The 57,671-nt window shown below is 46.6% G+C and carries 51 protein-coding genes (1 of these 51 running past the window's edge); 30 read left to right on the top strand and 21 right to left on the bottom strand.

All coding sequences use genetic code 11. The features are described 5' to 3' along the window. The 4 genes from Q0R37_RS00930 to rpmH form a co-directional block, all read right to left on the bottom strand. Positions 1–480 carry the 5' end (the start) of a YidC/Oxa1 family membrane protein insertase gene (locus tag Q0R37_RS00930; RefSeq protein WP_294750144.1) on the bottom strand. Its footprint begins 666 nt before the window's first position, so the window shows 480 of its 1,146 coding nt (coding positions 1–480); it begins with the start codon at positions 478–480; its stop codon lies beyond the left edge, outside the window. A 12-nt stretch (positions 481–492) separates the two neighbouring features. Continuing rightward, positions 493–774: a membrane protein insertion efficiency factor YidD gene (gene yidD / locus Q0R37_RS00925; protein ID WP_294750142.1), complete on the bottom strand. Its 282-nt coding sequence runs from the start codon at positions 772–774 to the stop codon at positions 493–495. Beyond that, complete coding sequence (gene rnpA, locus Q0R37_RS00920) at positions 771–1,139, bottom strand: ribonuclease P protein component (protein WP_294750140.1); 369 nt, start codon at positions 1,137–1,139, stop codon at positions 771–773. The genes yidD and rnpA overlap by 4 nt, the downstream gene beginning before the upstream one ends. A gap of 66 nt (positions 1,140–1,205) precedes the next feature. Then, complete coding sequence (rpmH, locus tag Q0R37_RS00915; RefSeq protein ID WP_009986162.1) at positions 1,206–1,340, bottom strand: 50S ribosomal protein L34; 135 nt, start codon at positions 1,338–1,340, stop codon at positions 1,206–1,208. A 526-nt stretch (positions 1,341–1,866) separates the two neighbouring features. Here rpmH and dnaA point away from each other — a divergent pair. The 11 genes from dnaA to Q0R37_RS00860 all read left to right on the top strand — a co-directional run bounded on the left by dnaA (position 1,867) and on the right by Q0R37_RS00860 (position 13,030). Continuing rightward, positions 1,867–3,237, top strand: a complete 1,371-nt coding sequence (gene dnaA / locus Q0R37_RS00910) for a chromosomal replication initiator protein DnaA (RefSeq protein WP_294750138.1) — start codon at positions 1,867–1,869, stop codon at positions 3,235–3,237. Positions 3,238–3,700: 463 nt separating this feature from the next. Next, a complete protein-coding gene (gene dnaN / locus Q0R37_RS00905) occupies positions 3,701–4,804 on the top strand; it encodes a DNA polymerase III subunit beta (protein ID WP_294750136.1) in 1,104 nt (367 codons plus the stop codon). Between the two features lie 31 nt (positions 4,805–4,835). Continuing rightward, positions 4,836–5,045, top strand: a complete 210-nt coding sequence (locus Q0R37_RS00900; RefSeq protein WP_294750134.1) for an RNA-binding S4 domain-containing protein — start codon at positions 4,836–4,838, stop codon at positions 5,043–5,045. Beyond that, on the top strand, positions 5,042–5,770 hold the full coding sequence (gene recF, locus Q0R37_RS00895; protein WP_294750132.1) for a DNA replication and repair protein RecF: 729 nt from the start codon (positions 5,042–5,044) through the stop codon (positions 5,768–5,770). Before Q0R37_RS00900 ends, recF begins: the two co-directional genes overlap by 4 nt. Before the next feature lie 78 nt (positions 5,771–5,848). Continuing rightward, positions 5,849–6,190 (top strand): hypothetical protein, encoded by a 342-nt coding sequence (locus Q0R37_RS00890; RefSeq protein ID WP_294750131.1) that lies wholly within the window; start codon positions 5,849–5,851, stop codon positions 6,188–6,190. After that, positions 6,168–6,428 (top strand): extracellular matrix regulator RemB, encoded by a 261-nt coding sequence (remB, locus tag Q0R37_RS00885; RefSeq protein WP_294750129.1) that lies wholly within the window; start codon positions 6,168–6,170, stop codon positions 6,426–6,428. Before Q0R37_RS00890 ends, remB begins: the two co-directional genes overlap by 23 nt. A gap of 1 nt (position 6,429) precedes the next feature. Beyond that, positions 6,430–6,993, top strand: a complete 564-nt coding sequence (locus Q0R37_RS00880; RefSeq protein ID WP_294750127.1) for a transposase — start codon at positions 6,430–6,432, stop codon at positions 6,991–6,993. A gap of 3 nt (positions 6,994–6,996) precedes the next feature. Then, positions 6,997–8,967, top strand: a complete 1,971-nt coding sequence (gene gyrB, locus Q0R37_RS00875; RefSeq protein WP_294750126.1) for a DNA topoisomerase (ATP-hydrolyzing) subunit B — start codon at positions 6,997–6,999, stop codon at positions 8,965–8,967. Between the two features lie 14 nt (positions 8,968–8,981). Next, the gene (locus Q0R37_RS00870; RefSeq protein WP_294750124.1) at positions 8,982–9,554 is read left to right on the top strand and encodes a YcxB family protein; all 573 of its coding nucleotides are present in this window, start codon (positions 8,982–8,984) and stop codon (positions 9,552–9,554) included. A gap of 38 nt (positions 9,555–9,592) precedes the next feature. Next, a complete protein-coding gene (gyrA, locus tag Q0R37_RS00865; RefSeq protein ID WP_294750122.1) occupies positions 9,593–12,223 on the top strand; it encodes a DNA gyrase subunit A in 2,631 nt (876 codons plus the stop codon). 72 nt (positions 12,224–12,295) lie between these two features. Beyond that, a complete protein-coding gene (locus Q0R37_RS00860) occupies positions 12,296–13,030 on the top strand; it encodes a metallophosphoesterase (protein ID WP_294750121.1) in 735 nt (244 codons plus the stop codon). A gap of 2 nt (positions 13,031–13,032) precedes the next feature. Here the strand turns inward: Q0R37_RS00860 and Q0R37_RS00855 are convergent, their stop codons facing one another. Then, positions 13,033–13,647, bottom strand: a complete 615-nt coding sequence (locus Q0R37_RS00855; RefSeq protein WP_294750120.1) for a manganese efflux pump — start codon at positions 13,645–13,647, stop codon at positions 13,033–13,035. Positions 13,648–13,980: 333 nt separating this feature from the next. On the opposite strand from Q0R37_RS00855, the gene Q0R37_RS00850 reads away from it, so the two are divergent. From Q0R37_RS00850 to Q0R37_RS00840, 3 genes are read left to right on the top strand one after another with little or no spacing between them, the layout of a single operon-like run. Next, the gene (locus Q0R37_RS00850) at positions 13,981–14,781 is read left to right on the top strand and encodes a sugar phosphate isomerase/epimerase (RefSeq protein ID WP_294750119.1); all 801 of its coding nucleotides are present in this window, start codon (positions 13,981–13,983) and stop codon (positions 14,779–14,781) included. After that, the gene (gene nrdR, locus Q0R37_RS00845) at positions 14,781–15,272 is read left to right on the top strand and encodes a transcriptional regulator NrdR (protein WP_294750118.1); all 492 of its coding nucleotides are present in this window, start codon (positions 14,781–14,783) and stop codon (positions 15,270–15,272) included. Before Q0R37_RS00850 ends, nrdR begins: the two co-directional genes overlap by 1 nt. A gap of 4 nt (positions 15,273–15,276) precedes the next feature. Continuing rightward, positions 15,277–15,648 carry a DUF4870 domain-containing protein gene (locus Q0R37_RS00840; protein WP_294750117.1) on the top strand — a complete coding sequence of 124 codons (372 nt, stop codon included), beginning with the start codon at positions 15,277–15,279 and terminating at the stop codon, positions 15,646–15,648. Position 15,649: 1 nt separating this feature from the next. On the opposite strand, the gene Q0R37_RS00835 is transcribed toward Q0R37_RS00840, so the two are convergent. Then, positions 15,650–16,054 (bottom strand): DUF4830 domain-containing protein, encoded by a 405-nt coding sequence (locus Q0R37_RS00835; RefSeq protein WP_294750116.1) that lies wholly within the window; start codon positions 16,052–16,054, stop codon positions 15,650–15,652. Positions 16,055–16,136: 82 nt separating this feature from the next. On the opposite strand from Q0R37_RS00835, the gene Q0R37_RS00830 reads away from it, so the two are divergent. From Q0R37_RS00830 to Q0R37_RS00820, 3 genes are all read left to right on the top strand, one after another. Then, positions 16,137–16,922 carry a pseudouridine synthase gene (locus Q0R37_RS00830; protein WP_294750115.1) on the top strand — a complete coding sequence of 262 codons (786 nt, stop codon included), beginning with the start codon at positions 16,137–16,139 and terminating at the stop codon, positions 16,920–16,922. A 115-nt stretch (positions 16,923–17,037) separates the two neighbouring features. After that, the gene (gene ugpC, locus Q0R37_RS00825) at positions 17,038–18,156 is read left to right on the top strand and encodes a sn-glycerol-3-phosphate ABC transporter ATP-binding protein UgpC (protein WP_294750114.1); all 1,119 of its coding nucleotides are present in this window, start codon (positions 17,038–17,040) and stop codon (positions 18,154–18,156) included. Positions 18,157–18,282: 126 nt separating this feature from the next. Beyond that, positions 18,283–19,581: a Sapep family Mn(2+)-dependent dipeptidase gene (locus Q0R37_RS00820; RefSeq protein WP_294750113.1), complete on the top strand. Its 1,299-nt coding sequence runs from the start codon at positions 18,283–18,285 to the stop codon at positions 19,579–19,581. A gap of 53 nt (positions 19,582–19,634) precedes the next feature. On the opposite strand, the gene Q0R37_RS00815 is transcribed toward Q0R37_RS00820, so the two are convergent. Next, entirely contained in the window at positions 19,635–20,000 is a 366-nt protein-coding gene (locus Q0R37_RS00815; RefSeq protein ID WP_294750111.1) for a hypothetical protein, read from the bottom strand. A gap of 621 nt (positions 20,001–20,621) precedes the next feature. Here Q0R37_RS00815 and Q0R37_RS00810 point away from each other — a divergent pair. Further along, entirely contained in the window at positions 20,622–21,374 is a 753-nt protein-coding gene (locus Q0R37_RS00810; protein ID WP_294750110.1) for a DUF2461 family protein, read from the top strand. Positions 21,375–21,468: 94 nt separating this feature from the next. Here the strand turns inward: Q0R37_RS00810 and gpr are convergent, their stop codons facing one another. Beyond that, on the bottom strand, positions 21,469–22,314 hold the full coding sequence (gpr, locus tag Q0R37_RS00805) for a GPR endopeptidase (RefSeq protein WP_294750108.1): 846 nt from the start codon (positions 22,312–22,314) through the stop codon (positions 21,469–21,471). A 227-nt stretch (positions 22,315–22,541) separates the two neighbouring features. On the opposite strand from gpr, the gene rpsT reads away from it, so the two are divergent. Then, the gene (rpsT, locus tag Q0R37_RS00800) at positions 22,542–22,802 is read left to right on the top strand and encodes a 30S ribosomal protein S20 (RefSeq protein WP_294750106.1); all 261 of its coding nucleotides are present in this window, start codon (positions 22,542–22,544) and stop codon (positions 22,800–22,802) included. An 86-nt stretch (positions 22,803–22,888) separates the two neighbouring features. Here the strand turns inward: rpsT and Q0R37_RS00795 are convergent, their stop codons facing one another. Beyond that, positions 22,889–23,254, bottom strand: coding sequence for a hypothetical protein (locus Q0R37_RS00795; RefSeq protein WP_294750105.1), 366 nt, complete (start codon positions 23,252–23,254; stop codon positions 22,889–22,891). A gap of 236 nt (positions 23,255–23,490) precedes the next feature. Here Q0R37_RS00795 and Q0R37_RS00790 point away from each other — a divergent pair, with 236 nt between their 5' ends. After that, a complete protein-coding gene (locus Q0R37_RS00790; protein ID WP_294750104.1) occupies positions 23,491–23,712 on the top strand; it encodes a helix-turn-helix transcriptional regulator in 222 nt (73 codons plus the stop codon). 31 nt (positions 23,713–23,743) lie between these two features. Here Q0R37_RS00790 and Q0R37_RS00785 read toward each other — a convergent pair whose 3' ends face one another. The 6 genes from Q0R37_RS00785 to Q0R37_RS00760 all read right to left on the bottom strand — a co-directional run bounded on the left by Q0R37_RS00785 (position 23,744) and on the right by Q0R37_RS00760 (position 30,898). Then, on the bottom strand, positions 23,744–23,947 hold the full coding sequence (locus Q0R37_RS00785; protein ID WP_294750102.1) for a hypothetical protein: 204 nt from the start codon (positions 23,945–23,947) through the stop codon (positions 23,744–23,746). Positions 23,948–24,052: 105 nt separating this feature from the next. After that, positions 24,053–24,562: a flavin reductase gene (locus tag Q0R37_RS00780; protein WP_294750100.1), complete on the bottom strand. Its 510-nt coding sequence runs from the start codon at positions 24,560–24,562 to the stop codon at positions 24,053–24,055. 98 nt (positions 24,563–24,660) lie between these two features. After that, the gene (gene spo0A / locus Q0R37_RS00775) at positions 24,661–25,416 is read right to left on the bottom strand and encodes a sporulation transcription factor Spo0A (protein WP_294750098.1); all 756 of its coding nucleotides are present in this window, start codon (positions 25,414–25,416) and stop codon (positions 24,661–24,663) included. Positions 25,417–25,605: 189 nt separating this feature from the next. Then, positions 25,606–26,913: a hypothetical protein gene (locus Q0R37_RS00770; RefSeq protein ID WP_294750096.1), complete on the bottom strand. Its 1,308-nt coding sequence runs from the start codon at positions 26,911–26,913 to the stop codon at positions 25,606–25,608. Then, positions 26,906–28,561 carry a glycosyl hydrolase gene (locus tag Q0R37_RS00765; RefSeq protein WP_294750094.1) on the bottom strand — a complete coding sequence of 552 codons (1,656 nt, stop codon included), beginning with the start codon at positions 28,559–28,561 and terminating at the stop codon, positions 26,906–26,908. Before Q0R37_RS00765 ends, Q0R37_RS00770 begins: the two co-directional genes overlap by 8 nt. 18 nt (positions 28,562–28,579) lie before the next feature. Further along, positions 28,580–30,898: a glycoside hydrolase family 95 protein gene (locus Q0R37_RS00760; protein ID WP_294750092.1), complete on the bottom strand. Its 2,319-nt coding sequence runs from the start codon at positions 30,896–30,898 to the stop codon at positions 28,580–28,582. A 330-nt stretch (positions 30,899–31,228) separates the two neighbouring features. On the opposite strand from Q0R37_RS00760, the gene Q0R37_RS00755 reads away from it, so the two are divergent. The 3 genes from Q0R37_RS00755 (at position 31,229) to Q0R37_RS00745 (ending at position 35,664) form a co-directional block, all read left to right on the top strand. Then, on the top strand, positions 31,229–32,506 hold the full coding sequence (locus Q0R37_RS00755; RefSeq protein ID WP_294750090.1) for a hypothetical protein: 1,278 nt from the start codon (positions 31,229–31,231) through the stop codon (positions 32,504–32,506). 164 nt (positions 32,507–32,670) lie between these two features. Further along, positions 32,671–34,335, top strand: coding sequence for a carbohydrate binding domain-containing protein (locus Q0R37_RS00750; RefSeq protein WP_294750088.1), 1,665 nt, complete (start codon positions 32,671–32,673; stop codon positions 34,333–34,335). A 144-nt stretch (positions 34,336–34,479) separates the two neighbouring features. Then, complete coding sequence (locus Q0R37_RS00745) at positions 34,480–35,664, top strand: MFS transporter (RefSeq protein ID WP_294750086.1); 1,185 nt, start codon at positions 34,480–34,482, stop codon at positions 35,662–35,664. A gap of 105 nt (positions 35,665–35,769) precedes the next feature. Here Q0R37_RS00745 and Q0R37_RS00740 read toward each other — a convergent pair whose 3' ends face one another. From Q0R37_RS00740 to Q0R37_RS00720, 5 genes are all read right to left on the bottom strand, one after another. Further along, positions 35,770–37,539 (bottom strand): SGNH/GDSL hydrolase family protein, encoded by a 1,770-nt coding sequence (locus tag Q0R37_RS00740; RefSeq protein WP_294750085.1) that lies wholly within the window; start codon positions 37,537–37,539, stop codon positions 35,770–35,772. Beyond that, entirely contained in the window at positions 37,539–39,443 is a 1,905-nt protein-coding gene (locus Q0R37_RS00735) for a class I adenylate-forming enzyme family protein (protein WP_294750083.1), read from the bottom strand. Before Q0R37_RS00735 ends, Q0R37_RS00740 begins: the two co-directional genes overlap by 1 nt. 665 nt (positions 39,444–40,108) lie before the next feature. Continuing rightward, positions 40,109–41,404: a sensor histidine kinase gene (locus Q0R37_RS00730; RefSeq protein WP_294750081.1), complete on the bottom strand. Its 1,296-nt coding sequence runs from the start codon at positions 41,402–41,404 to the stop codon at positions 40,109–40,111. Between the two features lie 3 nt (positions 41,405–41,407). Beyond that, the gene (locus Q0R37_RS00725) at positions 41,408–42,133 is read right to left on the bottom strand and encodes a LytTR family DNA-binding domain-containing protein (RefSeq protein ID WP_294750079.1); all 726 of its coding nucleotides are present in this window, start codon (positions 42,131–42,133) and stop codon (positions 41,408–41,410) included. Continuing rightward, on the bottom strand, positions 42,130–42,714 hold the full coding sequence (locus Q0R37_RS00720; protein ID WP_294750077.1) for an accessory gene regulator B family protein: 585 nt from the start codon (positions 42,712–42,714) through the stop codon (positions 42,130–42,132). The genes Q0R37_RS00725 and Q0R37_RS00720 overlap by 4 nt, the downstream gene beginning before the upstream one ends. A 180-nt stretch (positions 42,715–42,894) precedes the next feature. Between Q0R37_RS00720 and Q0R37_RS00715 the strand changes: the two genes are divergently transcribed. Then, complete coding sequence (locus Q0R37_RS00715) at positions 42,895–45,921, top strand: leucine-rich repeat protein (RefSeq protein ID WP_294750075.1); 3,027 nt, start codon at positions 42,895–42,897, stop codon at positions 45,919–45,921. Positions 45,922–45,982: 61 nt separating this feature from the next. Here the strand turns inward: Q0R37_RS00715 and Q0R37_RS00710 are convergent, their stop codons facing one another. After that, positions 45,983–47,776: an ABC-F family ATP-binding cassette domain-containing protein gene (locus Q0R37_RS00710; protein ID WP_294750073.1), complete on the bottom strand. Its 1,794-nt coding sequence runs from the start codon at positions 47,774–47,776 to the stop codon at positions 45,983–45,985. A 334-nt stretch (positions 47,777–48,110) separates the two neighbouring features. On the opposite strand from Q0R37_RS00710, the gene Q0R37_RS00705 reads away from it, so the two are divergent. The 6 genes from Q0R37_RS00705 to Q0R37_RS00680 all read left to right on the top strand — a co-directional run. Continuing rightward, a complete protein-coding gene (locus Q0R37_RS00705; protein ID WP_294750071.1) occupies positions 48,111–49,235 on the top strand; it encodes a sugar-binding protein in 1,125 nt (374 codons plus the stop codon). 333 nt (positions 49,236–49,568) lie between these two features. Continuing rightward, positions 49,569–50,654, top strand: a complete 1,086-nt coding sequence (locus Q0R37_RS00700; protein ID WP_294750070.1) for a glycosyltransferase — start codon at positions 49,569–49,571, stop codon at positions 50,652–50,654. Positions 50,655–50,672: 18 nt separating this feature from the next. Further along, positions 50,673–53,618 carry a YfhO family protein gene (locus Q0R37_RS00695; protein WP_294750068.1) on the top strand — a complete coding sequence of 982 codons (2,946 nt, stop codon included), beginning with the start codon at positions 50,673–50,675 and terminating at the stop codon, positions 53,616–53,618. Between the two features lie 16 nt (positions 53,619–53,634). After that, positions 53,635–54,051, top strand: coding sequence for an immunity 70 family protein (locus Q0R37_RS00690; RefSeq protein ID WP_294750066.1), 417 nt, complete (start codon positions 53,635–53,637; stop codon positions 54,049–54,051). Between the two features lie 245 nt (positions 54,052–54,296). Beyond that, complete coding sequence (locus Q0R37_RS00685; RefSeq protein ID WP_294750064.1) at positions 54,297–54,452, top strand: cyclic lactone autoinducer peptide; 156 nt, start codon at positions 54,297–54,299, stop codon at positions 54,450–54,452. A gap of 810 nt (positions 54,453–55,262) precedes the next feature. Continuing rightward, positions 55,263–57,671: cation-translocating P-type ATPase (locus tag Q0R37_RS00680; protein ID WP_294750062.1), on the top strand; the 2,409-nt coding region annotated here is incomplete at its 3' end.

Raw genomic sequence — 57,671 nt, 5'->3', positions numbered from 1 at the left:
GTTGCTGAGATTTTCCATAGTCATGAGCTCGCATCTTAGGTTGCTCATGTTAAGGTTTTTGTCCTCTGTGATACCTCTTGCGATATCAACAGCATTCTCGATAATATTCTTGGATATATTCAGGATATGGGTTATCGGTTTGTAGATAACGTCGATAACACCGAAAAGCAGGAACATCTGTATAAATGCGGGAAGACATGAGCCCATGGGGTTCACTCCCTCCTGCTGGTAAAGCTTCTGCTGTTCCTCCTGCAATCTCTGAGGATTGTTTGCGAAGCTTTTTCTTAACTTTTCAAGCTTTGGGTTTAAAAGCTGCATTCTTGCAGCGCTCTTCTGTGTCTTGTAATTGACGGGGAAGAGCAGTATTCTCGTAACTACCGTGAAAAGTATGATAGCCACGGCGTAGTTATTGCATAGCGAGTAAATAAGTCTCATCAGATAGCCGAAAGGCACACCGATAATGTCATAAAGTGCGTTCAATATTCATCCCTCTTAATTATTGATATCATCATCGCCGTAATCAGGATCGATGAAGTCGTACTTTTTCACCCTGAAAGTAAACTTTTCGGGAACGTAGTCTATGCCGCCCATTGACCATGGATTGCAGCGGAGGATCCTCCACACGGCAAGAGCCGAACCTCTTACAGCGCCGAAGCGCTCAACAGCTTTCAAAGCGTAGGTGCTGCAGGTGGGATAATATTTGCATTTAGGGGGAAAAAGCGGAGAAATGAATTTCCGGTATATTTTTATGATCCCCAGAACAATATATTTCATATACGTTTATTCTTGACATCAAAGCTTCTGAACATCCTGTTTATGTCATTTATGCCGTATTTTTCCATATAGCCGCAGTATTCGTCTGACTTTATGCTGCATATAGCAGCTCTTGCCACTATGACTATATCCATGCCAACAGGCATATTCACTTCCGAACTGCGGTAGGCGAGGCGGATAAGTCTTTTTGCTCTGTTGCGGCAGACGGCATTGCCCACCTTTTTGCCTGCGGTGATGCCGAGGCGGTTGAAGGGTCTGCCGTTTGGTCTGACATAGATGACCGAATATTTTGAGGCAGCATACTTACCCTTTTTGTACAGGGTAAGGAAGTCCTTATTATCGTTCAATATTTCCGTATAAAGCATATTTGCACCTGCATACAGTGTCCTAACAAAAAAGACCACAAAATTTATATTTTGTGGTCAGCCTCGTCAGTGAGTTAATCTTGCTCTGCCCTTAGATCTTCTACGAGCTAAAACCTTTCTGCCGTTCTTAGTAGCCATTCTCTTCATGAAGCCGTGCTCCTTCTTTCTGTGGAGCTTCTTAGGCTGATATGTTCTTTTCATATTCAGTGTCCTCCTCTCTTCAAATCATATACAAGAGCCGTCCTAATCAACAGCTCTGATCGTCTTTTTTTGCGTACAGAGACAGCTTGCCCTGCATTACACTAAATCATTATATATTAAAAAAGCCTTTGTGTCAAGCAATTCGGGAAATTTTTTTACCGCCGAAATCATTTTCAGTTTTTTTACCAATATATCTTGAATATTAAACCTTGAAATTTCAACACATTGTCTGATTTTTATTTTCGGTCCGAAAAATCATAAAAATTGTCAAAAAAAATTATTCACAACCGTCATTCAACAATTTCACAGGCGCAGGACAGAGATATCCGAAGCTTTTCTCTTATCATTCAACACAGTTTTCAACAATATGTCAATTTACGTGTTAAAAAACCATTCATTTTTTAAATACTTGACAGTGAAATTTGCTTGCATTTCAATGCCGTTTATGGTATAATTGTCTTATATATTAATATAGGAGAGTATCGAATTTTTCTCCATCAAAACTTACAATCATTCGGAGGTTTCTATGAATTCATTTGACGAGGTTTTTGAAACAGTAAAGGGCTACTGTCTCGAAAACGGAAAAATACCCGAAATAGGAATAAAAACATGGATTGATCCGCTCGTTCCCGTTAATTTCAACGGATCAGAAGCTATTTTCAGCGTACAGACAGACTTTCAGAAGAATATAGTAATGACTACATACAACGAGATCCTCAAGGATGCTTTCTTCAACGTCCTCGGACTTAATGTGAATATCGTCATAAATGTACAGTCCGACGAGCCCGAAAAGATAAAGGTACCCACGGACGCAGAGCTCGAGCAGAAGCACGCCGAGTTTGAACAGTCATATAAATTCGCAAATTACGATTATACCTTTGATACCTTCATCGAGGGCAGATCAAACGAGTTCGCCCTTGCCTGCAGCAAGTCAGTCGCAAAGAACTGCGGCTCAAAGGCAGTTCCCGATTATAATCCGCTGTTCATATACGGACCCTCGGGAATGGGAAAAACTCACCTTATCACGGCTATCGCCAATGAGGTAAGGAAAAATCATCCCGATTTCAATATCGTTTACGTTACCAGCGAGACCTTCGGAAGCGATCTGGTAAGCGCTCTCAACAAGAGCTCCATATCGGACTTCCACGACAAGTACAGAAATGCGGATATACTTCTCATAGACGATATCCAGTTCTTCTCGGGAAGAGAGCGTATGCAGGAGGAGTTCTTCCACACCTTCTACAAGCTCCATCAGGAGGGCAAGCAGATAGTTATCACCTCGGATAAGCCGCCAAAGGAGCTGCTCACCCTTGAAGAGCGTCTCCGCACACGTTTCGAGGGTGGTCTCATAGCTGATATATCAGCTCCGGATTACGAGACAAGACTTGCTATCATAAACAGAAAATCCGAGCTTCTTGAGCTTAAAATGCCAAGCGAGGTCGCTGAATTCATGGCTAACCGCCTGAAATCAAACATCAGACAGCTTGAAGGCGCAGTTGTACGCCTTAAGGCTCTCAACCACTTCGCAGGAAGCCCCATAACCATATCAATGGCTCAGAGCGTTATCCGCGACGTCCTCACAGACGAGCAGCCAATACCGATAACAGTTGAGAAGATCATCTCCGAGGTATCCACAGTGTACGGCGTATCTCCCGACGATCTCCGTTCGAGCAAGCGCTCCGCTCAGATATCCACAGCGCGTAAGGTAGCTATCTACGTTGTAAGAGAGATCACACAGATGCCTCTTGCTTCCATAGGAACCGAGTTCGGCGGCAGAGACCATTCAACCATCGTTTACTCCGTGACCAGCGTTACCGAGTCAATGGAAAAGGATAACAACCTCAAAAATCTCGTAAACGATATTATCAAGAACATCAAGGACAAGAGCAAGGTTTAAACTGTTTATAATGTTGAAAAGCTTATGTTTAAACACAGTTTTCAACACAATGTTAAAAACTGTTTTGGTATTACCAATCAGATTTTGACCGAAAACATTCCGACTTGATTATTACCCTACATAAAAAGTCAGGATTGATTTCAACATCTTTGATTTTCAACACTTAACACCATTGTGAAATAAAATATCAAAAAATATTACAAAATATCCCTTTCCACTTTTTTCTCAACTATTTTTCCATTTCAACTCAACATCAATAAACCTTTTAAACACAAAAACGGACAGGAATTTTCATTTTCCCCAATTTCAAAAATTTCACAACAGTGCGGTGTGGACGAGCTGTGCGGCTTATATCTTCAAAAAAGGCACGTTCCAACTTTTCCACCGACACAATAACAACAACAATATATTTATTCTTATCTTAGCTTATCTTTATAAGCTGAGTTCAAAGGAGTCATATACAATGAAATTCATTTGCGATAAAACAGAGATCAGTGAGGCAATAGGAAATGTCTCCAGAGCAGTATCACAGAAATCCACCATACCTGCCCTTGAAGGAATAAAGGTACGCATATCAGAGGGAAGTGTAGAGCTTACCGCTTATAACCTCGAAATGGGTATACGCACCTCTATCAATGCCGATACTGAGGGAGAGGGAGAATTCGTTGTAAGCACAAGACTTTTCAGCGAATTCACAAGAAAGATGTCGGGAGACCGCATAACCTTTGACATTGACGACAATCTTGTTATCAGCATCTCCTGCAGCGCTACGGAGTGCAGCTTCCCTGCAATGTCCGCAAGCGAATATCCCGAGCTCCCGAAGGTAGATTCCGCAAGGAGCTTCTCCGTAAAGCAGAGCACACTCAAATCCATGATAAATATGACAAGCTATGCTGCTTCCCTCAACGAGAGCAAGCCCGTACTCACAGGCGAGCTTTTCGACATAGAGGACGGCAGTTTCAATATGGTAGCCATAGACGGCTTCAGACTGGCGATCAGGAATGAAATGACAGACTGCACCGAGAAGTACCATTTCGTAGTACCGAAAAAGGCTCTTCTCGAGGTATCAACACTTATCAAGGACGATACCGACAAGCTCTGCACTGTCTGCACCAATGACCGCCACATTATTTTCGAGATAGGCAACGTTTTCGTGATATCAAGACTTCTCGAAGGCGTTTTCCATAACTATAAGCTAAGTATACCAAGCGGCTGCAAGACAGAGGTAATAATAAGCAAGAGAGATTTCTCCACCAGTCTTGAGCGCTGCTCGCTGCTTATCGATGACAAGAACAAGTCTCCCATACGCTGCGAGATCGGAAACGGCGTTATGAAGATAAGCTGCAAAACAGGAATAGGCAAGATAAATGACGCTATTTCTGCCGATATTTCGGGTGAAACTGTTACTATCGGCTTCAATAACAAGCTCATACTGGAAGCTCTCCGCGCGGCTGAGGGCGATAAGGTACGCATCCGCCTCAACGGAGCTATGAAGGTAATAGAGATACTTCCCCTTGAAGGAGAGAGTTTCATATTCCTCGTAATGCCCATACAGCTCAAAAACTGACGTAAAATAAGCTATTGAAAGGCTGGTCGTTATGGCTGAAAAGATAAAGATAACTACCGAGTTCATAAAGCTGGACGCTCTTCTGAAGTTCGCTTCGCTTGTTGGCTCGGGCGGAGAAGCAAAACAGCTCATACAGGACGGTGAAGTTCTTGTAAACGGCGAGGTTTGCACCATGAGGGGCAAAAAGATACGCCCCGGGGACAAGGTAAAGCTCGGCGGACAAGAGGTAATCGTAGAGTGATAATCACCTATGCGGACATAGACGGCTTCAGGAACCTGAACGGTATATCCTTTGCCCCCGATCCCAAGTACAATATTATTGTCGGACCAAACGCTCAGGGAAAAACCAATCTTCTTGAAGCGATGTGGATACTTTCGGGCTGCAAGAGCTTCCGCGGCTCAAAGGAAAAGGACTATATCCGCCTTGACGGTAACCGTATGGAGTCGAAGATAAAGCTCCTTGACAGCGTAAGGGAACAGAAGATATCCTTTGAAATGACGAAAAGCGCTTCAAATCCCAAAAGTATACACCTTAACGGCGTAAAGCAGAAGGGTACGAGAGCTTTATTCGATGTTTTTAAGTGTATCGCCTTTATTCCCGACGATGTTGAAATAATAAAGGGCTCTCCCGAAAAAAGGCGAAATTTCATAGATATGGCAGCTTCTCAGCTCAATCCTGTTTTCGTTATGCATCTGAACAAGAACAATGCCATAATGAATCAGAGAAATGCTCTTTTAAAGGGCATAATGCAGGGAAATACAGACAAAAGCATACTTGAGATATGGGACAGGCAGGCTTCAAAGGAAGGAGCCGTCATATCCTATATGAGGTATGAGTATATACAGAAGTTCAACGGGATATGCGGCAGGCTTTACCGCACTATTTCGGGCGGAACAGAGGAGCTCGAGCTTGAATACAGGTCAAATTTCTACAAAAATGAGGATTTTGAAATACCCTGTTACTAAAAGGCTTACGAGCAGTACTACAGAAAGCTTTCCGAGACCTCGGAATACGACATAAGAACGGGAAGCACCCATGCAGGTGTGAACCGCGACGAGATACTCATAAAGATCAACGGCGTCAGCGCCAAGGATTTCGGTTCTCAGGGACAGATAAAGAGTGCAGCGCTCGTTATGAAGCTTGCACAAGCTGAGATCTATATGCAGAAGTCGAAGGACGCTCCTGTTATATTCCTTGACGATGTTATGGGCGAGCTTGACGAAAACCGTCAGCGGTTCGTGTTTGATATCATCAGGGATATGCAGGTGTTCATAACAACTCCGAATGAAAATGCGCTTCTTCCCGAAATAAAGGGAAAGGTCCTGCATATCAGCAATGGGAGCGCTGTTGAGGTGGAAGAAGATGTATCTTCACATAGGGAATAATTACACGGTGGATATAAGAGATGTGGTGGGGATTTTCGACATCGAGAACACAACTGTTGAAAAGTGTACCAAGAAGCTGCTTGAAAGAGCGGAAAAGGATCATCACTGCATATATACCACCTATGAGATGCCGAAAAGCTTCATAATAACCATGAAGAACGGCAGAGAGAGAGTATATATATCACAGCTGTCGGCGGCAACGCTGAGGAAGCGTATCAAAGAGGGCGGCGGGTTCTGATATGGAAAATGCTGACCGCAAGCTGAACAGATTGGAAAATTACGATTATTCGTCGAATGGTCTGTATTTCATAACCATATGCACCAAAGACAGAGAAAAATATCTGTCGGACATTATCTCTGTAGGGAACGCCGCCCTCGGCGTTCCGCAAAATATAATGACGGGAAATGATATATTTGACGTTCCGATCGTAAAATTGACCGAATACGGAAAAATCGTAAATGAAAATATCAAAAAAATAAATGATATATACAGATATGTTTCTGTTACGAAATATGTGATAATGCCAGACCATATCCATATGATATTATTTGTTTCGGATTATGAGGATAAACCGTTGAAGAACGGAACGCCGAGGGCGGCGTTCCCTACAAAATCCGTTTCTCAGATCATTAATGGTTTGAAATCAATATCAACAAAACAAATAGGATTTTCATTATGGCAGAAATCATTCCACGACCACATAATCCGCAATGAAAAGGAATTCCTTGAAATTTGTGCCTACATAGACAATAATCCCATAAACTGGGTAAATGACATATACAACCAAAATCATTGGAGGTAAATCATGAGTCAGCAGAACAATAACTACGATGAAAACGACATACAAGTCCTTGAAGGACTGGAGGCAGTCCGCAAAAGACCGGGTATGTACATCGGTTCAACAGGACCGGGCGGACTTCACCACCTCGTTTACGAGATAGTTGACAACTCCATAGACGAAGCGCTTGCAGGCTTCTGTACCGAGATAACTGTTGAGATACTCGAGGGCGACGTTATCCGCGTATCCGACAACGGACGAGGAATCCCCGTAGGTATACACCCGAAAGAGGGAATATCGGCAGCAACAGTCGTATATACCATACTCCACGCAGGCGGTAAGTTCGGCGGCGGCGGATATAAGGTATCGGGCGGTCTCCACGGCGTCGGCGCATCTGTAGTAAACGCTCTGTCGGAATGGCTGGAGCTCACCGTAAAGGACGGCGAGCACGTTTACTTCCAGCGCTTTCAGCGCGGTCACTACGATGAGGAGATCAAGGTCATAGGCGATACCAAGGAAACAGGTACTACCGTTATGTTCAAGGCTGACGGCGAGATCTTCGAGAGTACAGTCTATGAGTACGAGGTGCTTCTGAAGCGTCTGCGCGAACAGGCTTTCCTTAATGCGGGAATAAAGATAATCTTCACAGACAAGCGAAATAAGACCGAAACTATCGGCGAAACTCTCCACTATGAGGGCGGTATCCGACAGTTTGTCGAGCATCTTAACGCAGTCCGCGGAAATGAAGCTATCAGCGGAGATGTTATATACGTTTCGGGAACTCAGGGCGACGCATTTGCGGAAATAGCCATGCAGTACAACGACAGCTACAATGACGTTGTATTCTCATTTGCTAACAATATTCACACAAAGGACGGCGGAACTCACGAGACAGGCTTCAAGAACGCGCTTCTTAAAGTAATCAACGAGTACGGAAAGAAATTCGGAAAGTTCAAGGAAAAGGACAGCAATAAGAAGGGCAAGGACGCTCCCAAAAAGGAAATAGAGAGCCTGAGAAAAGAGGACGTTTTAGAGGGACTTACCGCTATCGTGTCCGTAAAGCTCACAGAGTGCGAATTTGAAGGACAGACAAAGGGACGTCTCGGAAATCCTGAGGTTAAGCCCTTCGTCGAGAAGCTCGTCACCGAGAAACTCATGAACTTCCTTGAAGAAAATCCCGATACCGCAAATATCATATTTGAAAAATGCCTTTCCGCTTCAAGAGCAAGAGAAGCTGCAAAGCGAGCAAGAGAGGCAGAGCGTAAAAAGAACGCATTCGGAAATAATTCCATGCCCGAAAAGCTGGCTGACTGCTCCGAGCGCGATGCAAGATATACCGAAGTATACATCGTCGAGGGAGATTCTGCGGGAGGTTCCGCAAAGCAGGGACGCGACAGACGCTATCAGGCTATACTTCCTCTGTGGGGAAAAATGCTCAATGTTGAAAAGGCGCGTATAGACCGTATTTACGGCAATGACAAGCTGGAGCCCGTAGTCACTGCTCTCGGAACGGGTATCGGCGAGGACTTCGATATAGAGAAGCTCCGCTACGGAAAAGTCATCATCATGGCCGATGCCGATGTTGACGGTATGCACATCAGAACTCTTCTGCTCACATTCTTCTTCCGTTACATGAGACCTCTCATAACCAACGGAAACATATATATAGCTCAGCCGCCTCTTTTCAAGGTGGAGCGCAAGAAAAATGTACGCTACGCATTTTCCGATGAGGAGAAAGAAAAATTCATCGCTGAGCTCTCTGAGGACGGAAAGTATAATGACGTTGCTGTACAGCGTTACAAAGGTCTTGGTGAAATGGATCCCGAACAGCTCTGGGAGACCACTATGGACCCCGAGCACCGTACTATCGTAAGGATAGGAATGGAGGACGCTCTCAAGGCTGACGAGACATTCAGCATACTCATGGGCGACAAGGTAGAGCCAAGACGTCTTTTCATAGAGAAAAACGCTAAATTCGCACAGGATCTCGATATATAAAGGATTCGGAAAACATGGAAGAAAACTACAAGCTCGAAAAGGAATACAAGGTGCCTGCCGCTCTTTTCAGCGAGGCGTACCTTGCGTTCCAGAAAAAATACATTTATCCCAAAAGCTGTATCTATATGGCAATATTTGCTGCGATAGCGCTTGTAATGCTGATATTCGGGATATTATCCATGAATGATGCTTCGGATAAACAGAAATACCTGACATATCTTGCCATTCTCATGGCTTGTGCATTCGCTTTCCGCGAGTGGTACAATCCGAAAAAAAAGCGCCGCAGCCTTACCGAATCGGTAAAAGCTCTGGGCGAACCAGTATACAAAATAGGCATAGCCGATAATTACGTTGATATATCCACTGTTTCTGACGATTTGGAAGATCTTTCCGATGAGGAGAGCTCAGAGGCGGAGGAAGAAGACCCGCTTCCCGAAAAGACAAGGATAAATACGGACGAGAACTATCAGCTTCTTGAATATGACGGCTTTTTCCTGATATTGTCGGGAAAGGAAAAGATATATATACTTCCGAAGGAAGGATTTTCGGAAGAGGAGCTGAAAACGGTCAGAGACACTCAGAAATGAAAACTGCGAATTAAAATAAATTCTCTCAGGAGGAAAAAATGCTTTACACAGACAACTCAAAGGTAATAAATACCGAACTTGTCAATGAAATGGAAAATTCCATGCTGAATTATGCCATGTCGGTAATTGTTTCCAGAGCGCTTCCCGATGTAAGAGACGGTCTGAAGCCCGTACACAGAAGAATACTGTATACGCTCCATGAAAACGGACTTACTCCCGAGAAGCCTTACCGTAAATGCGCTGATACAGTAGGTGCTGTACTGGGACGTTATCATCCACACGGCGATACTTCGGTATATGACGCACTGGTAAGACTTGCACAGGATTTCTCTATGAGATATCCTCTTGTTGACGGTCACGGAAACTTCGGCTCAATCGACGGCGACGGCCCTGCTGCTTACCGTTATACCGAAGCAAAAATGGCAAAGCTCACCCTTGATATGCTCACGGATATCAACAAGGAGACAGTTGACTTCGTATCAAACTACGACGACCGTCTCAAAGAGCCTTCCGTACTTCCCTCACGTTTCCCGAACCTGCTCGTAAACGGTTCTGTGGGTATCGCAGTAGGTATGGCGACAAATATACCGCCCCATAACCTCGGTGAAGTCATAGACGCATTGCAGCTTCTTATAGACGACCCCGACTGCACTCTCGAACAGCTCATGGAGCACATACAGGGACCTGATTTCCCTACAGGCGGCATAATCATGGGCAGAGCGGGTATCCGCGCAGCCTATGCAACGGGCAAGGGCAAGATTACCCTTCGCAGCCGCACTCACTTCGAGGAGATAAAGGGCAGGAACTGCATTATCATCGACGAGATACCATATATGCTTCGCAAGGAGAGACTTCTCAAGAGCATAAACCAGCTTGCAAGAGACAAGCGCATAGAGGGACTTTACGACCTCCGCGACGAGTCCGACAAGGAAGGTATGAGAGTAGTTATCGAGCTGAAAAAGGATGCTGTTCCAAATATCGTCCTCAACAAGCTTTTTGCTCTTACACAGCTTCAGGACACAGTGGGCATCATCATGCTTGCTCTCGTAAACAACGAGCCGAAGATACTCACTCTCAAGCAGATGCTCCAGCACTACCTTGATTTCCAGGTAGACGTTATCCAGAGAAGGACACGCTTTGATCTCCGCAAGGCACTTGAAAGAGCACATATCTTACAGGGCTTCGTGCTTGCGGCAGATCATATCGACGAGGTAATAAACATAATCCGTTCCAGCTCTACGGTACAGGAAGCAAAGGAGCGCATGATAGAGCGCTTCAAGGACGTTGATATGTCAGCTCTTCTCGACCGCGCTCAGTACGACCTCACAGGACTCCACATCGAGGCTCAGACAGGTCTTTCACAGGAACAGGCTGAGGCTATCGTTCAGATGCGTCTCGGACAGCTGACAGGTCTTGAAAGACAGAAGATAACCGATGAGCTCTACGGACTTCTCACAAAGATATCCGACTATGAGGATATACTCGCGGACGTAAACAGAGTTTACGCTATAATACTCGAGGACCTCAACGCTATCCGCAAGAAGTTCAGCGACAAGCGCCGCACAGATATCGAAAATGTCAGCGGCGAGGTGGATATCGAGGACCTTATCCCTGAGGAGGACTGTGTTGTAACTCTCACAAACAACGGCTATATCAAGCGTATGCCGCTTACGGAGTACAAGACACAGCACCGCGGCGGACGCGGAATAACAGGCATGAAGCAGCGTGAAGAGGACTTCGTTGAGGAAATGTTCATCTGCGGCTCTCATGACAATATCCTGTTCATATCCAACAAGGGTATAATGTACAAGCTGAAATGCTATGAAGTCCCCGACGGCTCAAAGGCTTCGAGAGGCTTCAACCTCATAAATCTGCTGCCTCTTACCGAGAATGAGAAGATAGCGGCAATGATAAAGACCACCGATTTCGGCGATGACAAGTTCATCACCATGGTCACAAAGAACGGCAAGATAAAGAGGACAAATCTTTCTCTTTACAAGAACGTCCGCAAGAACGGTCTTATCGCTATAGGACTTGACGAGGGCGACGAGATAGAAGGAGTCCGCATGACTGACGGCAGCGCTCAGCTTTTTGTTGCCACAAGGAACGGTATGGCTATACGCCTTGAAGAAAGCAAGATAAGAGCCCTTTCACGTTCGGCTCACGGTGTAAGAGCTATAAAGCTCCGTGAGGGAGACTGTGTAGTAAGCATGGCAAGAGTCCGCGAGGGAGCTTCTCTACTGACTGTTACCGAAAACGGCTACGGCAAAAAGACAGACCTCGACAGCTATCGTATACAGAACCGCGGCGGCTACGGTCTCACAAACTACAAGGTGGACGATGTACGCGGACACGTATGCGGCATAAAGATAGTTGACGAGGAGGATGATATAATCCTCGTATCCAGTGACGGTATCATCATAAGGATACTTGCGAGCGATATCCGCATCATGGGACGTATTGCAAAGGGCGTCCGCGTCATGAGAGTTAACGAGGGCGCAAATGTAGTTGCATTCACCCGTGCGGAGCACGACGACAACGCCGAGACCGAAAAGGTGGAGCAGCTCACAGATGAGCAGATAAAGGCTGCGGAGGAAGAGGCTGCCCTTGAAGAGCAGAACGAGGTCGTTATCGAGGCTGAGCCCGACGAGGACGACGGCGAAGAATAATGCCCTATGATATATTTCGTAACAGCTGTTATTGTGATTTTTGCATTGTATGCAGTATATGAAAATGTATTTATGCTCACTGTAAGGCATGAAAAGCTTGGGGACGGCGTTAAGGTCGCCCATGTTTCCGACCTTCATCACAGAAGCTTCGGCAGGGACAATATCAGGCTCATAAATAAGATAAGAGCCGAAGCTCCCGACCTTATCATAGTAAGCGGAGATATAATAACCCGTTATGATACGGATTTTTCGGCAGCAGACTCTCTTCTGAAAGGGCTTCACGAGATAACTCCCGTGTATATGATATACGGCAATCATGAGCAGAGCATCTACAAAGAAAACAAGAGAGCGTTCAAAAAAATGCTTTCGAGAAATCAGCAGGTACTTCTGAAAAACGGCTGTGCCGAGCTTGATGTAAGGGGACGAGTGCTGAAAATATACGGACTCCTCGAAAATTACGGAGTATACAAGAAAAACGGCGGCTATCGTCATCTTGACGTTATAGAGGAAAAGGACCTCGAAAAGCTTCTCGGGAAATGTCCCGAGGGAGAGGTACTTCTCATAGCGCATAATCCCTTTTTCGGAGAAGAATATGCAAAATGGGGAGCAAAATACACCTTCAGCGGCCATATCCACGGCGGTTCAGTAAGATTATTCGGCAAAGCCCTGCTTTCTCCCGAGAGAAAATTCTTCCCGAAGTACGCAAAGGGCGTATATGACTTCGGCGGAAAAAAGCTGCTGGTATCGGCAGGTCTCGGAAAGCTGAGATTGTTCGATCCGCCTGAGGTAGTCATATACGAAATATGACCTTACGCCGTTATCACGGCATACAAAATAAGGAACGATCCTCCCGTCCATGAGAGATCATGGTTCAGGGAGGATATTTTTCTGCCTGTCAGCGAACCGAGCAGCAGCGCGGCAGCTCCGCAGACAAAGGCAGAAAGGGCAGCGTATACTGCGGAAATATCCGTCCCCCCGCAGCTCAGACCCGAAGCGGCTGCGTCAAGTGAGCCTGCAAGTGCAAGGAAAAAAGCCTCTCCTGCGGAAAGCACCTTTGAGCTGTCCATATCGGCAGCGGCATCGTCGAGACAGAGCCTTACAAACATGGAAAGCTCTCCCATTTTCAGTGAGATACCGCCGTTTTCGGAAATACGCCGCATGATATTGCGGAGTATGCTCTTTGTGATATTGAGTGAGCCTAAGGTTATAAGTACAACAGTGCCGATGATATGGCAGGTATGTGAAGATATGATACCTGAGATAAAGTCGGAAAGAGAGACTGAAAAAAACATTACGGCGGCAGAAAAGCTGTCGATAATGAAAGCCGACCTGACAGGTATCCTTATGCCGCTGTTGCAGCAGGAAGCCGATGCAAGATAAATGTCGATGCTCACGATGAAAGCGATAAAGAATTCCTTCAGCAAAATAACACCTCCGAGGTCATTATATTCATTGCCTCTTCGGGGTGACACAGATCAAAATTCAGCAAAGCTGAATTTTGATCTCAGTAGGGGAGCCCGCCCTCGGGCTCCCGCCGAAATAATTATATTCCCCCGCGGGAGGGCGAGGGCGCCCTCCCCTACACATGAGTTCATGTTATTTATTATGCAAGTCATATACGGGCGGATAATATCCGCCCCTACAGTTAAAGGCTGAAATCATAATTTTGCTCTGCAAAATTATGATTTTATTATTGACATTCGGGGAAAATATGTTTATAATAAAAATATATTGATCAAGCGCGAGGAGGGGTATTTTTGATAGCAGGTGTTTCTACAGCTTGCCTGTACCCTAAGCCGATAGAAGAATCCCTTTATGAACTTGCGCTCAACGGCGTTTCCTGCGTGGAGCTTTTTATCAATACTCACTCAGAGCTGAAAAAAAGCTTTGCCCACGGCATGGCAAATCTGCTGAAAAGATTTGAGGTCAGGTGTCCGTCGGTGCATCCTTTTACCTGCGAAATAGAGCCGCAGATGTTCTTTTCGGAGTATGAGCGCAGGATCAGCGATATGCTTGAATATTACAAGCTTTACTTTCGCTTCATGAATACTGTGGGAGCTGAGATATTCGTCTTTCACGGCGGCAAGCCCTCATCGACCTGTACTGCGGAGCTCTACTGCGAGCGCTATTCGCGGCTTTACAGGCTCGGCAGGGAGTTCGGCGTCACTGTGGCGATAGAGAATGTCTCCCGCTGCAGGAGCGGTTCTTCCGCTTTTATAAAGGAAATAAAAAATATGCTTGGCAATGAGTTTGCTTTCGTACTCGATACAAAGCAGGCACTGCGTTCAAATGAAAATCCCGTGAGCTTTCTCGATATCGTCGGGGATAAGATATCCCATGTGCATATCAGCGATTCGGGAGAAATGGGCGACTGTCTCCTTATCGGCAGGGGCAGGTTCAATTTCAAGCAGTTTTTTGAGAAGCTTGCAGGCTATAATCCCGATTGCAGCGTTATTCTCGAGCTTTACAGGAGCGGCTTCAAGGGTATAAGCGACCTTATTTCAAGCTATAATAAACTTACACGCATGACTGAGCCTTATGGCAGGGAGCTTAAATAATGAAATGTCCATACTGCGGATTTGAAGAACTTAAGGTAATAGATTCACGCCCTGTTGATGACAAGACAAAAAGACGGCGTGAATGTGTGAGATGCGGAGAAAGATTCACTACATACGAGGCTGTTGAAGTCCCGCTGCTCATGGTCGAAAAGAGGGACGGAAGCGTTCAGCTCTTCGACAAGGCAAAGCTCATAAACGGCATAGTTTCGGCTATAAAAAAGAGACCTGTCTCGGCTGAGAAGGTCACTGAGATCGCAAATTATGTCGAGAATTACTACGCAAACGCACTGAGGACCGTTGCAAGATCCACCGAGATAGGAGAGCTTGTGCTCGACAGACTGAGAAAGATCGACCCCATATCCTATATCAGGTTTGCATCGGTATATAAGGACTTTACAGATATCGACAGCTTTGTTGCCGCAATAAGTGAATTTGACAGAAAAGACTCAGAAACGGAAGATTTTTCCGTTATAAATAAATCGGAGGTATAAAACTATGATGGATTTCCTTGAAAACTTTAACGACCTGAGCACTGAGAAGACTTTTGTTTCCGAAGAGATCAAAAAGAACCAGCCTCTTGCAGTAATTGCATATCTTCTCCCTATTTTCTTCTTTCTTCCGACTCTCAGTGATAAGAACTCGACCTACTGCAAGTTCCATGCAAACCAGTCGCTGACATGGCTGATAGTATGTGTCGCTGTTTGTATAGTGATGAAGATACTTGGCTATATACCCGTTCTCGGAACTATTTGCAATCTGGTGCTTTCACTTGCTTTATTGGCTATTCTGATAGTATTTATAATCGGCGTTATCAAAGACAAGGCATACAGGATTCCATTTATCGGCAACCTTATAAACGTATTCTGATTCAGTTCACAGGCATTCTCAGGCTTACGCCGTCCTCGCTGTATATCATTGAGGCGGCTGCGGTATCGTCGCATACGATAAGCTCCGCAAGCATTTTCATGTTGTCGGGACTGTAGTTCTTTATCTCGTATACGAAAAGCTTTGCGGCTCTGCCCGCATATTTCCTCAGCGGAAGTCCCTGCTTATCCTGCATACGGACGTATTCCAAGTAGGTATCCGAGAATTCTGCGGGAACAGTTATGTCCCTTTCGGATATTTCTTCCGCTTCCCAGCCGTGAGAGGCGAAGTAGCTTATACGTTGAGTAACATCGCTGACAGCTGTAACAGGTGTCGGCGATTCTTTTATGCCGCAGGAGGTCAGTATAAGGGCGGCAGCGGCTATGACCGCAGATAAGAGTTTATTCATGCTTTATTGCTCCTTTTCGGTTTATTCGGGATCATTAGAGCTTATTCAGTACATGATATGAAATATACCGAAAGGAGAAGCAATGGCACAGATAAGGCTCGATAAATTCATATCAGAGCGGACGGAGTATACACGCAGTCAGATAAAGGAGCTTGCCGCAAAGGGCAGGATACTCGTGGACGGGACCGCGGTAAAGCGTTCGGATACAAAAATAGACAGCGGCGCTGCATCGGTAACGGTATGCGGTCAGGAGATAAGGCAGCAGCGCTTCAGCTATGTGCTGCTCAACAAGCCTCAGGGCTATGTATGCTCCACCGACGACAAGGACGGAGAAACAGTATTGAAGCTTATACCTCCCGAGCTGAGAAAAAAAGGTATGTTCCCCGCAGGAAGGCTCGACAAGGACAGCATGGGAGAATTGCTGCTTACAGACGACGGAGAGCTCGCTCACAGAATGCTTTCACCAAAGCATCACATTAGCAAGATTTATATTGTGCAACTTTTCAGGGAGTTTGAAAACAATTATATTAACAAATTCTCGGAGGGCATTACCTTGGCAGATGGTGAAACTTGTCTCCCCGCACGGGTCAGACAGTCTGAAATCAGCAATAAATTGGCATTTGTCGAACTTTATGAAGGAAAATATCATCAAGTTAAAAGAATGTTCGCAGCTGTAGGCAATCATGTGGAACTGCTGATGCGGGTTTCACTGGGAAATCTTGTTTTGCCCGAAAAACTGGCAATCGGAGAGAGTATGGAAATATTGCCAAACGATGTTGAAAACTTGTTCAAAGAACAGGATTTTGACCTTTTTTTTGCCAAATATTCGGCTTTTTATTCGGCAAATCTAATAAAGTATATCAGGTAAATTTGGCGGTTTAGCAACTTGCAAAAATGTAAATAATGTGTTATGATATTATCATAGCTGATAATGGAAAAAAATATATCGGCATTAAATTATTTACTGGAGGAATGGATTAAACATGGCAGGCTTAGTACTTAAGAACATCTATAAGAAATATCCCGGCGGAGTAGTAGCCGTTTCGGATGTTAATTTGGAAATAAGAGATAAGGAGTTCATCGTTCTCGTTGGACCTTCCGGCTGCGGTAAGTCAACAACTCTCCGTATGATCGCCGGACTCGAAGAGATCTCGGAAGGTGAGCTTTATATAGGCGATAAGCTCGTAAACGATATCGCTCCAAAGGACAGAGATATCGCAATGGTTTTCCAGAACTATGCTCTTTACCCTCACATGACAGTTTTTGATAACATGGCTTTCGGACTTAAGCTCCGTAAGGTACCAAAGGATGAAATAGAGAGAAAGGTAAACGAGGCTGCAAAGATCCTCGACCTTACACACCTTCTTGACAGAAAGCCTAAGGCAATGTCAGGCGGTCAGAGACAGAGAGTTGCCCTCGGCCGTGCTATCGTTCGTTCACCTAAGGTATTCCTTCTCGACGAGCCTCTCTCAAACCTCGATGCTAAGCTCCGTGCTCAGATGAGAACCGAGATCGCTAAGATCCACAAGAAGCTCGGTACAACATTTATCTACGTTACTCATGACCAGACAGAGGCTATGACAATGGGTGACAGAATCGTATGTATGAAGGACGGTTTCGTTCAGCAGATAGATACACCTCAGAACCTCTACGAGAACCCTGCAAACAAGTTCGTTGCAGGCTTCCTCGGCTCACCTCAGATGAACTTCATCGACGCTACTCTCAAGGAAGAGTATGGTCAGTTTATAGTTGAATTTGGTAAGAATACAAAATATCAGATCATCGTTCCCGAGTCAAAGGTAAATGAAGACCTCAGCTCATATGTAGGCAAGGAGATCACTCTCGGTGTTCGTCCCGAGTCTATCCACGATGAAGAAATGTACCTCTCAAATGCTTCTACAGGCGTTATCGACGCAAATGTAGAAATTACCGAAATGATGGGTGCTGAGACTTACCTCTACCTCCTCTGCGAGGGTATCCCGCTCACAGCAAGAGTTAGCCCGAGATCTACAGCTAAGTCAGGAGACGATATCAAGGTAGCTATCGATCCTAACAGAATCCACATCTTCGATAAGGAAACTGAGAAGACAATTGTCAACTGATTAATTCTTTTCATATTTATCCTTTCTTTCTTGGTACATGGCGCCGTGAGGCGCTGTGTACGCGCAAATTACCGCAGTAGCACTACTGCGGTTTTTTGTTTTGAATAATCAACACAGGAGAATGATATGTCAGAGATAAGAGATCATATTTACGCTCATAAGCAGGAAATGACAGACTTTCTCGCGGAGCTCGTGGCTGTACCAAGTGTGCAGGGCGATGCCGAGGAGGGAGCACCCTTCGGAAAGGAGCCTGCAAGAGCACTGGAAATAATGCTGAAAAAATGTGAGGAGTTCGGCTTCAGCGTTGAAAATATTGATAATTACGCAGGCTCGGCTGATATAAACGAACTTGCCCCCGAGCTTGCAGTGCTCACTCATCTGGACGTAGTTCCCGTGGGTGAGGGCTGGACTACAGACCCCTTTGTGCTTCGTTACGAGCCCGGGACAGACAAGCTCGTAGGCCGCGGCGCTATCGACGATAAAGGACCAGCTGTCGCTGCGCTTTTTGCTGCGAGAGCCGTAAAGGAGCTGGGTATTCCGCTGAAAAAGGGCATACGCCTTATATTCGGCACAAATGAGGAGAACGGCTCGGCAGACCTTGCGTACTACCGCAAAAAGCGTGAGCTCCCGCCTATGGTTTTCACTCCCGACGGCGAGTATCCCGTGATAAATGCGGAAAAGGGTATGCTGAGAGTTTATTTTTCCGCTCCCGTTCCCGAGGGAGTCAATATCGAAGCAGGTACGGTAATAAATGCTGTTCCGCAGGAGTGCAGGATATCATACCTTGAAGCTCGGAAAGACGGCCCGAAAATGAGCTTCGGCACGGTAAACGGCGTTTCCGCACACGCTTCAACTCCCGAAAAGGGCGAAAATGCCATAACGAAGTTCCTTGCATCGGGAGCTATCCCGTGCAGGCAAATAGACGAGCTGAGAAAGCTTTTTCCCCACGGAGAATTTAACGGCAGGAGCTGCGGACTTGGCTTCCGTGACGAGATATCGGGAGATATGACCTGCGTGCTGTCGCTCCTGAATACGGAAAACGGCAGGCTTCACGGCGGTATCGACATACGCTTTCCACTGGACCGCACTAAAGCGGAGATAAGCGATATCATCTGCGGAAGGCTTCGTGAAGCGGGCTTCGACATAGACTCCTGCGAGGGAGTTGAGCCTCACTGTACCGACGAAAACAGCGATTTCGTGCAGACGCTGCTGAAGGTCTATGAGAAGGTAACGGGCGAAAAAGGCCATTGTATAGCCATTGGGGGCGGTACATACGTACATGAGATAGAGGGCGGAGTTGCTTTCGGAGCGGAGTTCCCGAATGAGGACGGGCGAATGCACTGCCCCGACGAGTTCATTACTGCGGAAAATCTGCTGAAAAACGCGGAGATAATGGCAGAGGCAATGGCGGAGCTGTGCTCATAATTTCAACAATTCACACTTAAATGTTGAAAAGGCGGACTTATGTCCGCCTTTAGTTATCTGTCGTTTCTGTGAGTTGTGACAGCAGCTGTTTCCTTTTCGCCGTCCATGCCGTCGATAACGTCGTCAACAGCGTCCTTAGCTCCGTCTATGAGGTCCTTGCCCGCGTCACCGACTCCGCTGACAATATCCTTGCCTGCTTCGCCAACGCCATCGGCAGCGTCCTCAGCTCTGTCCTTGAATGAGCTGTCTTTCGTAGTAGTAACAGCAGTAGTGCTCTCGTGTTTTACAGTCGTGGTCGTATGGTCAATGACCGTGCCGTTTCCGTCGTCGGTATAATGACCGCTGTTGTTATCGCCGCAGCTCGTGAGAGCTGTACAGACTGTAAAAAATATGGAGCATATTGCTAATAGCTTTTTCATACAAATCATATCCTTTACAATGAATTGCTGTGGAGTGTCTTTCCACAACATATTTTTATTGTTTACTTATTTTCCCCGTTTATCCACAGGGTTTTCAACTTTTAAGTACTTCCAAAAAGTGTATTCTGCGTTGTTTTCCACATTTTCAACATAGTTATCAACAATCTAACATATGACTCCACAGCTGTTTCAACACAATGTTGAAAGTTATTTCACTGTCCTGTGAAATAAAATTAGGACTATATTGCTGTAAAAATACGGTAATATGATATTACTCCTTGAATAATTCCCGGAACTGTGATATAATAAATCATAATTTACGCATTGATTACGCCAACCCAAAAGGAAGGGATTCCAAAGGGTTCACAACCCTTTGGTCAGGTCAAGGGCTGACAGCCCTTGCGGGGCTCGGGGCAGCGCCCCGTATCCGACAGGCGCTCCGCAAGGGTGAATTCCGAAAACAATCCAGTGAATTGTTTTCGGAAGAGGGACGCCCTGCAAGTGAGGGCGTCCCTATAATGGGACGGCGAGACGCCGTCCCCTACAAAGCGCAAGTGTAATTTCGGGCGGATAATATCCTCCCCTACAAATATAAATTTTGGTTTATGGAAGGAGATATAAATGTTTGAAGGTTTTTCGCAGGAAGCGCTGGAGTTCCTGCTTGGTATAAGACATAACAACAATAAGGACTGGTTCGAGCCGCGGAAGGCGGTCTACACGGAGAAGATATACGAGCCCATGAAAGCTCTCGGTGAGGAGCTTTTCGAGCCGTTTTCCGACACCGACGGCATGATGTACAAGGTTGGCAGGATATACCGCGACGAGAATTTCGCTCCCTATCTGCACTACCGCGATACTATGTGGATATATGTCCGCTATGACGCATGGTACTGGAACAAGACTCCCACTCTGTATTTCGAGCTTTCTCCCGAGGGTGCGGAGTTCGGCTTCCGTATCTCAAAGCCCGAAGCCGCAGTCATGGAGCGCTTCCGCAGCGGACTTCTTGAGGACGCAGAGCCATTTGTCAACATGGTAGATGAACTTGTTGAAAAGTACGGACTGACCCTCGGCGGTGACGAGTACAAGCGTAAAAAGCCCTGTCACGTGCCTGAGCTGGAGCGCTTTTTCGTGAAAAAGGGTCTCAGCCTGTATACCAAGGTCAGTGACCCCGAGGAGCTTTTCAGCCGTAAAATAGCCGAGCATACCGCCGAGGTTTTCAAGGCATTGCAGCCTGTCAATGATTACTTCCACGAGATAGTCGAAGTCGAGGAGCTTGCCAAAGCTATACTCAAAGAGGAAAAGGAGCAGCAGCTTGCTCAGCCCGAGCCCGAGATAAAAATGGTAAAAGCTCCCGATGTCGAATTCATGTGGTAAGCGCGGAGCCCGCGCTGCCAGTCACAGGGACGTCGAGTACGCCGTCCCCTGCAAATAATTACATGAAGCCGACACAATAATTACGAATTACGCATTAAAACAGCCCTCTTACGTCCTCAAAGGTCAGAGTTGGCTGCAATGCGAGGTTTATGCCGAATGCAAGGAGCTGTGACGCTCTTTCGGTCAGACGGTCGATATCACGGGGCGTTACCATCATATTGGGCAGTTTCCTGTTTATTTTCCTGCCCGTAAGGCTTCTCACTATGGTATGCATATCCACGACTGTGGGAACTCCCACGGCTATTACTGGAATACCGAAAAGCTTTTCCGAAAGCTCTTTCCGCTGGTTTGAAACGCCGCTCCCGGGGGAGATACCCGTGTCGGTTATCTGTATTGTCGTACCGAGGCGGCTTATATCCGTGCAGGCGAGTGCGTCAATGGCTATTATTGCCGCAGGTCGGAGCTCTGCCGCTATGGCGCGGACTATTTCCGCAGTCTCGATACCCGTCTGTCCCATGACTCCCCCTGCAAAGGAGCTGACACGGCGCAGCGATGTGAAAAACTCCTCTCCGAAGTCGTCATCGCCGCTGAGATGCCGCGTAGCAAGTACCTTTGCGGCGGTCTGCGGCCCTATGGCGTCGGGGGTTATATCGTTGTTCCCGAGCCCCGCAACAAGTACATCTCCGTCGGGGAGAAGGGCGGAAAGCTCCTGTGAGAGCTCCTGTGCCATGAGCTGGTAATCGTCGGAAAATCGGCTCAGACTGCTGCCCTCAAGGGTGATGTACCGCCCCTTTCCCTTGCCTATGGACGCAAGGCAGCTGTCGTCGTCGATGATTATTTCTGTAATGCGGAAGGCTTTGCCGCGTATCTGTAAGTGAACGCTCTCGGGAAGCTCGTCCGCGGAGAGGCTTTCAAGTGCGAGATCTGTGCGAATATCCATGTTTTCCTCCATATTGTGCATTATGCTTTAATTGTGGAAAATATTTCTGAGGATTATTTCACTTTTTGCTATTGAAAATACTGTTGAAAAATGCTATAATTATATTTGTCTCAGTATGGCGGCTGTGCGTTGCAGCTGTCAGGGAGTGAACTAACCCGTGTTTGCTCCTATTATCTGTTAAATGCGGACGATTATACGGTTCGCATAATTCAAGGAGGTGTAACAAAATGCCAAACATTAAGTCTGCAAAGAAGAGAGTAAAGGTCAATGCAACAAAGGCTGCTGCCAACAAGGCAAGAAAGTCTAATCTCAAGACTATCCTCAAGAAGGCTGACACAGCTGTAGCAACAGGTGCTGCTGATAAGGCAGAGGCTATCAAGGTTGCTATCAAGAGAGTTGATCAGGCTTGCGCTAAGGGTCTTATGCACAAGAACAAGGCTGCAAGAAAGAAGTCACAGCTCGCTAAGAAGCTCAACTCTGCTGAATAAGGTCTTTTTTGATCATATAAGAATCAAATCCCCCTGCGGACAACTCACGGTCGGCAGGGGGCGTTTTTATTAAGTTGAGAGTGATGCTATCCTCTTTTATTCGGAAGCTTATCATTTATCTGTCCGAGGAGTATTATTATCTCGCCGAGACCGTATACCATAAGCCCCGAAATAAAAACTGTGAACAGGTAGCTGATCAGACTAAAAAATGACTCAATCCCTACAATAACAAAAATTAATACAGCTGCTATTGCTCCAAGTATCCATATCACTTTGGCAACTGTCTGTATCGTCGTACCTGTCTGATTTTTTTCATTTTCCAAATTAACGGCTGTATTATCAGGCTGTTTGTAATTTGCAGTGATCTGAGCGCATTTCGGACACAGAGCGCTGGTCTCGTTAAGCCATGTAGGAGGCTCGGTGAATTCCTTTGCACATAAAATACATTTCATAATTAAAGCTCCTTTGCTGAGATATAGGACAATATGTCCTTTAACTATTATACCCGATTTAAACACTTCTGTCAACACTTTCCACAGTATTTACATTAGATTTATGCAAATAACATATTTGTGAATTATACAAATAATAGATTAGGACTATTTGTCCTATAATATTTAGAGAATACCTCTCCTGTTTTATAATAAATATAGAAATTTGTAAAATTTACAAATACGGGAGGGAGAATATGTTCGTAAGGATAAGAAATCTGCGCGAGGACAGCGATAAAACACAGCGCGAGGTATCGGAATACCTTTTCTGCGATCAGTCGCTTTACTCAAAATATGAGCGCGGACTTCGTGAAGTGCCCGTAAGCATAATCATAAAGCTTGCAGAGCTTTACGGTACAAGTACGGATTATATTCTCGGTCTGACAGATAAAAAGGAAAAATACCCTAACAAAAAGTAAATCACCTGTCCGGTTAAGACAGGTGATTTTTTCAGTTCATATTCGCTTTGGCGATCTCTTTGAGAACGTGCTCAATAACTTCTTCGGGAGTCGGAGTTTTGCCTTTTCCGATCTTATTGATAGGAGCATTGGGATTCTTGCAGGCTTCCGCAATTGATTTTTCGATCTCGCTTCTTACCTCTTCTTCGGTCACACCGTTTTTGCGGGCAACTTCTTTGAATATGTCTTTTTTCATTAATATCCCTCCGATGAGTTAATAAATGGAATTTGCTCAGTGTTAACAAAAAATAAAATATACAGAGTTATTATTGCTTTTATATTTATTTATATTTCTGTAATATCATTCCTTGACGTATACTCCGACGATCTCGGATATATACGCTCTGTGATAAGGATCACTGCCGAAGAACTGTGCAGGGATACCGTCATCTGTAAGGAAACCGCTTTCCTGCATATCGTAGCTGTAAAGCTTGCGGCATACAAGTACGAGCTCAGCCTCTGCGAATGTCATGCAGCCGTCTATCTCAGCGGGAGTAAGTCCTGTCTCTTTTGCCTTGTCGCAGTCTCTGCCCGAATGTGAGCCGCAGAAGGAAAGAGCTTTTCTGTATTCCTCACCGAAAAAGCTTGCCGTATAGCATTCGTCTTTATCTATGAACCCGTAGGTATAGCGGTTAGGTCTGATGTAACAGGTCAGCACATTTTTGTTCCAAAGAACGCCGAGCTGTCCCCATGAGGCGGTCATGGTATTATATTTTGCCTTGTTTCCGCCTGTCAGGAGCATCCATTGTTTGCCTATCTTATCGAAGGGATTGAATGAAAGCTCACTGATATCAATTTTTCTGAAAGCCATGATGATTCTCCTTTTTTGTAATTTTACCTTCAGCGGGCGTTAAGTAAGACGCCGCGCTTTCGGCATATTATTCGGTATCATCACAGCTTGCGCGGATATCAGTGAGTTCTGAGAGCGCTCTTGTAGCGCAGTCGGAGCTTATCCGTGATAAGTGCGATAAATTCCGAATTTGTGGGTTTTCCCTTTCCCGTATCTACGGTGTAGCCGAAAAAGGAATTTAATGTGTCAACGTTGCCTCTGTCCCATGCTATCTCAATAGCGTGGCGTATGGCACGTTCAACGCGGGAAGAAGTGGTATCGTAGATATCCGCGACTGTCGGGTAGAGCAGCTTTGTCACACTGTCCAGCAGGGTCTTGTCCTCAATGGAATAGAGAATAGCTGTCCTGAGGTAGTGATAGCCCTTTATATGGGCGGGAACGCCCAGCTGATGTATCATGTCGGTAACAACTACCTCCATGTCGTCGCTGAGGCTGCTCACTCTGTCGCCGAGAGCCGAGTTTATGGCGCTGCAAAGGTCATCTGCGCTGCACGGACGGAGCAGGAATTTAGCAGCTCCGTTCTCTGTCACCTGACGCTCGATGAACTCGTTGTCATAAGAAGATGTTATGATGAATACAGGCGGTTTTATACCTGATTCCTTAACACTTTTCATAAGCGAGATAACATCGCCGTTCTGTGACGAGATATCGAGGACGGCTGCGTCGGGGGGATCTTTTTTTATGGATTCCAGTATAACGCCGCAGTCCTTGCGTCTTGTGTACGCATACATACCCTTTTCGCGCAGCTTATTAGCCACGCTTACGCCTGTCTCGGCAGAATCGTCGCCGATAAGTACTTTTACCTTGTTATTCATATTTTATACCTCCTTTTGTTCAGCGGTTTTCGACCGCTTAATAATGATATCACATCACAAAAGGAGCAGCAACGGGATTTTTTAGTATTTTACACGACTTTTTCGCAGGAAATGTATCAAAACAGACCCGTCATAAAAAGCCGTCGAAAGCAGCCGTCGCAAAAATATGAATATGTTTGAAAAAGGCTGTTATTTACGCTTTTTTCTTGTGAGAGCGCCCTCAGTCATCTCTCTGACCTTTGTTCCCTGCGGGAAAAGCTTGTCGGCGAGCTTCTGAAGCGCGTTCTTTTTGACTTTTTTTGTATGGACAGGGGCAAGCTTGGGCTCACTTTCAGCCCTGCCCCATTTTTTTCTGCTGCTATCGGAAAGAAACGGGTATATCCTGTTCCTGTCGCCGATATAGCTGTGTTTTTCGAGGAATTCCAGCGCCAGCTGACAGCCTTCGCCGCCGTATTTCCCGATAAAATCTCCGAAATGATGATACAGCATCTTCCCGAAATCGAGCTTGCCGTTCATTATATTCTTGTTTTTTTCCATAGCTCTTATGAGGTCTGCCTGCATTTCCGTCGGCTCGAAGCTTTCAATGAAGCTCAGCGGACCGAGTATGATAAAGCCCATCATGTATTCGTCGTCGCAGAAATCGGTTTTGGGTTTTTTGTTCTGCGGAGCGTCAAAGCCGTAGGCTGCATACAGTGCAAGGGAGCATCTCAGCGCCATGAACTGCTTTTCCTCTATGTCATAGAGGTGTTTTTCCTCGATATATCCGCGAAGCCTGCCCGATCTTACCATAAGGGGCAGTACGGGCTGGAGCATGAGGGCCTTCATGCCCTTTCGTATGGGAGCTTCCACATCGTTGGTGAGGTCGCCGCCTATATGAAGGATATTATCCGCGTTAAGCCCCGACTTCTTTATAACGGCGTCGAGGAAGCCTGTTTCCGCCGAATCGGGGATATTCTGCTCTGAGGGTATTATTACCGAGCTGTAATCTCCGTAGCCGCAGTCGCAGAGTATCTTTACCACAACGTCGCGGGGGTAGTAGGAATCTGATACTACTATCACCTTGTTATTGCAGCGCTTTGCCTCATCAAAGAGGAGCTTTCCCGTTTTTCGCGGAAAGGCGAAATGGTGTATCAGGTCGCACTCTCTCATTATGAGCTTTTCCCTGCAAGAGGGTGAGACTCCGCTTATCTTTACAAATATATCGTATATTTTTTCAAGAGTTACATTGCTCTTTAGGGCGTACTTTTTTTCCGCAGCCCTCTGCGCTTCCATACGGAGCTCGGTGAATGACTTGTTCCCCGTATTGTACATGGAGAAGTCGTCCTCCATGAAGAGGAATATGTCCTCTGGCTGAGAAAAGGGCATTAGCACAAGAGCGTCCCACATCTTGAAGCTTACGGCAGCGTGGTCGTTCCGCGCTGTTTCCTTCAGCATTTTTTCCGTGAGCTCTTTCTGCGTTTCGGAATCGGGTCTTAAGAGGACAAGGTCATCATTCATCTTTTTCCTCCTTTTTTTCTTCCGTTTCGGGCTCATCAAAGCCCCTGAGCTTTCTGTATTCGTCAAGAGTAAGGGCTCCGTCGGAGTTATATGCTCTTATGAGAGCGTCCTTTCCAGTAAATTCCTCGTTGTATTCGCCGTCCGCGGTCTGAACGTACTTGCCGTACCACACCCCGAAGAAGGACCATACAGCGTTGTCTCTGAAAGCGGCGTCCATATCGGGAACGCTTCCGCATTCGCTTATGGCAAGGATCTTGTCTGTGCCCACGAATTTCTGAACAGCTGCGAATTCCTCGTAATATCTGTGACCGTAGTCCTTTTCGCTGCTGAGGTAGAGGTCAACGGAGGCTATATCAAAAGTACGCCTGTCCACCATGGAGCTTTCGCTCTGACCGTTCCATACCCATATAAGGTTGTCCAGCTCAAAGTACTTGGTGAAGCGGTCATATATCAACTGCCACAGCCATTTGTAGGGCTTTTCGCCCTTTGCGCCCCACCAGAACCAGTTTCCGCAGCCTTCGGGGAGAGGTCTCCACAGCACGGGTACTCCGCGGTTTTTCAGTGAGGTGAGCTGTCCTGCCATATTGTCTATGTCAAGTATTATACCGTAACATTCCCTGGAAATATCTCCCTTGCTGTAAAGTTCGCGTATCTCCTCTTCCGTGAGCTCTGCAAGCTTCTGCGATGTGACGGCTTTGGAAATATCGAAATCGGTCTCCTCCGTGTGGATACTGCTCTTTGTGTCGGAGGGAGAGCTCCAGTACCAGCTAAGGCAGGAAATACCGCCGTTTAAGTACCATTCCGCCGCCGCGTCTATCTCTTTGAAGCTCTCGTCGAAGCTCTCATCGGGAACATCTGTGTTCGAGAAGCGTATAACAGGATATTTGCCTGTAGTGCGGTATATCAGGTCGAGCTCGGAGCTGCCGCCCCCTGAGGCGTACTGACCCGTTATCATGTGCTTTCCGTAGTTTTCGGAGAGGAAGCTCATGAGCTCCTTTGCGGACTCGCCCGCATTCTTGTTTACCAGCTCGCCCTTTGCGTCGTAGCTTATATCGCTGAGGGAGGTATTGTTCTCTATTTTCAGGTAATCAAGGCACATATCGCCGTTTTCGGGAGTAATTTCAAGCTTCTGCATACCCTTTGTGAGGAATACTCCGTAAAGGGTGATATAAGTGAATTTTCCGCTGTCGTTGGTCTTGAATACCGTGAGCTGCTGTCCGCCGAGAGTTATACGGCAGTCAACTGCCTTTTCCGAAGATATATTGAATGACAGGTCGTAGTGCTGATTTGTGGGAACATCTATATCGAAGGCAACAGAAGCCTTTCCCTCGCCGCCGAAGCCTGTTACATAGCCGTCTCCGCTGAATTCGGGAAGGTCGAAGGCAGCTCTTGCACCGCCCTTGAGCTCGCCGTTTTCTGCTTCGTAGAGATTTCCCGCAGTCTGTTTTTCTATCTCGGGATAGGTAACGGGGTAATCGGGGTATGTCTCCACGGGCAGCGTAGTAGCCGGCTCTGTGGTGGGGTCTGAAACCGACTCCACGATTATAGGCACGGAAGCTGTCATTTTATTCTTTTTGTCACAGGCTGTAAAAGCCGAAACAGCGGCTGCCGCAGCAGCTGCAAGAGCTATGGGTCTGCAAATGTTCATTTAGTCCTCCCAAGAGATCTATGCCTTGATGGTATACGTCCTGCCCTGCTGCGTCATGAATATGACAAGACCGTCCTCTGTGCGGAGGTCAACAGGCTCTCCGTCGCAGGAAACGCTTACGGCGCAGTTGGCGCGGAGACGCAGCTCTCCGCCGAGCTCAGAGCTTATCTCGGCGCGTGTGAGTTTATTGGCAGTCCAGTAGATATCGGCTGTAAAGCCGCCCTTTGCCCTGAGACCGCATACATGACCGTTGTTCCACTCGTCGGGGAGCGCAGGCAGGAGATTTATCTCTCCGCCGCAGCTCTGCATGAGAGCCTCCGCGGTAGCAGCAGTTCCGCCGAAGTTGGCTTCAAGCTGCAAAGCGGGTCTGGATTCGGTCATATTCGGATTTGTATAATGTGAAAGCAGGCACATGAGACTTTCGTATACCATTCTTCCGTCGAAAAGTCTCGCCCACATATTTGTCACCCATGCACTGCTGTAGCCCGTATGTCCGCCGCCGTGGATTATCCTGCGGACGAGGGTCGCTCTTGCGGCGTCTGCCAGCTTGGGGGTCCTGAGCGGTGATATGAGACCTGCGGGATAGAGTGCGAAAAGCTGAGAGAAACGGGTATGACCGATGTCGGTCTCGTTGTAATTCTCCGCCCATTCCATTATCTGTCCGTACTTGCCCACCTGCGGCTGAGGGAGCTTTTTGAGCATATCTTTCAGCTTTTCCGCAAAGGCGGCGTCCTTGCCGAGGATATGGGCTGCTTTTATTACGCAGCAGAAAAGCACGGTAAGTATCTGCGAGTCCATGGAAGGTCCCATGCAGATGCTTGCCTGAACGCCGTTCCCGTCAATGTAGGTATTCTCGGGAGATACGGAGGGTCCCGTCATAAGTCTGCCCTTGCTGTCCTCGGTGAGATACTCGGTGAAGAACTCGGCAGCTTCTTTCAGTATATGGTACTTGTCGGCAAGGAACTCCTTGTCGAGGGTATATTCATAATGCTCGAAAATATGGATAGCCAGCCATGCACCGCCCATAGGCCATATGCTTGAGGTGCTGCTCTCGCCCTGAGGAGCGGAATCTCCCCATATATCGGTATGGCTGTGGCATACAAAGCCCTTGTTTATGCCGTACATTTCCTTTGCCGTGACTCTGCCGTTACCGCATACGCGCTCCAGCAGGTCGAAAAGAGGGAGATGACATTCTGAGAGGTTGCAGTTCTCCGCAAGCCAGTAGCTCATCTCGGTATTGAGATTGAGGGCGTAGCGGCTGCCATTCGGGGGAGACATAAGGTCATTCCATATTCCCTGAAGATTGGCAGGCTGAGTGCCTGCGCGGCTTGAGGATATCAGGAGATATCTTCCGAAATTGAAGTAAAGCTCGATGAGCTTGTTGTCGTTTATAAGTCTGCGGCAGTCCGTATTGTCCAGCTCGTCGCCCTTTATACGGTCAATGCGCTCGGGAGTTGTAAGGAGAGTGAGATCCTCGCCGCTGTTGTCGTTGAGAGCGAGCTCAACGCGGTCGAAAAGCTCCTTGTAATCGTTGACATGGCGGTAGTAGAGCTCCTCAAAATCGCATTGCAGAGCCATTTCCGCGTCAACCTGTGCGGACTCCTCGTACATCTGACTGTAGAAGCTTGTGCGTACAGAGAGCACCAGCATTACCTCGTCCGCATTTTTAACGCATATCCTGCTGCCCACGGTCTTTATCTCGCCGTTTTTTGCGGAAGCTCCCAGACAGGCGGCAAAGAATATACCGTCACGGCTGCCCGTACCGCCGTTGAAGAGTATCATATTATGTGCACAGGGGCGGTTGTCGTCGTAGCAGTCGTCCCGTCCGCCGATACCGCAGGAAAGGGTAACGGAAGCAGGCTCGGAAGCGTGTATACGCACCACAAGCACCTCGTCGGGGGCAGATACGAAATATTCCTTTGTATATGTCACTCCGTTCACGGAGAAAGAAGCGTCTGCAACGGCGCAGCCGATATCGAGACTGCGGGAGTATTCTCTTGCTTTTCCGTCTGCCTCAAGGGCTATATCCAGCTCGCCAAGGGGCATATACCGCCTCATATTGGGAGTAACGCCCTGCATTTTGTTCAGAGCCGTCCTCTCTGCCTCCGCTGTCTTTCCCTCAGCGAGAAGCCTGCGTACTTCCGCAAAGCCTTCCCTTGCGTCGGGATTTATCCTGTGGCGGAGACCGCCCGACCAGACAGAGTCCTCATTGAGGACGATAGCTTCGTTTAAAGCTGTACCGTAGATCATTGCACCGATACGGCCGTTTCCGATAGGGAGAGCTTCTTCAAAAGCTTCTGCTGGAGAATCATATTTCATTAAAGTTTCAGTACTCATATTAAATTGCTCCTATTGGATTAAGTCGTCGTCTGCGTATGGAGTTGCATCGTGACAGAGCTTCACACACTATCATGATTATCATAATATTATACCACAAATTGCTGTTTATTGCAAATCTGTGCAAATTTTGCCTTGAAATTCCAAACAATCTACATTTTATTCCACATAGTGTTGAATGTTTTTGAGGAAATGTTGCTAATATTTCATACTGCATTTATATTCAGCGGATATGGTTGACATATTACCGGAAAAATTGTAGAATTGAATTAAAGTATTTATTCAAACAGACACAGACATTATATATTATACGCAGAACGGAGGCAAAGAATGAAGAAGGCAATAAGTATCGCATCGGCTTTGCTGATCGCGGCAGGCTGCTGCTCGTGCAGCAAAAAAGACAATAAAGAAAAAGACGCAAAAAGATCGGATATCGTAACAACCGTATCCTCGGAAGAGAACGCCGAAAAAAAGACGGAAAGCGCTTCAAAGACCGAAAAGACCACAGCTGACGGAAAAAAAGAGGAAAAAACCACGGCAAAAGAGAGCACTTCTGCGGAGTACAGAAATTATAAGGACAGCGATTTCAGAAAGATCGACGTCAAGCTGACATATTCCGATAAGGAGTTCCCCTATGAGCTGGAATGTATCGACCTCAGCAAGCTTGACCTCGGAGCCAAGATACCTCTGTGCAATACGGGAGAATATGGTGATTCGCTGTATAACAGCGAATATTCTTTAGCCGAGGAGAATCATAAGGATATGCCCGAAAAAGGCAGAGTGGGATTTGTCAGCCGCAGCGGTGATGATCTGTACCTTGTGGTCGATTACAGTGCCGAAATAATGCCGTTTTACTATGAATGGTCCATATTCAGGTATAATATCGCAAGCAAAAAGCCTGAAGAGGTATACAGCTGGTCAACTGATGATATAAACAGGATCTGCGGTGAAATGCTCGTAGATGATAATACATTTTTTTATAAATGGGAGAACGGAAAAAACAAATATGTGAATGCCATTGACCTTGATACCTTAAATGAAAGAACGGTTTTCGAGAACGAAACTGATAAGATGATCCATTTATACCGTGATTATGACAATTCGATATGTGTTAATCTGTCAACAATGACGACCGATACGCTGACCGATCACTATACCTATGACAGTGAAAAAGACAGGTTTGTCGAGGATGATGCGGGAGTAAGCTATTCGATCAGGGATGAGCTTGATTCGGGCAGTTTAAGTCTCGGCGAGTTTGCTAACTCATCGCTGCTTTTAAATACGGATAATTACACCTTTACTTCAAATGAGGTATGGGGTAATGTAGCATATTCAGATGATAAACGTATCATTATTGACCGCGGATATCAGCTCGATACCTATGATCTTACGAAAATGGAGCATTATTCTTCCTCGACAAATTCCCTCGGTACTGTGATGGGAGTAAGGGATAACAGGGTGTTCCTCGGAAGTGACGAAATATACTGCCTTATACCTGAGCTGGGGATCGTATATAAGATCGCAGGAGATGAAGATCATATCTGCGGTGAGGGATATATAATGGAGTTGGGAGAAGATTATCACTGTAACAAGATTTATCTGATATAGCAGCATAAAAGGACTTTTCATATATGAAAAGTCCTTTTTTTATCCACCAAAACAGCAAAAAACGAGTTGAACATTTTTTTCAGATGTTATATTATAGATATAGAATTATTTTTTACGTTTATCCGCAAACACAGAAAATATTGACAATCAAGGAGGAACAGACTATGAACAGGATCGGAACATTCAGAAATGTGCTTGCAGGTATGCTCGCAGGGGCAGTGTCCTTAACTGCGGCTTCGCTGATGACAACAAGTACTTTCGCACTGGAGCCCGACGTATACTATTGTCACGACACTTTTGAAAACGGTACGGATAACTGGGAAGGCAGAGGCGGCGCAGCAGTTTCCGTGAGTGACAACGCTTATTCGGGCAGTCAGGCTCTTGCTGTTTCCGGCAGGAGCAGCGCATGGCACGGCGCTATGAAAACTCTCGATGATACTGTATTCAGAGCAGGCGTGGAATACAGCTTCAGCATAGCGATCGCGGGCTCGGGCAATATGATGCTCTCATTGCAGTACACGGACGCTTCGGGAAAAACAGCATATGACCACATTGCTGACGGAGTTTCCTCAGGCGAATACGTACTGCTCACAAACACGAACTACAAGCTCCCCGAGGGTTCGGGATACGTCCTTTACGTTGAGACAGGATCCGGAACCGACAGCTTCAGCATCGACGAAGCCATAATAGCAGAGGCAGGTACTCAGGTCGGAGCTGTGACCGCTGTAAACGCAATACAGGGCGACCTGAACGGCGATGAAAGAATAGACGCTTTTGATCTTGTTTTTGCAAGAAAAGCTCTCCTCAGCTATACGGCAGACCCGTCAGCAGTCATCAGCATGACAGCTGCGGATGTTGACGGTGACGGCAGCTTTGCAGTCAATGACCTTGTAGTTCTTTCAAAGTTCATACTCAAACAGGTAACAGAGTTCCCGAAGCCAATAGTCACGACTACCACTACAACTACCACGGCTCCCGTAACGACTACGACCACTACGGTCAGCGCAAGCGACTACATGGCAGGCATACGCGATAAGATCACGGTAAATGTTCCGTCCAATGTTCTGAAAAATGCAGAGGGCAAGGTGGAGCATATCACGTACTTCTCCAAAAAGGCAAACCGTGACAAGGGCGCGAACGTATGGCTCCCGCCGGGATATGACAGCAGCAAGAAATACCCTGTATTCTATGTCAACCACGGATACGGCGGAGACGAGTCCACAATGATGAACGGTATGGGCGTGCGCGAGATCGCTACAAATCTTATCAAGAGCGGCGAAGCCGAGCCTATGATAATCGTTTTCACAAATCAGTACACCGACCCTAACCATGCACAGCAGACAGGCAACGGACAGGCAGATGTTCCCGGATACGACAATTTCGTTGAGGATCTTCCCGACAGCCTTATGCCCTATATCGAGTCCCACTATCCTGTAAAGACAGGACGTGAAAATACCGCTGTGGCAGGATTTTCAATGGGCGGCAGAGAGTCCCTCTACATAGGCATAAAGTGCTGCGACAAGGTGGGATATATAGGCGGCGGAGCACCTGCCCCCGGAATATTCCCGACAAAGGATCAGTTCATGGATCACCCGGGCGTAATGAGCAAGGACGATATGAGGATAGACCCGCCGTATTCGCCTTATCTGCTTATGATCGCAGGCGGAACCAACGACACTATGGTAAATGACTTCCCGAAGCAGTACAGCGACCTCTTTACTCAGCACGGCACGGAGAATATTTACATTTCCGTACCCGGAGGCGGTCACGACGCAAATACTGTCATACCCCTCATGTATAACTTCATAAGATTCATATTCAAAGCATAACAGCACTCACGAAAAAGCTCGGATATATCCGGGCTTTTTCCTTTGGAACATATATCATGAAAGGGCGGAAATCTTGATTTTTTTCAAGGGGTATGGTATCATATTCTTTAGGTCGCAGCATCAAATATCAGATAGGAGAAAAAAATGGGTTCAATGCTTCTTGCGGTGATATACCTCGCATTTATCAGTCTCGGGCTTCCCGATTCGCTTCTCGGTTCGGGCTGGCCGACAATGCAGACGGACTTCGGAGTGCCGTCCTCGTATGCAGGATATGTTTCGATGTCTATTTCGTTCATGACCATAATATCCGCGCTTATCGCTCCGACAATAATAAAAAGGATACGGACGCAGTGGATAGTGATATTCTCGATACTTCTGACCGTTGTGGGACTTGTGGGCTTTTCCTGTGCAAAGAGCTACTATGCGCTGTTTATTTTCGCAGTACCCTACGGATTCGGAGCAGGCTCTGTGGACTCGGCGCTGAATAACTACGTTGCAAAGCACTATTCCTCATCGGTGATGAATTTCCTGCACTGCTTCTACGGCGTGGGAGCAATGATAAGTCCGTATATTATGTCTCTTGCCCTTGCAAAGGCTCACTGGAACGAGGGCTACCGCCAAACAGCTTATATACAGTCGGGTATAATGCTGGTATGTCTGCTTTCGGTGCCGCTGTGGAAGAAAAACGCCTCTGCCGACGACGAGTCTGAGCACGACGGCGCAGGCATAAGGGAAGCTCTGAAAATACGCGGAGTTATCCCCACACTCATAGCCTTTTTTGCGTACTGCTCGGGAGAAGCGACCTGCTTTCTATGGACTTCCAGTTATTTTATCGGGACAAAAACCATATCAGCCGAGACCGCTGCGGCATTCGGCTCGCTCATATTCGGCGGACTTATGCTGGGAAGGCTGATATCCGCTTTCGTATCCAACAGGCTCGGGGACAAGCTCCTCATACGCATCGGAATAGCTGTTGAAGCAGTCGGTATACTGCTGATACTTCTGCCCTTTGATAGCTTCATACCTGCGGCGGCGGGCTTTGTAATAACAGGTGTGGGAATGGGACCTGTATATCCTGCCATACAGCACATGGCTCCCGAAAACTTCGGCAGGAAAAACAGCGCGGCAGTCATAGGTCTGCAAATGGCTTCCGCATACATAGGAAGCACCTTCATGCCGATGGTATTCGGACATATGCAGCAGGCTGTCGGAATATGGATAATGCCGCTGTATCTCGCGTTTTTCGCAGCTCTTAACATAGGCCTGCTTGAATTCGCATATGTACGCGCCTCAGGAAACATAAAAGCAGCCCCCCGCACATATAAGTAATTCGGTTCACACATAAATCAAAAGGGACTTTCCGTTTTTCGGAAAGTCCCTTATTTGTTATTGCTGTCACCGTTTCAGCAGCTCTCACACTGAGTGCTTTACGGCTCAGAAGCTGAACAGATTGATGTATGTTGCAAGGATAAGTGCGTCCATAAGATCGATGCTGCCGCTGCCGTCAATGTCAGCATACTTTGCTTCATCTTCTGTAAGGGGTCTGAGACCGAATACGTGAGCTGCAACATAAAGGATATCGTCTGAGTCGATAGCACCGCTGCCGTCAACATCGCCGAGTATTCTTGTGTCAGCTGGCTCATTGTTATCATCGGGATCCTGGACCTGAGGCTCGCCTGCTGCTCTTTCTGCTACAAGACCCGAAAGGTTGTCATAGAGTATGCCTGCGATCTCCTTATGACCGTTTGCATTCGGATGGGGGTCGAAATCGTCCTCGGGAGAGATGTCGTATACATCAACGTAAACAGCGCCTGTTTCCTCTGCGATGACCTGAAGCTCCTCGTTGAGGCGCTTCATCTGAGGATCTACGTTCCTGCCTGCGATCTGCAGAGCGATAGGTGCGGCGATCTCCTCTGCCATAGCCTTTGCTGTATCTGTATCACTTGCTGTACGGTACTTTGCCATAACAGCCATGAGCTCTGTGAGCTCTGAAACGTCGTCGTAGTTCTTAACTATGTTGATAACTGACTGGAGCTCGCTGATATCATCGTACTTTATCATGAGAGCAAGGACATCTTCCTTTGCAGGGTCTCCGCCGGCAGCTTCAACAAGCTCCATGAGCTCCTCGACCTCGCTCATATCGTCATATTCTCCGACAAGTGCAAGAAGCTCTTCAAGCTCTGCATCGTCGCTGTATTTATCCATTACTTCCTTAAGTTCTGTTATCTCGTCTACCTTATCGCTGAGCATATTTATATAGTTCACGGAAGGCTTTCCGCTTATTGTGAGCTCATTCTCATTTGCGGCTGATAACTTTGCAGCAGCTGTATATATATTGCCGAGCACCTCAAAGATATCTTCCTTCATAGCTTCGGAGCTCTCTTCTGTGCGGTAGGGGTTGAACATACCTACGAGAGCTATATCTGCGCCGCCGTTGACCTCCTGAACAGCCTTGACAACGTCCTTTACGTGTTTTGCCGACTCGTCAACGAGAGCATCTGCGTTCTGGCTTACATTGTACATGAAGCTTGCAGCCTCAATGAAATCGTCGGCAGTGATATTGTCCTTGTTCTCCTGAAGTATGAGCAGTCCTGCGCCGATAGCAATCTCAGGATCTCTGCCGAACAGTGTCAGCATAAGAGAGGTGCCTGCTGCCTTGAGTACGGGATTTTCGCCGTATACCATATCAGGTATAACGCTCATAACGATATCGTTTCCGCCGAGCTGTATGCTTACAAGGTCAGCCTCGGTGAGATACTTTGTAAAATAGTCGTGATAAGGAACGAGTACCTCGCTTTTGCCCTCTTCTACATAGGTATCGAGGATATTTGTAGCGAATTCGCCCTTGTATCCGGGGAGCTTTATGACCTTTTCGATATCCTCGGCACGGTAAGCTGTAGCGGCAAGGTTTGTACCGTTTACGCCGAAGCCCTTCTCCTCGCCGAGATTTTTGAGATAATCTGTGAATACGGCAGGATATGCGCCCTGTACAGGGTTTGCAAGAAGCTCATCAGTGATAACGAGAGCGGGATCGTCTGCAAGCTCGCCGCCTGCAAGTCCGAAGCCTGCTGCGATACTGTCGCCCAGCGCTACGTATTTGAATGTCTTTTCTGTCTTGTCATCTGCCGCAAATGCTGTTGTTCCTGCATAAGTACCGAGCATAGCTGCCGAAACAACTGCCGATAAAATTTTTGAAGCCTTCATTACTTATCCTCCTCAGATTTTTTTACATTTATTGGAATAATATAATTTTTATCCGCTTTAACTCTTACGGTGTTTCCATTTTCGGAATAATCCACCATCATAAGACCGCCGTCATCGCAGGGTGCGAGATAGCCCTCATAGTCGTGAGCAAGGAGTATATAGTCTCTCTTTGCTGTGATCTCGCCGATTTCGAATTCCTTGTAGAACTTTACAGCGTCAAGGTGATATTTGTCGCAGATATATTTTACAAGCTCTGCGCTCGGCTCTGCCTGATCGGGATCGAGGATCACCTGACCTACAACGTCGTGACCGCCCTTTTCGTTCTTGAAAGCGCTTATCTCCCACTCGTTGATAGGATCGTTCTCGTCAAGAGTGCTTTCGATCATGAACAGGTATACGCGCTTGCCGTTCTCGTCAACATATGAGTCGGAAGCTCTGCCCATGATAGTATATGAACCGTCTGCGTGTCTCATGGCGATATCGCCCGTTACGCCCCATTTTATGCCGTTCTCGTCAACATACCAGCGCTCTGCCGTTGCCTCGGGATTGTTAAGGTAGCGGTCTGCCGCAGCAGGGCTCGTTGCGTGGAGATTTGCAAGGACTTCGTTCTCCTCCACGAGGTTTCCGTTGTCGTCAACAAGCTTTACGTGTACAAACGGCTCGAGAGGCTTGCCTGTCTCATTGGTCTTGGTCTCTTCGTCCATGAAGTATGTAACGAGAGTAGCGCCGCCCTCTTCGCTTGCGCCGCCGCCCAGTGAAAATCTTACCGTGCAGCCGTTTTCGCGGAGCCATTTGTCTATCTTGCGGACAGAGTTTACGTTTACAGCCTCTCCGCCCGAAGCGGGACGTCTGAAATTCTCAAGAGCAGTAGGCGAGATAACGCCCTGTCTTACACTTGTGAGGTAGAAGCTTGCAGTTGCTACCGCACACTGGCAGTTTGTCTCGGAAAGATCCTTTGCGAATGTGTATTTGTTGTATATAGGTCTTGGCACAAGTGTACCGCCTCTTGCAAGGGGCATGATAGCGCACACTCTTTCTCCCGTCATGTGAGTGAGGGGGATACACTGGAAATTGCGCTCGCCCACGAAGTTCTGAGTATCGAGACCTGCGTGCATCTCAACATAGGCATTCAGCGAATACTCCTTGTAAACAACGCATTTAGGCTTGCTTGTGGTACCGCTCGTATAGAAATAGCTTATATCACGGTCGAGGTCTGTGGGGCCGAGATCGAGAGGGATATCGCTCTGTTCGCCGGCGATCCTCAGGTCTTCAAGACGTATGAACTCAACGCCCTTTATCTTGTCCAGATTCTGGAGGCAATCCATTATCTGCTCAACATTGAATACTTCCTGCATTTTCTCGGGCATCTCCGAGGTGTCCATGAACATACCCTTCTTTTCGATGGGAAGGAAATCATCAAGGCTCATAACGATGACCTTTTTGATGCTGCTTTCAGCAAGATGCTCGGTGAAGTACGGAAGGAATGCGTCCAGCGTGATGATTATCTCAGAGCCCTTATCCTGCGTATAGAGCGGGAAATCGTCCTTAAGGAAGAGGAAATTTACATTGTTGCTTATTGCTTTTATCAGATTGCAGGCAAAGAGAAGCATAAGGTTCTCTACGCTTACAGGGAGACAAAGCGTAACAACGTCGCCCTCCTTGACTCCTGCCAGCTTGAGGCCTCTTGCGTAAGCCTCACGAAGTGCGGGGAGCTCGCCGTATGTGATCTTTGTGCCAAAGTAGTCGATAGCTTCGCCATCGAGGTTATCCTGATTGAATGTCATGATATTGTCGAAAATATTCATATTGTAGATCTTTACCCCATTGATCTCACGATCTACTTTTGCCCATTCAGGGAATTTCCTCTCGATGGTACAGGTATTGATTTGTGTAATTGTTTTCATAAATGTTGATCCTTTCATGGTAGTGATAAGGCAGTATGACCGCCTTGTAGTATGGATATTATGCCGCTGCTTATGAATGGCAACAACCTACCCCATTAATGCCCAACAATCGCCATGTACCGCAGTCCGCAGCCATAGTGGCTTGTACCGCAGTTTCTATGATAACACAGAAATTATTAAGAAGTCATTAAATTTTTGCCGCTGCAGCAATATGTTTAATATTCGGCCCGGATCATCTAAAAGAAACAATCATCATACGATATCATTGCTGTTTATTCAAGGATATCGCCAGTTCCCCCTTCACCTCCCTATACTGCACAATAATTTTGTTCTGTTTGACAATTATTTAACATCAGATCATGTCAAATATTCTTTTAAGGTCGTTTAAAAGCTGTTTTCCGCGGTTTTGCGGAGCGTTAAAACTATTATTGCGTTGGTGATTATTATTCTGATAGAACCATTGAATAAGCAAATTAAAAATATCCAAGAAATATTATAACACACCTTTCCATAAAAATCAACTAAAACCTGTCAATTAACCCAAATTTTGGTATTACATTTTTGTCACATTGACTAACGGTCATTAATGGCGGTCGCAGGAACCTTTTCCCGACCTGCGAAAACATGAAAAAGCAGCCATAAATATGCTTTATGGCTGCTTTGTATCAAAGCTGATCGTCGGGGATAGGGATAAGTATCTCCGTTATGAACTGTTCGTTTTCGGTATGCGCGTTGAAGCTTCCGCTGTATTTTTCGCAGGCGTTCTTGATATTTGACATTCCTATGCCCTGATGTCCCATTTTTGTACTGCGGAAATGCTCCTCGCCGTCGGTCATTACGCTCTTGAAGCTGTTTTCCATGAGTATGAACACAAAATGGTTGTGGCGCTTTATGGAAAGGGAAACGCTGCGCTTATCCTCGGGGAGCTCCGAACAGGCTTCAAAGGCGTTGTCCAGCAGATTTGAGAATATGGCGGTGATATCAAGGTTGGAAATAAAGTCCATTTCCGTATACTCCGCATCTACTGTAAATACTATCTTCTGCTTGTCCGCAGCGTCCATCTTGTTATTGATAACAACGGTGAGAATGGCGTTATCACACTCAAAACGCGGCATGAGCTTGTTCAGCTCCGTTGTGAGGAGCTCCTTGTAGTGCTCCGCCTCATCAGCCATATTCGCGTTTATGAGCCCGTCAAGTGAAGCGAGGTGCTTCTTTACGTCGTGGATAACGTGTCTCGAAGCGTTGTATTTCTCGTTGAGAGCCCTGTAGGCGTTGAGCTGGAGCTGTGACTGCTGAGTTACAAGATCAAGCTCTTTTTCCGTCCTGTATATCTTGGCTATCCTTCGCAGAAGATAGGTCAGATACAGGTCAAAGGCGAAGAATATTACAAGTATCACGATGATCTCAACGCCCGAATCGGAGTTCTTGAAGTAGTCGTTCAGCGCCGTGAGCAGCACTATCTCGCCGATTATGAGTATCAGGAACATTATAAGCTCCTGATTGCGGACGTTGTATATGCTCCTCTCGGACACTATCATTATAAAGCTCTTGGTGATAGCGAGCATTACGATAAGGTTGAGAACCGTATCCGCAGTATAAAGTGATACCTCTGTCTTGAACCTGTCGGGCGGCTCATTGACTATAAAGCCGAGAAGTATTACCGTAAATACCTCCACGACGCACATTATGACCACAAAGACCATAACAAAGAACGCGACCCGCAGAGAAAGCTTCTTATTGAATATTGCCGCCATGGCAAACAGCACCAGAAATGATACTGCTAAATTCAGCAGGTTGATATCCACGGTATTGGCTGCCGTCATTATAAGCGACGCCGCAGCCATCATACCGAATTTTACGGGAAATGAAAGCTTTGTTTTTGAGAATATTTTTTCAAATACTATTATGGCATAAGTGTTGATGGCTATTGCCGAAGCCAGATGTACTAAGAAAAGAACCATGATCTACCCCTGTTTAATATAGTTTTTGATAAAGCGGCTGAATTCGTTGTGGAATTCTTTGAGTTTCTTTTGTGCGATGGGGACTTCAATCCCGTTTGTTGTGTATAGTGTGAATCCTGTTAGTTTATCTATGTGTTCCATATTTACTATAAAGCTTTTGTGGGGGGAAGTAAAGCTTTCTGAGTTTATTATTGAGGATATTTCCGAAAGGCTGCCTTTTATGCAGTGTTTTTCGGATTCTGTATATACGGTTATCCGTCGGTTGCCCGTATATTCAAATGCATAGATGTTCCTGAGGTTGAGCAGCAGCGGACCGTCCATGCCTTTGAGCTGTATCACGGGATCGTTTTCCGTGGTATCCGTTATGTACTTCATGAGCTCGCTGAGCACATTGATTATCCGTTCCTTTTTGAACGGCTTTACCACAAAGTCGAAGGGATGCACCGCGTAGCTTTGCAGTGCGAGCTCGGAGTGGTTTGTGACGTATACTATCCTCGAACGCCGCGATTTCGGACGTATGAGGTGTGCGGTCTTTATGCCGTCGATGCCGCCCATTTCGATATCAAGGAATATCAGATCGAACCTGAGGGGGCTTTCAACCAGCTTTTCACCGCTGCTGAAGCTGTGTAATTCAAATTCTACTGAATTTGCGGTGCTGAACTCGTTTACAGCCTCCTTTATGGAAGCAATAACGCTTTTGTCGTCATCGCAAACAGCAATGCTTATCATGTGGCTTCTCCTTTTCTTTTTGTGAGCCTGCCTGCCGCAAGCAGGAGCCCCGTAATGAATACTGCCGAAGATAATGTCAGTGTGAGATTATAAAGCTTAAGCAAAGCAAGTACAGTCCACATTAAAAAAGAGGCGGCAGAGATCGCTAAGGATCTTTTTCTGAAAACCTGTCGTTCTGTAATGTCAAAGGGCTTGTTGGGAGTATCCACAGGGGCAAGGGAAATGATAAGGACAGCGCCCATGCAGATAAAACCTATGGAAGTAAAGAAAGCTGCTCTGCCCTCAATGAGCTTTACCGCAGATATCACCGCCGAAAGCAGGAACATTGACAGTATAAAGCATACTATCCTCGAGCAGGCGTGATAACCGCCGCAGCAGCCCCGCAGAACTGCGTATATCAATATGAATACCAGTACCTCGGGAATGCTTTCCGTAAAGACCGCCGCTGTGATCATAGCGGCGGAAATGATAGCTTTCATGATGATAAGCTCCAGCCCGTAACGAACTATCTCCGCGTTTCCGTCTTCCACGAAGCCGCGGTCCAGGAGCTTATTCATAATAGGGTCAAGGATCTTATCCATAATAACTGCTCCTTTCAGATTTTATCACAGAGTTTCCGAAAATTTAAAAAAACAATTAAACAAGATAATTATATCGCATATTTATATAGAAAGTCAAGCACAAATGCCTAAAGTGTTGACTTTTGTTCTGAAATGTTATATAATATCCCCATAATCATGTATAACACAGGAGGGATTACCATGAGAAAAATCATTTCTGTACTTGCCGCATTATCCATTATATGCGGAATAGGCACAAGCACATACACACCTTTCGTATCGGTCAGCGCTGTCAGTGCGGCAGAGGTCGGGGAAACCAATACATACGATTTTGAAAGCTCAAAAAACAGAATAGGTACAGTCGATAAAGACGGCATGGTGTTTGACATATATACAAACGACTCGGAAATGTATGCTGTTCTCACATCGGTCAAGAATGAAACGATAACCGAATTTACCGTACCTTCTGTCTTGCTGCCCGAGCTGCCTTCAGAGCCTTCCGAGGAAGAATACCAAAATGTTTATCTGACAGTTACAGTGACGGGTTCTACACTTGGAGCTATAGATCCTTTAAAGGAAAAAATAGTTAAAAGCAATCCGAAGGTCGTAGGTATCGCAGACGGTGCTTTTGAAAACTGCAAGGAACTCGGAAAGATCAACCTTTCAAAGAACATTGCCGTATTGAACTGGGGTGGGATCACAGAGTATTTCATTGCCGAAATGACGGTCGATGAGGAAAACAAAAACTTCACAGCCGCTGACGGAATATTATACAGCAAGGACATGAAAACTCTTATCGGCTGTCCGCCTGCAATTGCTCAGACCGAGATAAAGGTATCCGACAAGACGGAGGAAATAGGTCAGGCTGCGTTCGTATGCTGCAAGGATATCAAGAAAGTAGAACTCCCCGACAGCGTTACCGATATAAAAAGCATGGCATTCTTCGGATGCAGTGCCATAGAAGAAATGAAGCTCTCGGAAAGCCTTAAGTCCATCGGTGTATATGCCTTTGCAGGCTGTACCGATCTCAAGGAGCTCACTATCCCCGAAAGCGTTGAAAATATTGAGAGCGATGCGTTCAGGGACGCAGGCTGTACAGAGAATTATAACGGTATAGTTTACGTTGACAACTGGGCTGTAGGCTCTGATTATGACATCGAATCAGGCGATATCAGGGACGGCACCGTAGGAACGGCTGTAGGACTTTTCGCATCAAGGAACAACCTTATGACCATAAGTGTTCCGCCTTCGGTAAAGCACGTTGGAAGTTATCTTGCCTTCGGATTGAATATGCCTCTTGAAAGAGTTGATTTCTACTGCTCCGAGATACCCGAAAGATGCCTTGTCTGCTTCGGCGTAAAGGAAATATGCATATATGATGATAAATGCAGGATAGCCGACGCTTCATCATCTCTCCCCGCCTACTGGAGAGAGGTCGAAAGGCGTGAAGCAAAGGAAGATTATCAACTGGATTATTCTTTTGAAAAGGTACTGGTAACTTCTGCAAATTCTCAGGCTTCAAGCCTGAAAAAAGCTATTTCAACAAGCCTGATAGAGCTTGACGACGATGACGATGATGTTGATGTATCCACCATAACCAGAACAAGCGGTTCAAACACCATACCAAAAATCAGCAGCGGCAGCGACGATACGAGCACCTATGAAAAGATAAAGAGATACATGGACGAAAAGAAGTCCAATGACGAAAGCGGTCCGAGGGTATATAACGCTCCCGTAAAGAAGGACGGAAATATCAGGTACGATACTATAATAAACGGCAATGACGACTCTGCGGCACAGGCATACGCTCTTAAATACAAAAGATGCTTTGAGGAGTTCATGCATCCGTCGGCAAACGTCGGCCCTGAAATAAAGACTGACGAAGAGGCAGGCATCACCTACTGGATATACAGCCGTGAATCTGCATCAGCAAGACTGGACGGCGACCACAAGGAGTATAAGGACGTCATTATCCCCGATAATATAGACGGTGTTCCCGTGACCTCCTTCGTTGTCAACTGCAATTTAAACGCAGGCAAGGTAACACTTCCTGCATCTGTCAAATACTTTGATGACAATATTGATCTTCAGTACGACAATACCGAATACTATATCGTAAGCGAGGATAACCCATGGTACAAGTCCGTTGACGGTATCATATATAATAAGGATATGACAGAGCTTGTAAAGGTCCCGTCAAATTACGAGGCAGGCGAGATAGTTGTCCCCGACAGCGTAAAGACCATACGCAGAGGTGCTTGTCACAGCCTTAAGAATGTATCAAAAATAACTCTCCCCGAGGGACTTGCGGTTATCGGTGCCAACGCATTCTGCGGAGCATCCAAGCTCAATGACATAGTTCTTCCCGAAAGCGTTGAAACTATCTGCGATAATGCATTCAACGGCTGTGTATCTCTCACGGATATAAATATCCCCGATAATGTAACTCATATCGGCTATAACGCCTTTGACGAGTGCCCTGCTGTCAGCTATGAGTACGGCCACGGATACCTCTGCGGCTGGCTCGTTGACGTTGAGGACGATGTAAAGGACGTAGTCCCGAAGTACGACACAGCGGGTATCGCAAGAATAACTGCCAAAGGCTCAATAACTATACCAAGAAGCGTTTCAAAAATGAGCTGGGAAATGATCCCCGATGACGGTGTCAGCATCATGGAAAGAGCAGATGTGTACTCACATAAGCTGAGTTACGACGCATTCAAGAGCGCAACCTTCCTGAAGGATATCTATATCTACGACCCCGACTGCGAGATATGCGAGGGCCCTCAGACTATCCCCGCACAGCACCTTGAATTCGACTCATACAGCGGCGGTATAAGATCTGTCTTTGAGAAGCCGTGGAACTGCAACGCTCTTTCAAGAACTCCCGCAAAAGAATTGAGAGCATATGCGGAAACCAACATTGCAGATACGGTGATTCACGGATATAAGGGCTCCACAGCGGAGGTATACGCTGAGTTCTACGGAATAAAGTTCTCGGCCATCGAGGACGAGCCTATATACAAGAACGGCGACCTCAACGGTGACGGAGTTCTTTCCGTTGCGGATATGCTGACAATGAAGCGCTACCTTTTAGGCAAGACACAGTTCACTGAAGAGCAGTTCAGGTCTGCCGACCTTAACGGCGACGGCAAGGCTGATATATTCGACCTTGTAAGGTTCAGAGAAGAGGTACTGCTGCAGCCCGAAAGAGACGACATATTATAATGATAAAGCCCCGAAGCAGAAATTGATCTGCCTCGGGGCAAAACTTTTATATGGGCATCTTTCAGACTGTCTCTCCTCTTGCGATGCGCTCCGCAAGGTCGTTGAGGTACACCCAGCGCTCCATTTTTTCGGAAAGCTCCTGTTCAAGGAGCTCTTTTTTATCCGAAAGCTCCTGCAATTTCACATAGTCCGAGGAATTTGCGGCGATATCCTTTTCCGTATCCGTAATATCCTGTTCAAGCTTTGCGATATCGTCGTCTATGGTATCATACTCGCGCTGCTCCTTGAAGGAAAAGCGCAGCCTGGTCTTTCCTGTGTAAACACGCTCTTTCTTCTCCGATTTCTTTTTTGTCCTGTTCTCGTCGGCGGAGCTTTCCGAAAGAGCTTTTTCGGCGTAATCGGTATAATTCCCGTTATATCTCGTGCACTGACCGTCTTTGAATTCAAATATCTCGTCCGCCATTTTGTCAAGGAAGTACCTGTCATGGGAAACGGCAATAACAGCACCGCTGAAATTTTCAAGGTAGTCCTCAAGTATGGTGAGAGTTGCAATATCAAGGTCATTTGTTGGCTCGTCAAGAAGGAGTATATTCGGCGCTGTCATGAGTATTTTCAGCAGATACAGCCTTTTTCTCTCGCCGCCCGAAAGCTTTTCTATCCTGTTCCACTGGAGCTCGGGCGTAAAGAGGAAGCGTTCCAGCATCTGCGAAGCCGTCACCGTACCGTCGGGAGTCTGCACCCTGTCGGCGGTCTCGCGGATATACTCTATAACGCGGAGGTTCGGGTCCATAGTCTCACATTCCTGCGAGAAGTAGCCGATATTCACCGTATCACCGAGGACTATCCTGCCCCTGTCGGGCTGCACCTGTCCCATGAGCATTTTCAGGAAGGTGCTCTTTCCCGCGCCGTTCCTGCCGACAATGCCTATCCTTGCGTCACGGGAGATAATGTACGAAAAGCCGCTGATAAGAGGCTTTCCGCCGATGGCTTTGCTGATATCCTCTATCTCTATGGTTTTTTTCCCGAGACGCGACGATACCGACTGCAATTTCAGCTTCTCGGCTTCAACAGGGATATCGCGGTTTTTGAGGGCTTCAAAGCGCTCTATCCTGTCCTTTGACTTTGTTCCTCTTGCACGTGCGCCCCTGCTTATCCATTCGAGCTCGCGGCGGTAGAGGGACTTGTTTTTGCGCTCGGCAGCAGCTTCGTCGGCTTCACGCTGAGCCTTCCGCAGAAGATATTCGCTGTAATTGCCGTCGCAGGTATAGACCTTTCCCTTTTCGACCTCTGCTATCTTTCCGCATATCTTGTTGAGAAAGTATCTGTCGTGGGTGACCATTACTATAGCTCCGCGGTAGCGCAGGAGCAGTTCCTCAAGGAGCTGTGCGGTCTCATTGTCGATATGGTTCGTGGGCTCGTCAAGGAGCAGTACATCGCTGGGCTGTATAAGGGCTGCGGCAATTCCCGCCCGTCTTTTCTCGCCGCCCGAAAGAGTGCTTATATCCCTTTCACAGTCGGAGATGCCCAGCCTGTCGAGTATCGACTTTGCTTCATACTCCTTTGACTGCATGAGGTCGGCGGGGAGATGAGCAAGCACCTGACTGAGTATGCTTCCGCGGTCATCGAATTCGGGTATCTGCGGCAGATAGGATATCCTTATGCCGTTTGTGCGTATGACCTCGCCGTCGTCGGGCTCCTCCGCACCTGCAAGTATCCTCAGCAGAGTGGACTTGCCCGTGCCGTTTATACCGATAATGCCTACCTTGTCGCCCTCGCTGAGAAAAAACGATACATCATCGAGTACCTTTCTCTCCATATATGTTTTTGATATGTTCTGAGCTGTTAATAAGATCACTTTTGCTCTCCTTAATTTAATGTTTTGAAAAAAGCACGAAAACAAATATATGAAAATATTATATCACATCAGAGGTATGAAATCAATATAAACCTTTTTATACAGCCATATATAAAAACAGGTGCCAATGTGTGAAAATCGCCATATCAGACAACTTTTTGAATATTAAAGATTGTAAATTACGTAGGTTTTTATACATTTTGTCTTGCTAATAGAGTAAGACTGTTGACATATACTCATCTTTAAAGTATAATATATGTATGGTTTTTAAACAAACGGGGATGCATTGATTTAAGAAAGAAAGAAAGCCATAATTTAAGGAGGAAATAATGAGATGAAGAAAATCATTGCAGCAGTCACTTCTTTAGTGATGCTATGTGGAATGACATCGTGTAGTTCAAAAGATGAAAAAGATGAAAAAAACGGAAAAAAGGTAGTAGGCTTATGTATGCCTTCTGTTGATCTCGAACGCTGGAATACCGACGGCGAGTATCTTAAAAACCTTTTTGAAAAAGCAGGCTATGAGGTAAAGCTCGTTTTTTCACAAAACGACGCAACCCGTCAGAATAACGATATTCTTAGTATACTCAATGACGGCGTTGATCTGCTCCTCATCGCAGCAGTAGACGGAAACGCCCTCGCAAAGCCCCTTGACGATGCAATGAGCAAGGGAATACCCGTTGTTGCTTACGATCGCCTTATCATGAACACAAAGGCTATCACATATTATGTATCCTTTGATAATTTCGAGGTAGGCAGGTTACAGGGCGGCTATATACGCGATGCTCTCGACCTTGACAATGCACCCGACTCCTACAGCATCGAATTTGTTTCGGGAGACTCAGGCGACAACAATGCAAGCATATTCTTTGACGGTGCAAAGGACGTACTCGATCAGTACATAAAATCGGGCAAGCTCAAAGTCCTTTCGGGTAAAACGACCTTTGAGGAAACTGCAATAAAGCGCTGGGAAACAGAAAATGCCGAAAACGAAATGAAAAAAACTCTCAGCAAGTATTACACCGATAAGCAGCTCGACGCTGTTTTATGTGCTAACGATTCGACTGCTCTCGGAGTGATACAGGCTATCGAATCAGGCTATAAGGGCGGAAATCAGCCTGTTATAACAGGTCAGGACGGCGATATCGAAAACCTCAAGAAGATCATCGACGGAGAGCAGTCAATGACCGTATTCAAGAACGTCCGCGACGAAGCAAGCGTTGCATTTGAGGTCAGCAAGAGACTGCTCAACGGCGAAACTCCCACAGGCAGACTTATCGACTCTCTTGCAGTTGACGTAAGGTATGATACCGAATCCTACCAGAACGGCGCCAAGTACGTTCAGTCCTATCTGCTCGTTCCTGCTGTTATCACAAAGGATAATTTACAGGTAATGGTAAATACAGGCCTGTATCAGTGGGACGCTAACAATAAGTACATTGAGAACGCAGCAAAGTAATGAAATAAGCGTAAAAGGACTTCTCTTTTGAGAAGTCTTTTTTACTTTAAACAAAATGTATATTCGCGGTGAAAAATTACAGCTCGAAAAATTTTTAAATTTCAGGTGAGAGTTTTTTCGTTTTGGAACGTCTAATATTATAGCAGCCGAGCTTTCGCATTTTTATGGGAAAAAGCCATTTGTTGGATAGTCCTAACTTTTTTTGCGGAGCATTGTTTTTTCAGTTGACAAACTATATACAAAATGTTATAATAAATCTGTGTTTTTTATTGCGGCAAAGCTGCTTTTCAGCCCGTAAAGGGTAATATAATGACAGAAACGGAGTAATAAGCAATGGGTATCAGCGTTGTACTGCTGGCTTACAAGGAAGCGGAAAATCTTACATTCCTGCTTCCGAAAATAAAGGAAATGATGGACAGTCTCCCCGAGGAGTACGAAATACTGGTCATCGACACGAAGGAGCCTCTTGACAATACCTCAGAGGTATGCGCTCAGTTCGGGGCAAGATATATAAATCAGGAGTTTCCGGGCTTCGGCGGAGCCTTCAAAACAGGCATAAAATACGCAGAGAAGGACAAGTTCCTCATTCTCGACAGCGACGGCTCCCACGACCCGAAGTATATCCCGTCCATGTATAAGAAGTTCACCGAGGAGAACTGCGACCTCGTTATCGGCTCGCGCTACACCGAAGGCGGAGAGACCAACGACGCAAAGAGTTCCATAATAATGTCACATATACTCAACGGATTTTTCCGTGTCTGCCTCGGCATAAAGGCAAAGGACATCTCCACGGATTACCGCCTTTACCGCACGGAGCAGCTCAAGAACGTAGAGCTCGAAAACGTGAATTATGACGTATTGCAGGAGGTGCTCCTGCGTATGAAGCAGAACAAGCCCGACCTGAAGATAGGCGAAGTGCCTATCTCATTCCAGAAGCGTATCTACGGCGAGTCCAAGCGCCGCCTCATACCCTTCATTATCGGCTATATGAAGTCACTCGTGCGCTTCACATTCATCAGATACCCCATTCTCAGGAACATCTTCCTCTACGGAGTTTTCGGCGTCCTTGCCTTTGTGCTTGATTATTCCGTATCCTTGGGACTTGCAAAAACGGTCATGAAGGAAGTCCCCGAAGCCGCAAGCATAATCGGAAATATCGCGGGCTTTATATTCACATTCACCACCAATACCTTCTGGAATTTCAAGGTAAAGGGAAAATTCCTTGCGAGAGCCGCTTCCTACGGGGGCATAACCCTCCTCGGCATGGGAATTTCCACAGCTTGTATACACCTTTTCAAGAACAGCATGAACTTTGCGCTGCTGAAGCTCATAGTGCTCGTATTCGTATCGGCAATGCAGTTCGTACTCAATAAGCTCATAACCTACAACGAAAAGATCATAAAAAGCGAAAACCAATAAGAAAGGAAGCGAAAAGCTGTGTCAAAAGCTCCGAAAACAGATATACTGAAGAAAAACAGCGAGACTATCGGTTCTGTACTGAGAGTGCTGATAGTATTCTTTGTGACAATAGCAACAGGAATTGTAATATACAAGAAAAAAGAGATCTCTCCCTACGGCACAAACGATATCCTCTCCATTGACCTGTGGGGACAGTACTTCCCCATGTACCGCAAATTCGCACTTGACCACGGCTTTGCAAAGGCGATGTACAACTGGAGCGGAGCTCTCGGCTTCAACAACTGGGTGCAGAACGCCTTTTATACAAGGAGCATTTTCCTTGTACCATTTGGTCTTGTTCCCTTTGCAAAGAGCATAACCTATATAGATATAGCTGCCCTGCTGAAAATGGGCTTGGGAGCTGCCTCCTGCCAGCTTTTCGCAGAGTACAAGTTCAGGAGCAGAAGCCCTGTCATAATGGCAGCTTCCATAGGCTACGGCCTCTGTGCTTACTCTACAGCCTTTATCATGCAGTTCATGTGGACCGACGGACTTTTCCTTGCTCCGCTGGTGCTTCTCGGACTTGAAAGGATGATGGAAGGCAGATCGCCTCTCATGTACGTTGTCACACTGGCGCTGGCTATATACACAAACTTCTATACAGGCTTCGGAATATGCCTTTTCACGGGCTTCTACTTCATAGCGGAGTGGCTCAAAAAGGAGTATACGGACAAAAACGGCGCAAAGCTCTGCAGAAAAGCAAATATAAAGGCAAGAGCTTCTCTTTTCGGACGTTTCGCCCTCTATTCCCTGATAGGCGGACTTCTCACAGCCTTCATACTTCTCCCCACATTAAAGGGACTTTCACTTACAGAGTCCGCAAACGAGGGACATTTCGACTTCAAGCAGTGGTATCACACCCTTGCGGAGAATATTTCGGCAATGCTCCCCACAACGCCCGCTTCCCTTGAATACGGCGTTGCAAATATAGCAGTGGGACTTTTCGCATTTCTTCTCATACCGCTTTACTTCATGAATACTGAGATAAAGCCCAAGGACAAGCTCATTACGGGCGGCTTTATCGGCGTACTTTACGCAGGTCTCAACTACAATCCTATGGACTGGCTGTTCAACGGCTTCCATTTCCCAAATCAGCTCCCCGGACGCTGGAGCTTCCTGTTCTCCCTTGCCATAGCAATGGTGGCAGCAAACGGCATAGCAAAGAAAAATGGCATAAACCTCGTAAGTATAGCAGTATCACTGGTAATGGCGCTGTTCTTCACGGGCTATGCGAAATTCGGCAATCCCTCGCAGGAAAAGCTTGACAAGCTCCCGTACTGGAACAAGCTGATAATGGTATTTGCTCTTCTTATGGCGTTCAGTGTGCTTTTCGGCTATTTCGCTCAGTATATGGACAAGCAGGCGGAAAAGCCCGGAAAAACTGCCGAAGCCGAGGGCAAAAAGCTCACCGAGGCAGACGAAAAGAGTGCAAAGCTCTACAGGGCAAAGGCGGGCGGACTTCGTTTCCTTGCCTTTCTGACGAGCCTTCTGCTAACAGTTGCAATGACAGAGGAAATATGCAGAAATAACGTAAATGTTGCGGCAAGTGATAACGGTGGAATTCTTGTATCAAATATGGATTCTTTTATCAAGGTTAGTGAAAAACTCTACAAGTATGGTACGAAATATGACAGCGGCAGCGACGATTTCTACCGTATCGAAGCCAACGAGGGCTGGACGTTCAATACTGCCATGTTAGGTGATTTCAAGGGTATAGGCTACTACGGCTCGACCCTCAATCACGGAGTATACGATCTTCTCCGCAGCATGGGCAACAAAGTATACGCCAACAACGTAAGCTCGGTATACAACAACAGCTCGCTCTTCCAGAACAGTCTTTTCGGCGTGAGGTACATCATCGACAGAGGCAGGTATTTTGAGTCGAGAAGCGGCAAGGGCTATGAGCTCGCAGACAATAATGATGACTGCCTTATATGGGAGAACAGTACACCTTTCCCTGTGGCATTTACAGCTTCAAAGGATATCCTCACCGTGGAGCTCCATCCCGATCAGGTAAGACCTGTATACGATCAGAACGAAATGCTCAATAAGCTCTGCGGCGAAGAAGCAAATGTATTCGGACATATGGAGCCTGCGGACTTCACGACCGAAAACGCAGATGTCAATAACTCAAACTCCGTATGGAACTACAATGATTTCACAAGAATCGACGGAAATCTTCCCGTTAAGATAACATGGACATATGTAGTTCAGGACGATATGCCCCTCTATCTTGAGCATAACTTTACCGCAGGCGGTAGGATAACCGTAAACGGCAACGCTTTCGATCCTAATCTTGAAAAATTCAGATGTATCGGCTCATACGAAGCAGGCACCGAGCTTCAGATAGAGTATACCGTCGAGAATATCGACAGGGGCGGCTTCGGACTTGACCTTTACCGCTTCGATATGGACAAGTGGAACAGTATTTACGACAATGTAAAAGCAAACGGACTTGAAGTATCGTCCTTCAAAAATACCCGTATCAAGGGCACTCTCAACGCCGCACAGGACGGTCTTGTAATGACCTCTGTCCCGCAGGACGGCGGCTGGAGCGTCTATGTTGACGGCAAAAAGACCGATAATTTCAAGGTCCTCGGAACGCTTATCGGCTTCAATGTCAGCGCGGGAAGCCATAATATCGAGCTCAGGTATCATACACCCGCGTTCATGGCAGGTCTCCTTTTATCCCTTGCAGCTCTTGCGGCACTGATATTCTGCCTCAGAGTACGCAAAAACCGCAAAAAGAAGCCTGCTGAAAAGAAGGCTGAGGAAAGCGCGGAGAAAAAGTCTCCCGAGCCCGAAAAAAACAAAAAAGCAGAAGCAGCTGAGCACGAAGCCGAAGAAAAATCTCAGGAAAGCTCCGAAAATGAGGTTCTTACAGCAGAAAACGGCGAGGAGCATAAAATAGAGCTCGATATCTGACAGATGAGGTGAAAGTATGTCCGTAGGATTTAAGGTAAAGTTTTATTGGTATCAGGTGGGCTCTGCCGATTTCCTGTTTTCCTTTTTCTCAACTGTAGCCTGCAACCTCGAAAGCGGCAGGCAGGGAGAGCGCTTCCACATGATGAAGAGCCTGTGCGACAGCGGAAAGCTCAGGAGCAATGAGCTCCCTGCGGCTCTTGATGAGGTCATGCAGATAAGGTCTGAGCTTAAAAGCTTTTCCGCGGATAAAGTGGTATGGGACATGGAGGACCTTTCAAAGCAGCCTCCGTGGGGAAACAGCATCAGTCCCGAGATAACCGATCTTTCCAACTATTTCGTGACAAGCGACGGCGAGGACTTTATGACCATATTTCAGCATGCCGTAGAAAAAGCTGTCAAGCTCGGTACAGAGCTGGAGATATCAAATATATGAAAAACGAGATAAAAATAAGTAAGGCGGACTTGAAAAAGTCCGCCATTTTGGCGATTTAAAGGGATAAAAAACAGTGCATGAATTTGCTCCCGAAACAGTAAAAAGATATAAATTACGGATAAAAAATGCAAATAAACGGCGTTTAGTGCAAAGTTATTGACTTTTTCGGATTTATAAATATAATATACTTAGGCGTCGTCCAGAAAGTGCCCGCTCAATCATTTATAAGGAGGGATCTCATTCTTATGAAGAAAACTCGGCACGCTGTCACGAACATCATAATGAAAACTATCGTAGCAAAATCAGTAAAAGCAGCAGAGCAGAATGCAAATTCCGCCTGTTTCTGGTGGATGAACCAACCAACTGTTCCAAAAGATCTAAGAAAACTCAGAAAATTCTAAGCAATAGTTTACATAATAAAGCCTAACCTCTATCCTTACAATACTCTATTGAAAAACACTGAAATGCCGATTAAAACGACGCGCACTCGTTATCTGGTGCGCTGAGCTGCAATGATCTTATTTATTACTGATACAATATCTCTACTTATCATTGAAAAAATTTAGTAACTGACGCTGCAATTTATCTGACATCAGATCAAACTGACAGACAAATGATCGCGCAGTCACTTTCTGGCGGCTAACCTAAAATGCGGGCAATATGATCCGAGCTTTGCGGCGGTCATAAAGCCTGTCACTTGATCAAGACCACATCTTCTCTAATACATCATATCCAAAAAAGCGGAATGTGGAACACTGCCGAGTATTCGGCAGGTCCATCTTTCCGTACCCCTTACCCGATGATGATCATTCGTATGCCATACTCAGACCGAAACAAACAATGAACATATGACACTTTCAGATCTCTCTTAAAAAAACCATCTCTATCTAAACGCTTGAAAGAAAAAACAGAAATTCAGAATTTCCATTCTTTGCTTGTTTCGCAGTAAATCATACAGTGATTTTTCATATAGGGAGTTCCGCTTCAGCTCCCGAGTGAAGGAGTCCATTCCAGGTCAGAATGGACTCCTTTGCTTTTTTACTGCGAAAAAACGCTGTTTCACTCTGTCAACACAGTATTGTCACTATTTTAACACCTTAGTATCTTGACTTTTTTCGCAGTAAATGATAAAATATTATCTGTTTAGTACTGCAATAATGTGGAATTCGCCGCATTAATAACAACAGTATTAAAGGATATTGGAGGAAAAAATGAAACACTATCTTGAATCAACCGAATCAGTCCTGAAAGAAGTCGAAAGCTCGGCTTCGGGTCTTACCGCAGAGGAGGCTGCAAAGCGCCTTGAAAAGGTGGGACAGAACAAGCTTGACGAACCGCCGAAGCCCACGCTTCTTGCAAGGTTCATAGAACAGTTCAAAAACCCAATGATACTTGTCCTTATCGCCGCAGCTGTAATATCTGCGGTCACAGGCATAATTTCCGAGGGCAAGCTTGACGCGGACGTATTCATAATTCTTTTCGTAGTTATCGCAAACGCAGTTCTCGGAGTATATCAGGAAAACAAAGCCGAGTCCGCTATCGAGGCTTTACAGGCTATGAGCGCCGCACAGAGCAAGGTCTACCGCTCGGGCGAAATGGTAGTCATACCCAGCTCGGAGCTCGTCCCCGGTGACGTAATAGCTCTTGAGGCAGGCGACAATGTACCTGCGGACTGCCGTATACTCGAAGCAGCTGCACTTAAAGCCGAGGAATCCGCTCTGACGGGCGAAAGCGTTCCCTCCGACAAGGACAGCGATATCCTCACAGGTGAGGAAGTCCCCCTCGGAGACAGAAAAAATATGCTCTACATGGGAAGCAGTATCGCTTACGGCCGTGCGGAAGCTGTGGTAGTCGCTACAGGTATGCAGACCGAAATGGGTAAAATAGCAGGCGCTATCGCAAACGCCGACGATGATGAAACTCCTCTCCAGAAGAGCCTCGATCAGCTCAGTAAGATACTTTCTGTTGCAGTACTCGTTATCTGCATAATCATACTCGGAATAAACATATTACAGATGCTCGTGAAGGACGGCAAAATGACACTTCCCGGCTTCCTCGATTCATTCATGGTAGCTGTGAGCCTTGCAGTTGCCGCTATCCCCGAGGGACTTGCCGCAGTCGTTACAGTCGTTCTTTCCATCGGCGTTACAAATATGTCCAAGCGCGGAGCTATCATACGCAGACTTACCGCTGTTGAGGCTCTCGGCTGCGCTCAGGTAATATGCTCCGATAAGACGGGTACTCTCACACAGAACAAGATGACAGTCGTTCAGGAAAACACCGACGACAAGGAGCTCCTTGCAAAGGCTATGGCACTTTGCTGCGACGCTGTTCTCAACTCCGACGATACAGTTGCGGGCGAGCCTACAGAGGCTGCTCTCGTGGCTTACGCACACAAGTGCGGACTTAAAAAGTACGAGCTGGAGGCTGCAACTCCGAGAGTTGCGGAGGCTCCGTTTGATTCGCTCAGAAAGATGATGTCCACGGTACATAAGACCGAAAACGGCTATGTTCAGTACACAAAGGGCGCTCCCGACGAGGTGCTGAAAAACTGCACCCATATGTTCAAGGAGGGCGGCGTCCGCATAATGACGGAGTCCGACAGACTTGAGATACTCCGCAGAAACAAGGAAATGGCAGATCAGGCGCTGAGAGTTCTCCTTGCGGCTTACCGCGAGTACGACGAGCTCCCGTCGGATACCTCTCCCGAGGCACTTGAGCACGATCTTATATACATAGGCATGACAGGTATGATAGACCCTGTACGTCCCGAAGTAAAGGACGCTATCGGTCTCTGCCGCACAGCAGGCATACGTCCTGTTATGATAACAGGCGACCACAGGGATACTGCTGTTGCTATCGCTAAGGAGCTTGGCATACTGGGCGAGGGTCAGCAGGCTCTCACAGGCGCGGAGCTCTCAAAGATACCCGACGAGGAATTCAACGAGAACGTAGGCAGCTACAGCGTATATGCCCGTGTACAGCCCGAGCACAAGGTGCGTATAGTAAACGCATGGCGCAAGAAGGGCATGACTACTGCTATGACAGGCGACGGCGTAAACGACGCTCCGTCTATCAAGAGTGCTGATATCGGCGTTGGTATGGGTATCACGGGTACTGACGTTACAAAGAACGTAGCGGACATGGTACTCACGGACGACAACTTCGCAACTATCGTAGGCGCTGTGGAAGAGGGCAGACGTATCTATGACAATATACGCAAGGCTATACAGTTCCTGCTTTCAAGCAACCTCAGCGAGGTGCTCTGCATACTCATTGCAACACTTGGCCTTGGAAGCCTCACAGACGGCTCATTTGTAATATTCAAGCCCGTACATCTGCTGTGGATAAACCTTATCTCGGACTGCTTCCCCGCAATAGCTCTCGGTATGGAGCCTGCGGAGCGCGGTATCATGTCGCGTAAGCCGAGAAGCAGCAATTCTCACATCTTCTCAGATGGTCTGGGTATAAACCTGCTGTGGCAGGGTACGCTCATCACCATACTTACCCTTGCATCATTCGTTATAGGCTACCGCAGTCAGGGACAGAACACAGCTATGACAATGGCATTCATCACCCTCTGCGTATGCGAGATGCTCCACGCATGGAACATGAGAAGC

Source organism: uncultured Ruminococcus sp., assembly GCF_946415235.1.
GTDB lineage: Bacteria > Bacillota > Clostridia > Oscillospirales > Ruminococcaceae > Ruminococcus.
Note: the sequence above shows the minus strand (reverse complement) of the source record. Positions and strands in the feature narration are given on the sequence as shown.

Coding starts and splice junctions, on each gene's coding strand:
- yidD (WP_294750142.1), bottom strand. CDS start 774: ATGAAATATATTGTTCTGGGGATCATAAAAATATACCGGAAATTCATT.
- rnpA (WP_294750140.1), bottom strand. CDS start 1,139: ATGCTTTATACGGAAATATTGAACGATAATAAGGACTTCCTTACCCTG.
- rpmH (WP_009986162.1), bottom strand. CDS start 1,340: ATGAAAAGAACATATCAGCCTAAGAAGCTCCACAGAAAGAAGGAGCAC.
- dnaA (WP_294750138.1), top strand. CDS start 1,867: ATGAATTCATTTGACGAGGTTTTTGAAACAGTAAAGGGCTACTGTCTC.
- dnaN (WP_294750136.1), top strand. CDS start 3,701: ATGAAATTCATTTGCGATAAAACAGAGATCAGTGAGGCAATAGGAAAT.
- Q0R37_RS00900 (WP_294750134.1), top strand. CDS start 4,836: ATGGCTGAAAAGATAAAGATAACTACCGAGTTCATAAAGCTGGACGCT.
- remB (WP_294750129.1), top strand. CDS start 6,168: ATGTATCTTCACATAGGGAATAATTACACGGTGGATATAAGAGATGTG.
- Q0R37_RS00880 (WP_294750127.1), top strand. CDS start 6,430: ATGGAAAATGCTGACCGCAAGCTGAACAGATTGGAAAATTACGATTAT.
- gyrB (WP_294750126.1), top strand. CDS start 6,997: ATGAGTCAGCAGAACAATAACTACGATGAAAACGACATACAAGTCCTT.
- Q0R37_RS00870 (WP_294750124.1), top strand. CDS start 8,982: ATGGAAGAAAACTACAAGCTCGAAAAGGAATACAAGGTGCCTGCCGCT.
- gyrA (WP_294750122.1), top strand. CDS start 9,593: ATGCTTTACACAGACAACTCAAAGGTAATAAATACCGAACTTGTCAAT.
- Q0R37_RS00860 (WP_294750121.1), top strand. CDS start 12,296: ATGCTCACTGTAAGGCATGAAAAGCTTGGGGACGGCGTTAAGGTCGCC.
- nrdR (WP_294750118.1), top strand. CDS start 14,781: ATGAAATGTCCATACTGCGGATTTGAAGAACTTAAGGTAATAGATTCA.
- Q0R37_RS00840 (WP_294750117.1), top strand. CDS start 15,277: ATGATGGATTTCCTTGAAAACTTTAACGACCTGAGCACTGAGAAGACT.
- Q0R37_RS00835 (WP_294750116.1), bottom strand. CDS start 16,054: ATGAATAAACTCTTATCTGCGGTCATAGCCGCTGCCGCCCTTATACTG.
- Q0R37_RS00830 (WP_294750115.1), top strand. CDS start 16,137: ATGGCACAGATAAGGCTCGATAAATTCATATCAGAGCGGACGGAGTAT.
- ugpC (WP_294750114.1), top strand. CDS start 17,038: ATGGCAGGCTTAGTACTTAAGAACATCTATAAGAAATATCCCGGCGGA.
- Q0R37_RS00820 (WP_294750113.1), top strand. CDS start 18,283: ATGTCAGAGATAAGAGATCATATTTACGCTCATAAGCAGGAAATGACA.
- Q0R37_RS00815 (WP_294750111.1), bottom strand. CDS start 20,000: ATGAAAAAGCTATTAGCAATATGCTCCATATTTTTTACAGTCTGTACA.
- Q0R37_RS00810 (WP_294750110.1), top strand. CDS start 20,622: ATGTTTGAAGGTTTTTCGCAGGAAGCGCTGGAGTTCCTGCTTGGTATA.
- gpr (WP_294750108.1), bottom strand. CDS start 22,314: ATGGATATTCGCACAGATCTCGCACTTGAAAGCCTCTCCGCGGACGAG.
- rpsT (WP_294750106.1), top strand. CDS start 22,542: ATGCCAAACATTAAGTCTGCAAAGAAGAGAGTAAAGGTCAATGCAACA.
- Q0R37_RS00795 (WP_294750105.1), bottom strand. CDS start 23,254: ATGAAATGTATTTTATGTGCAAAGGAATTCACCGAGCCTCCTACATGG.
- Q0R37_RS00790 (WP_294750104.1), top strand. CDS start 23,491: ATGTTCGTAAGGATAAGAAATCTGCGCGAGGACAGCGATAAAACACAG.
- Q0R37_RS00785 (WP_294750102.1), bottom strand. CDS start 23,947: ATGAAAAAAGACATATTCAAAGAAGTTGCCCGCAAAAACGGTGTGACC.
- Q0R37_RS00780 (WP_294750100.1), bottom strand. CDS start 24,562: ATGGCTTTCAGAAAAATTGATATCAGTGAGCTTTCATTCAATCCCTTC.
- spo0A (WP_294750098.1), bottom strand. CDS start 25,416: ATGAATAACAAGGTAAAAGTACTTATCGGCGACGATTCTGCCGAGACA.
- Q0R37_RS00770 (WP_294750096.1), bottom strand. CDS start 26,913: ATGAATGATGACCTTGTCCTCTTAAGACCCGATTCCGAAACGCAGAAA.
- Q0R37_RS00765 (WP_294750094.1), bottom strand. CDS start 28,561: ATGAACATTTGCAGACCCATAGCTCTTGCAGCTGCTGCGGCAGCCGCT.
- Q0R37_RS00760 (WP_294750092.1), bottom strand. CDS start 30,898: ATGAGTACTGAAACTTTAATGAAATATGATTCTCCAGCAGAAGCTTTT.
- Q0R37_RS00755 (WP_294750090.1), top strand. CDS start 31,229: ATGAAGAAGGCAATAAGTATCGCATCGGCTTTGCTGATCGCGGCAGGC.
- Q0R37_RS00750 (WP_294750088.1), top strand. CDS start 32,671: ATGAACAGGATCGGAACATTCAGAAATGTGCTTGCAGGTATGCTCGCA.
- Q0R37_RS00745 (WP_294750086.1), top strand. CDS start 34,480: ATGGGTTCAATGCTTCTTGCGGTGATATACCTCGCATTTATCAGTCTC.
- Q0R37_RS00740 (WP_294750085.1), bottom strand. CDS start 37,539: ATGAAGGCTTCAAAAATTTTATCGGCAGTTGTTTCGGCAGCTATGCTC.
- Q0R37_RS00735 (WP_294750083.1), bottom strand. CDS start 39,443: ATGAAAACAATTACACAAATCAATACCTGTACCATCGAGAGGAAATTC.
- Q0R37_RS00730 (WP_294750081.1), bottom strand. CDS start 41,404: ATGGTTCTTTTCTTAGTACATCTGGCTTCGGCAATAGCCATCAACACT.
- Q0R37_RS00725 (WP_294750079.1), bottom strand. CDS start 42,133: ATGATAAGCATTGCTGTTTGCGATGACGACAAAAGCGTTATTGCTTCC.
- Q0R37_RS00720 (WP_294750077.1), bottom strand. CDS start 42,714: ATGGATAAGATCCTTGACCCTATTATGAATAAGCTCCTGGACCGCGGC.
- Q0R37_RS00715 (WP_294750075.1), top strand. CDS start 42,895: ATGAGAAAAATCATTTCTGTACTTGCCGCATTATCCATTATATGCGGA.
- Q0R37_RS00705 (WP_294750071.1), top strand. CDS start 48,111: ATGAAGAAAATCATTGCAGCAGTCACTTCTTTAGTGATGCTATGTGGA.
- Q0R37_RS00700 (WP_294750070.1), top strand. CDS start 49,569: ATGGGTATCAGCGTTGTACTGCTGGCTTACAAGGAAGCGGAAAATCTT.
- Q0R37_RS00690 (WP_294750066.1), top strand. CDS start 53,635: ATGTCCGTAGGATTTAAGGTAAAGTTTTATTGGTATCAGGTGGGCTCT.
- Q0R37_RS00685 (WP_294750064.1), top strand. CDS start 54,297: ATGAAGAAAACTCGGCACGCTGTCACGAACATCATAATGAAAACTATC.